Source organism: Actinocorallia populi (assembly GCF_002995495.1).
GTDB classification, from domain to species: domain Bacteria; phylum Actinomycetota; class Actinomycetes; order Streptosporangiales; family Streptosporangiaceae; genus Actinocorallia; species Actinocorallia populi.
This window is the reverse complement of sequence record NZ_PVZV01000007.1, coordinates 336627-392650: the sequence shown is the minus strand read 5'-3', so window position 1 is coordinate 392650 and position 56024 is coordinate 336627. Positions and strand designations below refer to the sequence as shown.

General features: G+C 71.3%; 54 protein-coding genes (1 of these 54 only partly in view). 27 read left to right on the top strand and 27 right to left on the bottom strand.

What is annotated here, in order from left to right; translation table 11 throughout:
• Positions 1–58: 58 nt before the first annotated feature.
• A complete protein-coding gene (locus C2865_RS28580; protein WP_106401689.1) occupies positions 59–403 on the bottom strand; it encodes an ArsR/SmtB family transcription factor in 345 nt (114 codons plus the stop codon).
• Between the two features lie 138 nt (positions 404–541).
• Here C2865_RS28580 and C2865_RS28575 point away from each other — a divergent pair, with 138 nt between their 5' ends.
• Complete coding sequence (locus C2865_RS28575; RefSeq protein ID WP_106401688.1) at positions 542–1540, top strand: zinc-dependent alcohol dehydrogenase family protein; 999 nt, start codon at positions 542–544, stop codon at positions 1538–1540.
• A 38-nt stretch (positions 1541–1578) separates the two neighbouring features.
• Complete coding sequence (locus C2865_RS39600; protein ID WP_157963937.1) at positions 1579–1731, top strand: hypothetical protein; 153 nt, start codon at positions 1579–1581, stop codon at positions 1729–1731.
• Between the two features lie 65 nt (positions 1732–1796).
• On the opposite strand, the gene C2865_RS28570 is transcribed toward C2865_RS39600, so the two are convergent.
• Together C2865_RS28570 and C2865_RS28565 are read right to left on the bottom strand one after the other, a co-directional pair.
• A complete protein-coding gene (locus C2865_RS28570) occupies positions 1797–2882 on the bottom strand; it encodes a hypothetical protein (protein WP_106401687.1) in 1086 nt (361 codons plus the stop codon).
• A gap of 51 nt (positions 2883–2933) precedes the next feature.
• Positions 2934–3293, bottom strand: coding sequence for a winged helix-turn-helix transcriptional regulator (locus C2865_RS28565; protein WP_198653671.1), 360 nt, complete (start codon positions 3291–3293; stop codon positions 2934–2936).
• Between the two features lie 63 nt (positions 3294–3356).
• Between C2865_RS28565 and C2865_RS28560 the strand changes: the two genes are divergently transcribed.
• Positions 3357–3986, top strand: coding sequence for an NADPH-dependent F420 reductase (locus C2865_RS28560; protein WP_106401685.1), 630 nt, complete (start codon positions 3357–3359; stop codon positions 3984–3986).
• A 36-nt stretch (positions 3987–4022) separates the two neighbouring features.
• On the opposite strand, the gene C2865_RS28555 is transcribed toward C2865_RS28560, so the two are convergent.
• The 3 genes from C2865_RS28555 to C2865_RS28545 are packed head-to-tail and all read right to left on the bottom strand — an operon-like array spanning position 4023 to position 7243.
• Positions 4023–4745: an enoyl-CoA hydratase-related protein gene (locus tag C2865_RS28555; protein WP_106401684.1), complete on the bottom strand. Its 723-nt coding sequence runs from the start codon at positions 4743–4745 to the stop codon at positions 4023–4025.
• Positions 4746–4749: 4 nt separating this feature from the next.
• Complete coding sequence (locus tag C2865_RS28550; RefSeq protein ID WP_106401683.1) at positions 4750–5880, bottom strand: acyl-CoA dehydrogenase family protein; 1131 nt, start codon at positions 5878–5880, stop codon at positions 4750–4752.
• 16 nt (positions 5881–5896) lie between these two features.
• The gene (locus tag C2865_RS28545) at positions 5897–7243 is read right to left on the bottom strand and encodes an ABC transporter substrate-binding protein (protein ID WP_106401682.1); all 1347 of its coding nucleotides are present in this window, start codon (positions 7241–7243) and stop codon (positions 5897–5899) included.
• A 125-nt stretch (positions 7244–7368) separates the two neighbouring features.
• Here C2865_RS28545 and C2865_RS28540 point away from each other — a divergent pair, with 125 nt between their 5' ends.
• Positions 7369–7788 (top strand): nuclear transport factor 2 family protein, encoded by a 420-nt coding sequence (locus tag C2865_RS28540; RefSeq protein ID WP_106401681.1) that lies wholly within the window; start codon positions 7369–7371, stop codon positions 7786–7788.
• 4 nt (positions 7789–7792) lie between these two features.
• Here C2865_RS28540 and fabG read toward each other — a convergent pair whose 3' ends face one another.
• The 3 genes from fabG to C2865_RS28525 are packed head-to-tail and all read right to left on the bottom strand — an operon-like array spanning position 7793 to position 10258.
• Positions 7793–8536 carry a 3-oxoacyl-ACP reductase FabG gene (gene fabG, locus C2865_RS28535; protein WP_106401680.1) on the bottom strand — a complete coding sequence of 248 codons (744 nt, stop codon included), beginning with the start codon at positions 8534–8536 and terminating at the stop codon, positions 7793–7795.
• A 37-nt stretch (positions 8537–8573) separates the two neighbouring features.
• Positions 8574–9788, bottom strand: a complete 1215-nt coding sequence (locus C2865_RS28530; protein WP_106401679.1) for an acetyl-CoA C-acetyltransferase — start codon at positions 9786–9788, stop codon at positions 8574–8576.
• A 17-nt stretch (positions 9789–9805) separates the two neighbouring features.
• Positions 9806–10258, bottom strand: coding sequence for a MaoC family dehydratase (locus C2865_RS28525; RefSeq protein WP_106401678.1), 453 nt, complete (start codon positions 10256–10258; stop codon positions 9806–9808).
• A gap of 68 nt (positions 10259–10326) precedes the next feature.
• Between C2865_RS28525 and C2865_RS28520 the strand changes: the two genes are divergently transcribed.
• The 4 genes from C2865_RS28520 to C2865_RS28505 all read left to right on the top strand — a co-directional run bounded on the left by C2865_RS28520 (position 10327) and on the right by C2865_RS28505 (position 14309).
• Positions 10327–11802 carry an AMP-binding protein gene (locus C2865_RS28520; protein WP_157963935.1) on the top strand — a complete coding sequence of 492 codons (1476 nt, stop codon included), beginning with the start codon at positions 10327–10329 and terminating at the stop codon, positions 11800–11802.
• An 84-nt stretch (positions 11803–11886) separates the two neighbouring features.
• Positions 11887–12648, top strand: a complete 762-nt coding sequence (locus C2865_RS28515) for an SDR family NAD(P)-dependent oxidoreductase (protein ID WP_106401676.1) — start codon at positions 11887–11889, stop codon at positions 12646–12648.
• Between the two features lie 21 nt (positions 12649–12669).
• Positions 12670–13833: a thiolase family protein gene (locus C2865_RS28510; protein WP_106401675.1), complete on the top strand. Its 1164-nt coding sequence runs from the start codon at positions 12670–12672 to the stop codon at positions 13831–13833.
• Between the two features lie 14 nt (positions 13834–13847).
• Complete coding sequence (locus C2865_RS28505; RefSeq protein WP_198653670.1) at positions 13848–14309, top strand: nuclear transport factor 2 family protein; 462 nt, start codon at positions 13848–13850, stop codon at positions 14307–14309.
• 21 nt (positions 14310–14330) lie between these two features.
• Here the strand turns inward: C2865_RS28505 and C2865_RS28500 are convergent, their stop codons facing one another.
• Positions 14331–15059: a GntR family transcriptional regulator gene (locus C2865_RS28500; protein ID WP_232835846.1), complete on the bottom strand. Its 729-nt coding sequence runs from the start codon at positions 15057–15059 to the stop codon at positions 14331–14333.
• 52 nt (positions 15060–15111) lie between these two features.
• On the bottom strand, positions 15112–15888 hold the full coding sequence (locus C2865_RS28495; protein ID WP_198653669.1) for an enoyl-CoA hydratase-related protein: 777 nt from the start codon (positions 15886–15888) through the stop codon (positions 15112–15114).
• A 71-nt stretch (positions 15889–15959) separates the two neighbouring features.
• On the opposite strand from C2865_RS28495, the gene C2865_RS28490 reads away from it, so the two are divergent.
• The 6 genes from C2865_RS28490 to C2865_RS28465 all read left to right on the top strand — a co-directional run bounded on the left by C2865_RS28490 (position 15960) and on the right by C2865_RS28465 (position 21673).
• Complete coding sequence (locus C2865_RS28490; protein ID WP_106401672.1) at positions 15960–17156, top strand: CaiB/BaiF CoA transferase family protein; 1197 nt, start codon at positions 15960–15962, stop codon at positions 17154–17156.
• 13 nt (positions 17157–17169) lie between these two features.
• A complete protein-coding gene (locus C2865_RS28485; RefSeq protein WP_106401671.1) occupies positions 17170–17691 on the top strand; it encodes a DoxX family protein in 522 nt (173 codons plus the stop codon).
• A gap of 96 nt (positions 17692–17787) precedes the next feature.
• A complete protein-coding gene (locus tag C2865_RS28480; protein WP_106401670.1) occupies positions 17788–18768 on the top strand; it encodes an aromatic ring-hydroxylating oxygenase subunit alpha in 981 nt (326 codons plus the stop codon).
• Positions 18761–19468: a TetR/AcrR family transcriptional regulator gene (locus C2865_RS28475; RefSeq protein WP_157963934.1), complete on the top strand. Its 708-nt coding sequence runs from the start codon at positions 18761–18763 to the stop codon at positions 19466–19468. The genes C2865_RS28480 and C2865_RS28475 overlap by 8 nt, the downstream gene beginning before the upstream one ends.
• Before the next feature lie 76 nt (positions 19469–19544).
• Entirely contained in the window at positions 19545–20786 is a 1242-nt protein-coding gene (locus tag C2865_RS28470; protein ID WP_198653668.1) for an amidohydrolase family protein, read from the top strand.
• Between the two features lie 134 nt (positions 20787–20920).
• On the top strand, positions 20921–21673 hold the full coding sequence (locus C2865_RS28465) for a GntR family transcriptional regulator (RefSeq protein ID WP_106401668.1): 753 nt from the start codon (positions 20921–20923) through the stop codon (positions 21671–21673).
• Positions 21674–21704: 31 nt separating this feature from the next.
• Here C2865_RS28465 and C2865_RS28460 read toward each other — a convergent pair whose 3' ends face one another.
• Positions 21705–22988 (bottom strand): amidohydrolase family protein, encoded by a 1284-nt coding sequence (locus tag C2865_RS28460; RefSeq protein WP_106401667.1) that lies wholly within the window; start codon positions 22986–22988, stop codon positions 21705–21707.
• Positions 22989–23157: 169 nt separating this feature from the next.
• On the opposite strand from C2865_RS28460, the gene C2865_RS28455 reads away from it, so the two are divergent.
• Positions 23158–24789, top strand: a complete 1632-nt coding sequence (locus C2865_RS28455; RefSeq protein ID WP_106401666.1) for an AMP-binding protein — start codon at positions 23158–23160, stop codon at positions 24787–24789.
• The gene (locus tag C2865_RS28450; protein WP_106401665.1) at positions 24789–25604 is read left to right on the top strand and encodes an enoyl-CoA hydratase/isomerase family protein; all 816 of its coding nucleotides are present in this window, start codon (positions 24789–24791) and stop codon (positions 25602–25604) included. Before C2865_RS28455 ends, C2865_RS28450 begins: the two co-directional genes overlap by 1 nt.
• Positions 25605–25620: 16 nt before the next feature.
• Here the strand turns inward: C2865_RS28450 and C2865_RS28445 are convergent, their stop codons facing one another.
• Positions 25621–26247, bottom strand: coding sequence for a TetR/AcrR family transcriptional regulator (locus C2865_RS28445; RefSeq protein WP_106401664.1), 627 nt, complete (start codon positions 26245–26247; stop codon positions 25621–25623).
• An 83-nt stretch (positions 26248–26330) separates the two neighbouring features.
• On the opposite strand from C2865_RS28445, the gene C2865_RS28440 reads away from it, so the two are divergent.
• Positions 26331–27008, top strand: a complete 678-nt coding sequence (locus C2865_RS28440; RefSeq protein WP_106401663.1) for a PaaI family thioesterase — start codon at positions 26331–26333, stop codon at positions 27006–27008.
• Here the strand turns inward: C2865_RS28440 and C2865_RS28435 are convergent.
• Positions 27003–28217 (bottom strand): CaiB/BaiF CoA transferase family protein, encoded by a 1215-nt coding sequence (locus C2865_RS28435; RefSeq protein ID WP_106401662.1) that lies wholly within the window; start codon positions 28215–28217, stop codon positions 27003–27005. The genes C2865_RS28440 and C2865_RS28435 overlap by 6 nt on opposite strands.
• 57 nt (positions 28218–28274) lie before the next feature.
• Here C2865_RS28435 and C2865_RS28430 point away from each other — a divergent pair, with 57 nt between their 5' ends.
• Together C2865_RS28430 and C2865_RS28425 are read left to right on the top strand one after the other, a co-directional pair.
• Positions 28275–29678: an OB-fold domain-containing protein gene (locus tag C2865_RS28430; protein ID WP_106401661.1), complete on the top strand. Its 1404-nt coding sequence runs from the start codon at positions 28275–28277 to the stop codon at positions 29676–29678.
• 1 nt (position 29679) lies between these two features.
• Entirely contained in the window at positions 29680–30870 is a 1191-nt protein-coding gene (locus C2865_RS28425; protein WP_106401660.1) for an acetyl-CoA acetyltransferase, read from the top strand.
• Positions 30871–30941: 71 nt separating this feature from the next.
• Here C2865_RS28425 and C2865_RS28420 read toward each other — a convergent pair whose 3' ends face one another.
• The gene (locus C2865_RS28420) at positions 30942–31685 is read right to left on the bottom strand and encodes an NIPSNAP family containing protein (protein ID WP_106401659.1); all 744 of its coding nucleotides are present in this window, start codon (positions 31683–31685) and stop codon (positions 30942–30944) included.
• An 81-nt stretch (positions 31686–31766) separates the two neighbouring features.
• Here C2865_RS28420 and C2865_RS28415 point away from each other — a divergent pair, with 81 nt between their 5' ends.
• The 4 genes from C2865_RS28415 to C2865_RS28400 are packed head-to-tail and all read left to right on the top strand — an operon-like array spanning position 31767 to position 36040.
• Entirely contained in the window at positions 31767–32618 is an 852-nt protein-coding gene (locus C2865_RS28415) for an enoyl-CoA hydratase/isomerase family protein (RefSeq protein ID WP_106401658.1), read from the top strand.
• Between the two features lie 58 nt (positions 32619–32676).
• Complete coding sequence (locus tag C2865_RS28410; RefSeq protein ID WP_106401657.1) at positions 32677–33867, top strand: acyl-CoA dehydrogenase family protein; 1191 nt, start codon at positions 32677–32679, stop codon at positions 33865–33867.
• A complete protein-coding gene (locus C2865_RS28405; protein WP_106401656.1) occupies positions 33858–34817 on the top strand; it encodes an acyl-CoA dehydrogenase family protein in 960 nt (319 codons plus the stop codon). Before C2865_RS28410 ends, C2865_RS28405 begins: the two co-directional genes overlap by 10 nt.
• A 32-nt stretch (positions 34818–34849) precedes the next feature.
• A complete protein-coding gene (locus C2865_RS28400; protein ID WP_106401655.1) occupies positions 34850–36040 on the top strand; it encodes an acyl-CoA dehydrogenase family protein in 1191 nt (396 codons plus the stop codon).
• Between the two features lie 73 nt (positions 36041–36113).
• Here the strand turns inward: C2865_RS28400 and C2865_RS28395 are convergent, their stop codons facing one another.
• Together C2865_RS28395 and C2865_RS28390 are read right to left on the bottom strand one after the other, a co-directional pair.
• Complete coding sequence (locus tag C2865_RS28395) at positions 36114–37571, bottom strand: MFS transporter (RefSeq protein WP_106401654.1); 1458 nt, start codon at positions 37569–37571, stop codon at positions 36114–36116.
• Between the two features lie 10 nt (positions 37572–37581).
• Complete coding sequence (locus C2865_RS28390) at positions 37582–38727, bottom strand: serine hydrolase domain-containing protein (protein ID WP_106401653.1); 1146 nt, start codon at positions 38725–38727, stop codon at positions 37582–37584.
• 133 nt (positions 38728–38860) lie between these two features.
• Here C2865_RS28390 and sigJ point away from each other — a divergent pair, with 133 nt between their 5' ends.
• Complete coding sequence (gene sigJ, locus C2865_RS28385; protein WP_106401652.1) at positions 38861–39748, top strand: RNA polymerase sigma factor SigJ; 888 nt, start codon at positions 38861–38863, stop codon at positions 39746–39748.
• A gap of 4 nt (positions 39749–39752) precedes the next feature.
• Here sigJ and C2865_RS28380 read toward each other — a convergent pair whose 3' ends face one another.
• The 9 genes from C2865_RS28380 to C2865_RS28340 form a co-directional block, all read right to left on the bottom strand.
• Complete coding sequence (locus C2865_RS28380; RefSeq protein ID WP_106401651.1) at positions 39753–41276, bottom strand: class I adenylate-forming enzyme family protein; 1524 nt, start codon at positions 41274–41276, stop codon at positions 39753–39755.
• A gap of 1 nt (position 41277) precedes the next feature.
• On the bottom strand, positions 41278–41991 hold the full coding sequence (locus C2865_RS28375) for a TetR/AcrR family transcriptional regulator (RefSeq protein WP_198653667.1): 714 nt from the start codon (positions 41989–41991) through the stop codon (positions 41278–41280).
• Between the two features lie 44 nt (positions 41992–42035).
• Positions 42036–42929, bottom strand: a complete 894-nt coding sequence (locus C2865_RS28370; RefSeq protein ID WP_106401649.1) for an SDR family NAD(P)-dependent oxidoreductase — start codon at positions 42927–42929, stop codon at positions 42036–42038.
• A complete protein-coding gene (locus tag C2865_RS28365) occupies positions 42926–44140 on the bottom strand; it encodes an amidohydrolase family protein (protein WP_106401648.1) in 1215 nt (404 codons plus the stop codon). Before C2865_RS28365 ends, C2865_RS28370 begins: the two co-directional genes overlap by 4 nt.
• Before the next feature lie 16 nt (positions 44141–44156).
• Positions 44157–44912 (bottom strand): acetoacetate decarboxylase family protein, encoded by a 756-nt coding sequence (locus C2865_RS28360; RefSeq protein WP_106401647.1) that lies wholly within the window; start codon positions 44910–44912, stop codon positions 44157–44159.
• The gene (locus tag C2865_RS28355; RefSeq protein WP_198653666.1) at positions 44909–45943 is read right to left on the bottom strand and encodes a Rieske 2Fe-2S domain-containing protein; all 1035 of its coding nucleotides are present in this window, start codon (positions 45941–45943) and stop codon (positions 44909–44911) included. The genes C2865_RS28360 and C2865_RS28355 overlap by 4 nt, the downstream gene beginning before the upstream one ends.
• Positions 45944–46048: 105 nt before the next feature.
• Positions 46049–47203: a thiolase domain-containing protein gene (locus tag C2865_RS28350; RefSeq protein WP_106401646.1), complete on the bottom strand. Its 1155-nt coding sequence runs from the start codon at positions 47201–47203 to the stop codon at positions 46049–46051.
• Complete coding sequence (locus C2865_RS28345; RefSeq protein WP_106401645.1) at positions 47203–48234, bottom strand: lipid-transfer protein; 1032 nt, start codon at positions 48232–48234, stop codon at positions 47203–47205. The genes C2865_RS28350 and C2865_RS28345 overlap by 1 nt, the downstream gene beginning before the upstream one ends.
• Positions 48231–49232 carry a Zn-ribbon domain-containing OB-fold protein gene (locus tag C2865_RS28340; RefSeq protein ID WP_198653665.1) on the bottom strand — a complete coding sequence of 334 codons (1002 nt, stop codon included), beginning with the start codon at positions 49230–49232 and terminating at the stop codon, positions 48231–48233. Before C2865_RS28340 ends, C2865_RS28345 begins: the two co-directional genes overlap by 4 nt.
• A gap of 113 nt (positions 49233–49345) precedes the next feature.
• Between C2865_RS28340 and C2865_RS28335 the strand changes: the two genes are divergently transcribed.
• Together C2865_RS28335 and C2865_RS28330 are read left to right on the top strand one after the other, a co-directional pair.
• Positions 49346–51088, top strand: a complete 1743-nt coding sequence (locus tag C2865_RS28335) for an N-acyl-D-amino-acid deacylase family protein (protein WP_106401643.1) — start codon at positions 49346–49348, stop codon at positions 51086–51088.
• Positions 51089–51250: 162 nt separating this feature from the next.
• A complete protein-coding gene (locus C2865_RS28330; protein WP_106401642.1) occupies positions 51251–52807 on the top strand; it encodes a hypothetical protein in 1557 nt (518 codons plus the stop codon).
• A 274-nt stretch (positions 52808–53081) separates the two neighbouring features.
• On the opposite strand, the gene C2865_RS28325 is transcribed toward C2865_RS28330, so the two are convergent.
• A complete protein-coding gene (locus C2865_RS28325) occupies positions 53082–53966 on the bottom strand; it encodes a hypothetical protein (protein ID WP_106401641.1) in 885 nt (294 codons plus the stop codon).
• Between the two features lie 211 nt (positions 53967–54177).
• Between C2865_RS28325 and C2865_RS28320 the strand changes: the two genes are divergently transcribed.
• Positions 54178–56024: the 5' portion of a type 1 periplasmic-binding domain-containing protein gene (locus C2865_RS28320; RefSeq protein WP_106401640.1), read on the top strand. The gene runs 694 nt beyond the window's last position; the window shows 1847 of its 2541 coding nt (coding positions 1–1847); it begins with the start codon at positions 54178–54180; its stop codon lies beyond the right edge, outside the window.

Below are 56024 nucleotides of genomic sequence, written 5' to 3'. Positions count from 1 at the left end.
CGCTCGGCGTCTGTCCGCATCCGGACGGGGATCCGGGAGGACGAGCGAGGGCCCGGGTTCACCGTTCCCGGTCGTGCCGGGTCACCAGCGCGTGGAGGAGCCCGGGGAAGGCCTCGTCGATCTCGTCGCGGCGCAGCTCGTTCATGCGGGAGGTGCCGGCGTAGTGCTGGCGGATGAGGCCCGCCTCGCGCAGCACGTGGAAGTGGTGGGTGGCGGTGGACTTGCTGACGGGCAGGTCGATCGTGCCGCAGGCGAGGGCCTGGTCGGCGGCGTACAGCGCGCTGACGATCTGCCTGCGCACGGGGTCGACCAGGGCTTCGAGCACCTGCTGGAGGCCGATCGTGTGGATGTCCGGGTGAGCCGGGACGCGCTCACTCCGGCTGCTCCGCCGCGCCGTTGCCATCGACCGCCGTCCTTCCGCTCCTCGTTCGACTCCTGTCAAAGTACCATGAGCATCGAAGTTTGACAGAGATCGAACTTTGCGTTTGGGTGGGACGCGGCGGTGCGGTCGTGTCGCCGTCATCGTTCGAAGGGATCCGTGATGGTCGCGACGGTGCGTTTCCATGAGTACGGCGGGCCGGAGGTGCTGCGGCTGGAGGACGTGGAGGTCGGCGGACCCGGACCCGGCGAACTGCTGATCCGGGTGGACGCGATCGGCCTCAACCGCGCCGAGGTGCTGTTCCGCGGCGGCCACTACATCGAGCCGGTCAAGGAGTTCCCCGCCGGGCTCGGAGCCGAGGCCGCGGGAGTGGTCGAGGCCGTCGGCGCGGGCGTGACGGGGTTCGAGCCCGGCCTGCCGGTCAGCGTGGTGCCCGCGTTCTCGATGAACGACTACACCGTCTACGCCGAGCGGGCGATCGTGCCCGCGGCCGCGGTCGTCCACCGCCCCGACGGGCTCGGCGCGGTCGAGGGCGCGGCGGTGTGGATGCCCTACGTGACGGCCTACGGGGCGCTGGTCGAGGTGGGCGGCATGAAGGCCGGGGACGCGGTCGTCATCACCGCGGCCTCCAGCAGCGTCGGACTGGCCGCGATCCAGCTGGCACGGCGCGTCGGCGCGGTGCCCGTCGCCACCACGCGCAGCCGCGCCAAGAGGGACGCGCTGCTCGGGGCGGGGGCGGCCGACGTGATCGTCACGGACGAGGAGAACGTGGCCGACCGCGTGCTCGCCCTGACCGCGGGCAGGGGCGCCGAGTTCGTCTTCGACGCCGTCGCCGGACCCGGCGTCGTGGAGCTGGCCAGGGCGGTGGCCCCCGGCGGCACGCTCTTCCTGTACGGGGCGGTGAGCGGCGAGGAGACTCCCTACCCCGGCTTCGCGCTCGGCATGCCCGCCCTGAACATGCGCACCTACACCATGCACGAGACGACCAGGGACCCCGAACGCCTCCGCCGTGCCGAGGCGTTCGTCTCCTCCGGCCTGCGCACCGGCGCCTTCCGGCCCGTCGTGGACCGCACCTTCGGCCTGGACGAGATCGTCGCGGCGCACCGCTACATGGAGGAGGGCGCCCAGGTGGGCAAGATCGTCATCACCGTCGACCACTGACGGCCGCCCCCGCCCGCAAGACCCACGCCGCCGTCGGGATGATGCCCGCCGATGAGGACGGCTGGGACCGGTACAAGGCGGCGCAGCGACTCGACGACTGCCGTCGGCTCGACGGCGATCTCGACGGCGAACCGGCCGCCAGGCCGCGCGGGAGTACCTCGACTGGGGTCTTCGCCCTGGTGCGCCGCTGAACCACCATGCGGCATGGCCGGGCGTCCGTCCTGCGGATGCCCGGCCGTGCCGCCGTGGGCGGTTCTCAGTCCGGTGATCGCAGGCGTGGGGCGACGGTCTCCAGGAACCAGGCGGTGAACTCGTCGGCGGGGTCGAGTTCCGTCCGGGCCATCGACGACCAGTCGTCGCGGTGGAGGACGGCGAGATAGCGGTTCAGGAGGGCGGACCGCTGGTCCGGGGGGAGGCTCGGGACGTCGGGATCCTCCTGGCGGAGGTGGTCGGCGATGAAGGCGGCGGTGAAGTAGCGGGCCGGTGTCGGTTCCTGGTGGGCCAGGTGGGTGACGTGGGCGTCGAGGACGTGGCGGACCGAGTGGTAGCCGCTCCAGGACATGCCCATGCCGTGGTTGCCGGCCATGACGCGCAGGAGGCGGCCGGTGTGGTCGACGAGCTCGTCGTCGGGGTCGGGGGCGGTGATCGCCTCGTGGACGTCGGCGGCACGGGCGACGGCGCCCGCGTAGTAGCCGTTGAGCGCGTCGCCGTCGATGGCTTCGCGCAGCAGCCAGGAGCGGGCCGAAGGGCCTCCGACGTGGCAGAGGGCTTCGACGATGTAGACGCGGCCCCAGCCGGCGGTCCGCCGGGCGAGCCACAGGAGCGCCGTGTTCCCGCCCCTGCGCCGTCTCAACGCCCGGGCGGCGAGCGGGCCGAAGGTCTCTGACAGCAGGCCGATGTACTTGATGAGGTCGGTGTCCTCCTCCGCCCAGTCGGAGGCGAGGAGGGCGAGTCCGATCAGGACCGAATCCTGGTCGGGGCTGTGGCGGACCAGCCATCGGCCGGTCTCCTGGACCCGCGCGAGGTCGGCACGCAGCGCGGCGGCGGCGATGTGTTCGTTGGAGTGGATGGGGACGTCGACGTCGCGGAAGGCTCCGACCAGTTCGTCCGGTGTCGCGTCGGGGCGGGCGAAGAACGCGTCCAGGACGGCGGCCGCACCCGCGCCCTGGCGACGACGGTCGTCCTGCGTTCCCGGACTCCGTCGGGGGCGGGAGCCGCTGTCCGGATAGGGCTGGCCGTCGTTCGGAAGCGCGGTGTCGGGGTGCAGGCGGTGGAGCCGCAGAGCGTGCTCGTACAGGCTCGTCTGGTTTCCGAGCGGTTGGGGCCCGGTCGTCTCGCTCACAGGCGGACGGGGGGCTCGATTCTCTCGATCATGCGCACAGCATAGGTCCGATCAGCCGGTCGAAGCACGCTCCTGGGCCTCGAACAGTTCGTCGCCGTGCTCGGCGACCCACCGGGCCAGTGCGGTCATGGGGCCGTCCACGAGACTCCGTCCGAGGTCGGTGAGCCGGTAGTCGACACGGGGCGGCGCCTGCGCGTACACGCGGCGCTCCACGAGCCCGTTCGCGGCCAGCCGCCGCAGCGCCTCGGTGAGCACCTTGTCGCTCATCCCCCCGATCGCCGCGCGCAGCTCGTGCCTGCGGCGCTGGCCCTGCTGGAGCGCGGCCAGCACGACCGGGTCCCATGTGTGCGCGAACAGCTCCACGGCCGCCCGCAACCGGCAGTCCGCCACCAGCTCATGACACTCGCTCACAGGCCCATGCTCGCATCCCGTCGCGCACCGATCGGTGCGTATCGTCCTACCTACCTTGCTCCCATGAACATCGGAATCCTGGGAACCGGAAATCTGGCCGAAGCCCTCGGCGCGGCCTGGACGCGCGCCGGACACGAGGTGACGATCGCGGGACGGTCGCCGGCCAAGGCGGAGGCGCTGGCGGACCGGCTGGGCGCGGGAGCCCGCGCCGCCGACGCCCGCGAAGCGGTCACCGGACGGGACGCGGTGCTGCTCGCCGTGACCTGGACGGGCGCCGCCGACATCCTGCACAGCGCCGGAGGCCACGAAGGCACGCTCGAAGGCACACCGCTCATCGACCCCACGAACGCGGTGGAGCACGGTGTGGGCGTCCTGCTGACGGGCGCCGAGTCGATGGCCGAACGCGTCGCCGCGCTCGCTCCGGGCGCGCACGTCGTCAAGGCCCTCCACCTGTTCGCCTCCACCCAATGGACGGCTCCCGACCCCGAGCGGCCCCCGGTGACCGTCGCGATGTGCGGCGACGACCAGGCGGCCCTGAAGACGGTCGGCGACCTCGTCCGGGACCTGGGCGGAGTCCCGGCGGTACTGGGCCCGCTGGCCCGGGCCCGCCAGCTGGAGGAGGTCGCGGGCTTCACCATCGGCCTGTTCTTCTCCGGCGTCGATCCGCGTTCCGCGCTCCCCGGCCTCGGATGAGGGGCATGCGGGGCGCATCCGCGCCCCGCATGCGGGTCAGCCTTTGAGGAGTTCGGAGAAGGCGGCGTCCTCGCGGGCGCGGGCGGCCAGGACGGCTTCCCGGTGGGCCTCGGCGATGACGCGCTTGGTGGCGAGGAGGGAGGGGAGGGGCTTGGCGGCGAGTTCGCGGGCGAGCTCCAGGGTCTCCTCCAGGACCTTCTCGCGGGGGCAGGCGCGCAGGGCCAGGCCCGCCTCCACCGCTTCCTCGGCGGTGAGGGGGTGGCCCCACAGGAGGACCAGGTTGGCCCTCTGGGGGCCGAGGTAGCGGGGGAGAAGGTAGCTGCTGGCGGCTTCGGGGGCCACGCCCATGGTGGTGAAGGGGGCGCTGAGCTTGGCGCCTTCGGCGATGAGGACGAGGTCGCAGTGGGGGAGGATCGTCAGGCCCAGCCCGATGCCGGGGCCGTTCACAGCCGCCAGCAGGGGCTTGGGGAAGTTCACCACGGCGTCCATGAGGATCTGGAAGCCCTTGCCGGTGTCGGGGGTGGCGTCCCCGGAGGCGACGGCCTGGGCGATCGCGGCCATCTCCTTGAGGTCGGTGCCGGCGGAGAAGACCTTGCCCTCGCCGGTGAGGACGACGACGGAGACGGCGTCGTCGGAGGCCGCCGCGTCGAGGGCTGCCGCGGTGGTGCGGTAGAGCTCTTCGCTGAAGGAGTTCGCGGCCTCCGGGCGGCGGAAGGTCAGGGTGCGGACCTTGTCCGCGTCGTGGATTCCTAGCACCATCTCGTCAGGCTCCTGTCAGCTGGGCGTCGAGGCGGCGGACCAGCGCGTCGCGGTGCTGGTCGGTGCCGCCGAAGATCAATTGTGAACTCTTCGCCCGGCGAAAGTACAGATGCGCGGGATGTTCCCAGGTGACGCCTATGCCGCCGAGCAGCTGGATGGCCTCGGCGGCCACCCGCATGGCGGAGTCGGTGCAGCAGGCCTTGGCCAGGGACGCGGCCAGGGGGAGGTCGGGAGAACCGGCGGCGGCCGACCACAACGCGTGGTGGGCGGCGGCGCGGGCCGACTCCACCTCCACGTACATGTGCGCGCAGGCGTGCTGGACGGCCTGGAAGGCGCCGATCGGCCGGCCGAACTGCACCCGGTCCTTCACATGGGCGACGACGACGTCCAGGAGGTGCTGGGCGACGCCGACGGCCTCGGCCGCCAAGACGGCGGAGGCGTGGTCGAGGACCCGGGAGAGGATGCGGCCGGCCGCGTCCTCGGGGCCTACGGGATGGGCGGGGACACCGGCGAACTCCAGGCGGGCCAGCTTGCGGGTGGGGTCGAGGGTGCGCGACGGGGTGCGGGTGAGGCCCGCCGCGTCAGCGCTGACGGCGTACAGGCCGACGCCTTGCTCTCCGCGTGCGGTGACGAGGACGAGGTCGGCGTGGGCGCCGTCGAGGACGAGTTCCTTCGCCCCGTCGAGCAGCCACCGGCCGCCGGAGCGGCGCACCGTGGTGCGCTCGGCGGGCGCGTCCCAGGGGCGGCCCGGCTCGGTGAACGCGAGCGTCGCGACGGTGACGCCGCAGGCGATGCCCGGCAGGAGCTCGCGGGAGCAGCCGGGGTCGTCGGCGGCGAGGATCGCCTGGGTGGCCAGCACGCACGTCGACAGGAAGGGCGCGCCGAACAGCGCCCTGCCCATCTCCTCGGCCACGATCCCGACCTCCAGCGCCCCCGCGCCCGCCCCGCCGAGGTCCTCGGGGACGGCGAGCCCCTGCAGGCCGAGCTGGTCGCTCATCTTCGTCCACACCTCGGCGTCGTATCCGCTCGGCGTCTGCATGAGCCGGCGGACCTCCTCCTCCGGCGAGACGTCGTGCAGGAACGCCCGGACGACGCTCTGCAGATCCTTCTGCTCGTCGCTGAAGGTCAAGTCCATGTGCGTCTTCCTCGGGTCAGTCCTGCTTGAGCAGCGGGGAGAGGGTGTTGGACGGCCACTGCGGGCGGTGGTAGCCGCGGAAGTGCAGGTCCCCGCCGCGCAGTTCGCGGATCGTCAGGAAGTCGCCCTTGTAGCCGCGGTGGTCGTACTCGGCGAAGGTGATGTAGCAGCCGGGCCCGCCGTTGGTGCACGGCATCCACTTGATCTTCTCGAGGCCCAGCTTCACCTCCTTGGGGGTGGCGATGCGGGCGTTGGCGATGCCGTGGATCGCCGAGCGGGCGCTGTCGTAGGACAGGGCGACGACGACGTTGCGGCTGGTGCGCCCGAAGCGGGCCTGGAACCGCTCCATCATCGCCTCGTAGTTGGGGTTGGCGCCGTCCTCGCCGAGCTGGTCGACACCGTGCCACCCTTCGAGACCTTCGGCCCACGCGTTGGAGTTGGAGTAGAACATGAACGCCGTGCCCATGAAGCGGGGCGGGTCCCAGTCGAGCGCCTTGAAGGCCTTGGCGAAGTGGAAGGTGGAGTAGCCGTAGCCCATGTAGACGATGCTCTGGGCGCCCTGGTCGCGCATGGTCTCCAGGTGCCGCTGGAAGTCGCGCGGGTTGGGGCCGAGCTGGACCTCCTTGATGATCTCCAGGTCGTACTGCCGCGCGTAGTCGCGGAAGAAGTCGGAGTACAGGTCGCCCGAGGAGCCCTGCTCCCAGAAGAAGCCGACCTTCTGGTAGCCGTTGCGGAAGCACCAGTCGGCGGCCATCGCACCCTCGGTGGGGATGTCGCCGTTGGCGACGGTGAAGCAGTACTCGCCGGCGAAGCGGGTGGTGCCGGTCCAGCCGATGCAGGCCACACCGGTCTCGTTGACCTTGTCGCAGAGGTTGACGGAGTTGTCGGAGATGAACGGCCCGATCACCACGACGCAGCCCGCGTCGACGAGCTTCTGGTACCCGTGGTGGACCTTGAGGTAGTTCTCGCGCGGCAGGCCGCGGGCGTCCACGGTGAGGATCTCCACGGGCCGGTCGTAGACGCCCTCGTTCAGCGCGTCCTCGACCGCCAGGATGATCGGGTCGATGGTGTCGGCGAGCAGCTGGCCGAGGTCCATGTCGATGAGCAGGCCGATCCTGACGGGCTCGAACGGGTCGCCCTGGCCGACCACGCCGCGCGTCGGCGGGTAGACGACGACCGACTCGACGGCCTTCTCGCCGATGCGGCCGCTGCCCTGGTACCACAGCTCGTTCTCGTGCGCGCCGGCCTCGGTGTCCGTGCCCGACCGCACCGTGGCCACGGCCCGGTCCTCCCGGGCGATTCCGTGGTCCACCGGGGCGGGGAACAGGCGCTCGGCGTAACGCTGGGAGTCCTGGTCGGACATCGGGACCTCCTTAGGGCCGCCCGGAGGAGCGGCGGATCACTGGGCACGCGATCCCAAGTTATATATAAAATCTATTTTGCGACAAGCAGGAGCGGACGACGATCCGCGGAAAGGCGGGACGACCCATGGACGCAGACAGGCAGGGAGGCGCCGTGGCCGACGAACTGGAGATCCGCAACGTCCTCGCCCGCATCGCGCAGGGCTCCGACGCCGGCGGGCTCGCCGACTACGGCGAGCTCTTCACCGAGGACGCGCGCTGGGAGATGCCCGGCGTGCCGGTGAAGAACGGCCGCGCGGAGATCGTGGCCGCCGGAGCCGCCCGCCGGGCCGAGGGAGTCACCGGCCCCGGTTCCCGCAGCCGCCACCTCATCAGCACCGTCGCGGTCTCCGTGGCGGGGGACAGGGCGGTCGCGGAGTCCTACTGGCAGTTCTTCACCGATACCACGACCACCCCGACCCTGCGTTCGATGGGCGCCTACCGCGACACCTTCCGCCGCACCGAACACGGCTGGAGGCTCGCCGAACGCCTCATCACGCCGGGCTGATCCCTCACATGTGGCGGCCGCCGGTGACCTCCATGACCGTCCCGGTCATGTAGCTGGAGAGGTCACTGGCGAGGAACAGGGCGACCCTGCCCACCTCCTCGGGTTCGGCCGCGCGTCCCATCGGGACGCCGGCCAGCTTCTCGGCCCAGATGTCGGGGCGCAGCGCCTCGGTCATCGCGGTGCGCACCAGGCCGGGCTGGATGGCGTTGACGCGCACGCCCAGGTGCGCGAGCTCCTTGGCTCCGGCCTTGGTCATGCCGACGATCCCGGCCTTGGCGGCGCTGTAGTTGGTCTGGCCGACCAGGCCGACCTTGCCGGAGATCGAGGAGATGTTGACGATCGATCCGGTGCCCTGCTCGCGCATTCTCAGCGAGGCGTACTTCATGCCGAGCCAGGTGCCGAACAGGTGCACGTCCATGACCTGGCGGAACTGCTCGGCCGTCATCTTGCGCAGGGTCGCGTCGCGGGTGATCCCGGCGTTGTTGACCAGGACGTCCACCGAGCCGAACTCCGCGGCGCACGCGGCCACCATCGCCTCGACCTCGTCCTCGTCCGTGACGTCGCAGCGGACGGCCAGCGCCGTCGCGCCCGAGGCGGACAGCTCCCCGGCGGCCTCCTCCGCCGCTCCGCCGTTGACGTCGGCGATGACCAGGCGGGCTCCCGCCCCGGCGAAGACCTTGGCGATGGCCAGGCCGATGCCCTGGCCCGCGCCGGTGATGATGGCGGAACGTCCTTCCAGCAGGTCCATCGGACCTTCCTTCCCTTGAGATCCTGTGGGGCGCGGGTCAGTCAGCGAGGCGTTCGAAGACGGCGGTCAGGCCCTGGCCGCCGCCGATGCACATGGTCTCCAGGCCGTAGCGGCCCTGGCGGCGCTCCAGTTCGCGCAGCAGGGTGGCCAGGATGCGGCCGCCGGTCGCGCCGACGGGGTGGCCCAGGGAGATGCCGGAGCCGTGCACGTTGGTGCGCTCCCAGTCGGCGTCGCCGAACTCCCACGCGCGGGCGCAGGCCAGGACCTGGGCGGCGAACGCCTCGTTGAGCTCGATCAGGTCGATGTCGCTCAGCTTCAGCCCGGCTCGTTCCAGGGCGAGGGCGGTGGAGGGCACGGGTCCGATGCCCATGGTCCTGGGCGGTACTCCGGCGACCGCCCAGGAGGCCAGACGGGCCAGCGGGCGCAGCCCGAGCCGTTCGGCGTTCTGGCGGGTGGTGACGACGCACGCCGACGCGCCGTCGTTCTGGCCGCTGGCGTTGCCCGCCGTCACCGTGGCCTGCGGGTCCTGCCGCCCGAGGACGGGCTTGAGCTTCGTGAGGGCCTCCATGGACAGGCCCGGACGGGGGTGCTCGTCGGCGTCGACCGTCACCTCGCCTTCGCGGGTCCGCACCGTGACGGGGACGATCTCCTCGGCGAAGACGCCCGCCTGCTGTGCGGCCACCGCCCGCTGGTGGGAGCGCAGTGCCAGTTCGTCCTGCTCTTGGCGGGAGATGTCGTATTCGGCGCGCAGGTTCTCGGCGGTCTCCAGCATGCCGCCGGGCACCGGGTGGAACCTGCCGCCCGCCGTCACCCGGCCCCGGGCGAGTCCGTCGTGCAGCTCCAGTGACGGGCCGCGCACGCCCCAGCGCATGTCGGTGGTGTAGAACGCGGCCGAGCTCATGCTCTCCGCGCCGCCCGCCACGATCAGCTCGCTCACACCGGTCTGGATCTGCATGGCGGCGTTCAGGACGGCCTGCAGGCCCGAGCCGCAGCGCCGGTCGATCTGCAGGCCGGTGACCGACACGTCCAGACCGGCGTCCAGCGCGGCGACCCGTCCGATGGCGGGGGCGTCGGAGTTGGGGTAGCACTGGCCGAGGAACACCTCGTCGATGTCGCCGGAGGCCAGCCCGGTGCGTTCCACCAGGCCGCGCAGCACCGCGGCGGCGAGGTCGACGGCGGGGACGTCCTTGAACGACCCGCCGTAGCGGCCCACGGGCGTGCGGACGGGTTCGCAGATGACGGCTTCACGCATGTCGGCTCCTTCAGGACTCACAGGACGTAACGCAACAGCATGGAGGCGACACATGCGGGCTTGGAAGCCCCCTCGACCTCCCAGGTGAAGCGGAGCCGCACCAGCAGCCCGCCGTTCGCGTCCTGCACGTCCTCGAGTTCCGCGCCCACCCTGATCTTGGAGTCGACGGGCACCGGGGCGGGGAAGCGGATCTTGTCGTAGCCGTAGTTGACGCCCATCCGCATGCCCTCGATCTTGTAGATCTCCCGGACCAGGCGGGGGCCGAGGGACAGGGTGAGCAGCCCGTGGGCGATGGTGCCGCCGAAGGGGCCCTGCGCGGCCCGCCCGGGGTCCACGTGGATCCACTGGTCGTCGCCGGTCAGCTCGGCGAAGGCGTCGATGTCCCGCTGCGTGACCGTGCGGTACGCGCTGTGGCCGAGGTGCTGCCCGACGGCCGCCCGGATCTCGTCGACACCGTTGAGTACCCGCATGGACTCTCCCCTCATCAAATATTTTAGAGAATGTATCAAAAGTAGTTCCCCCGACCTAAGGTGAGGCCGTGACGACCCGCCCCCTCGCCCCTCCCGGGACCCTGCCCGGAGTCCTGGAACGCGCGCCGCGCGCCGCACCCGCCCTGATCGAAGGGGAGGTGCGCCTCACCTACGGGGAGCTGCTCGACGCCGCGCGGTCCGTCGCGGCGGCACTGGCCGCCTCGGGCGTCGGAGAGGACGAGGCGGTGGGCGTCCGGCTGCCCAACGGGTGCGACTGGGCGATCGCCTCCTACGGGATTTCGTGCGCGGGGGCACGGGTCGTGCCGATCAACATCCGGTACACCGACGCCGAGGCCGCCGACATCATCGCCCGCTCCGGGTGCCGTGCCGTCATCGCGGAAGGAGGCGGTCCGCCGGAAGAGGCCGTGGTGCCGGTGCACCGGGTACGGGAGCTGCTGGCATCGGCACCGGACGCGACCGAGGCCGACCGCCGGATGGCGGCCCTCCACCCCGGCCGGATCAGCCACGTGCAGTACACCTCGGGCACGACCGGCCGGCCCAAGGGCGTGCTCCTGCGGCACGGCGGAATGGTGGAGACCACCCGGAGCTGGGTGGAGAACACCGGCCTGCGCGGCGGTGACAGGTACCCGGTCGTGGCGCCCTTCGCGCACATCGGCGGACACAAGACGGGTCTGCTGGCCTGCGCGGTGGCGGGCGCGACGGCGCTGCCGCAACCCGTCCTGGACCCGAAAGCCCTGGTGAAAGCCGTCGCCGAGCAGGGCGTGACGGTGCTGCAGGGACCGCCCGCCCTCTTTCAGGCCCTGCTGGCCGAGCCGGACATGCCTGCGGGCCGGGTGAGGATCGCGGTCACCGGAGCAGCCGTCGTGCCACCCGAACTGGTTCGCGGCCTGAAGGAGCGCCTCGTCATCCCGTACGTCTTCACGGCCTACGGGCTGACCGAGGCCTGCGGGGTGTGCACGATGACGCGCCCGGACGATCCGCTGGAAGCCGTCGCGGGAAGCGCGGGAGTCCCCATCCCCGGCGTCGAGGTGCGGATCGGCGAGACCGACGGGGAGATCCTCGTGCGGAGCCCCGGCCTGATGGCCGGTTACCTCGACGACCCCGAAGCGACCGCGGAGGCGTTCTCGGACGGCTGGCTGCGCACCGGCGACGTGGGGGAGCGGGACGGAGAGGGCCGCCTTCGGGTGCTCGACCGGATCAAGGACCTGCTGATCGTCGGCGGCCTCAACGTCTCCCCGGCGGAGGTGGAGGAGGTCCTCACCGGACACCCGGGGGTGCGGGCCGCCGCCGTCGTGGGCGTCCCGCACGAGCGGCTGGGTGAGGTGCCCGCCGCGTTCGTCGTCGGAGACGCGGAGTTCGGGGAGCTGGTGGCGTACTGCGGGGAGAGGCTGGCGGGCTTCAAGGTCCCGCGCACGCTCTGGCGGCGGGACGCGCTGCCGCTCAACGGCGCGGGCAAAGTGGACAAGTCCCTGCTGAGACGGGAGGCGGGCCTGCGGTCGGCAGGCCCGGGGCCCCGCTCTTGAACCCGGCGCCCCCAGCCTGTCTATTATATCAATGATTATTTTTAAGGCTCTTTTCCGAACATCGAGGCAGACGGAGGTCCGAAGGTGGACGCGGCGAAGAAAGTGGCAGTGATCGTCGGCGGCGGTTCCGGCATGGGCCGGGCCACCGCGGAGCAGCTCGCGGCGCAGGGGAGCACCATCGCGATCGTTGACCTCCCGGACGGCCGCGGCCCCGAGGCCGCCGAGGCGCTGGGCGCGACCTTCCACCCCTGCGACGTCACCGACGAGCAGGGCGTGGAGGCCGCGCTCGAGGCGGTCCTGGCGGCGCACGGCGCGGTGCACATCGCGGTCAACACCGCGGGCGGCGGCGTCAGCAAGCGCACCATCAGCAAGAACGGCCCGCTCCCGCTGGCGGAGTTCCGCAAGCTCATCGAGCTCAACCTCATCGCCACGTTCAACCTCAACCGCCTGCAGGCCTGGCACATGAGCAAGAACGAGCCCGACGGCAACGGCGAGCGCGGCGTCATCGTCAACACCTCCTCCATCGCCGCGTTCGAGGGCCAGATCGGCCAGGTCGCCTACACCGCCGCCAAGGCGGGCATCGCCGGGATGAGCCTGACCATGGCCCGCGACCTGGGCAGCCTGGGCATCCGGGTGATGGCCATCGCGCCCAGCCTGTTCGCCACCGGCCTCCTGGAGGGCGCGCCCGAGGAGATCGTCAAGGAGCTGACCAAGGACGCCGCCTTCCCCCGCCGCCCCGGGCAGCCGGTCGAGTTCGCCTGGCTGGTGGAGTCCATCGTCAAGAACCCCATGCTCAACGGCCAGACCATCCGCCTCGACGGCGGCCAGCGCTTCGCCCCCAAATAGGGCCACCGGGTAGGAGAGAAGATGAACGAAGCGGTGATCGTCGCCGTCGCCAGGACCCCGATCGGACGGTCGCACAAGGGTTCCCTGGTGGACGTCGACGCGTTCGCGCTGGCCCGGACCGCGGTGACCGCCGCCGTCGAGAGGGCCGGAGTCCCGGTGGCGGACCTCGACGACCTGGTGCTCGCCGAGTCCCTGCAGGGCGGCGGCGTCATCGGCCGGTACGTGGCGGTGGAAGCCGGTCTGGAGCACATCCCGGGCCTGGCCGACAACCGGCACTGCGCGGCGGGACTGAGCGCGGTGCAGATCGCGGCCGGCTCCATCCTGGCGGGCATGGATAAAGCGGTCATCGCGGGCGGCACCGAGAGCCTGAGCTCGATGCCGCGGACGCTCAAGTCCATTCCCGCCTCGGCCCGCGACTACGAGCAGTGGATGTCGCCGAGCCACCCGGCGACCCCGCAGGCCCCGCCGTGGGACATGCCGCTGACCGTGGGGGAGAACACCGCACGGCTGGCCGGGGTGACCCGCGAGCAGGCCGACGAGTGGGCGATGCACTCCCACCTGCGCGCCGCCGCGTCCGTCGCGGAGGGGAGATTCGCCGAGGAGACCGTGCCCGTCGTGCTGCCGGACGGCTCGCTGTTCACCACCGACGAGCACCCGCGCGCCGACACCACCATGGAACGGCTGGCAGGCCTGCCCGTGCTGCATCCCGAGCTGGAGGGGGCCGTCGTCACGGCGGGCAACTCCGCCGGCCTCAACGACGCGGCCGCCGCGCTCGTCGTCGTCTCCGGCGACTACGCCCGCGCACACGGGCTGAACCCGCTCGCGCGGATCGTCTCCTGGGCGTCGGTGGGCGTCGCCCCCGAGCGCACCGGGCTCGCCCCGGCGCTGGCGGTGCCCAAGGCCGTGGAACGCGGCGGGCTGAAGGTCGCCGACATCGACCTGTTCGAGATCAACGAGGCGTTCGCGACCGTGGCCGTGGCGTGCGGCCGCGAACTCGGCCTGGACCACGAGCGCGTCAACGTCAACGGCAGCGGCTGCGGCCTGGGCCACCCGATCGCCGCGACCGGAGCCCGCATGGTGGTCACGATGATCGGGGAGCTGCGCCGCCGCGGCGCGTCCCTGGGCTGCGTGTCGATGTGCGCGGGCGGCGGCATGGGCTCCGCCCTGGTCCTGGAAGCCCTCTGAAAGGGGATGAGGCAGTGAACGACGACGGAACGGCCGAGGCCAGGGCGCTCGTGGAGCGCTTCTGGGCCGCGCTCTACGCCCGCGACTGGACGTTGCTGCGCACCTTCTTCGACGAGAGCTCGATCTACTACGACGTGCCCACCGGAACCGGAGCGGCGGCTCGCGGCCCGGCGGGCATCGAGGCGCGGCTGCGGCTGGGCCTCGACCGGCTGGCCGGATACGACCACGGCCGCTCCGCGGTCATCGCCTCCGGCGGCGTCGTCGTCACCGAGCACGAGGAGCACTGGCGCTGGCCCACGGGGGAGGAGGTCACGCTGCCCTTCGTCTCGGTCCAGCACATCGAGAACGGCGTGATCAAGCTGTGGCGCGACTACTGGGACCTGGGCACCCTCATGGCGGGGGCGCCGCCGAACTGGCAGGACACGCTGTCCTCGGGTGACCTGTCGTGGATCGTCGACGTGACGGGCGAGGTCTGAGAACCCCGGCCCGGCCTCCGCTCACCGCGGGGCCGGGCCCTCGGCGTCACGGGAGCGGCCGTTGAACAGGCCGCGGTTGGTGAACAGCTCGGCGACGAGGTCGCCCTGGTGCTGGAGCATCATCGCGTAGGCGTCGGCGGCGGCTCTGCCGTCACCGGAGGCGATCGCGTCCAGGACCGTCCTGATACCGGTCCGCTCGACCTCGATGGCGCCGGGCACCAGTGCGAAGAAGTTGCCCGGCACGATGCCGACCATGGCGCGCAGCACGGCCCGCAGCCGGGGCGAGCTGGCCGTCTTCATGATGAGCCCGTCGAATTCGCGGTTCAGCCGCGCCACCGCGGCCGGGTCGTCCTCGCCGTCGAGCCGTTCGCACACCGCGCCGAGCCGCTCGAGCATCTCGGGGGTGCGCCGCTCGGTGGCGCGCTGCGCGGCGAACCCGTAGACGAGCCCGTAGAGCGCGTAGTGGTCGCGCACCGCGGCCTCGTCCAGGGAGCCGATGAACGCCCCGCGGTGGGGGCGGATCGTCACCCAGCCCTCCCGCTCCAAAGAGAGCAGCGCCTCGCGCACCGGGATGCGGCTGACCCCGAGCGTGCGGGCGATCTCGTCCTGGGGGACGCGGTCGCCCTGGCGCAGCCGCCCGTCGAAGATGAGCCTGCGGATGTAGAGCGCGGCCTGCTCGCCGCTGCTGCGGCGGACCATCGCCTCCCCCGGGGGAGGCAGTGCCGCGCCGGCGGCTGTGTCTGAGGACACCGGAACCCCTCAATCGTCTACGGTCTGAAATATCGGTCACGCTGGGCGGAGGTCATTTCCGGCTCCGCCGTGCAGCCAGCCCGCGCTGGACGGCGCGGACCGTCTCGGCGAACTCGGGCCGCTCCACCGACCACTGCTGCGCCGCCAGTTCCAGCTTCGCCGCCTCCGCCCCGTCGGCCAGCGCGAGGCTTTCGGCCAGGGTCCGCTTCGCCCGTCGCACCAGCGGCGCGGACCGGCCGGCGGCACGTGAGGCCAGGCGGAGCGCGGTGGGCTCCAGCTCGTCCTGCGGCACGCACCGCCAGGCCAGTCCCTTGGCCTCGGCCTCCTCGCCGGTGAGCAGGTCGCCGCACAGGACGAGCGCGGCGGCCCCCTGCGCGCCCACGCGTCCGGCCAGCCGCCACAGGTGGCCGCCGCCGGGATGGATGCCGACGTCGAGGAAGCGCGGGTCGAAGCGCGCGGCGGGGGAGGCGAGGACGACGTCGCAGGCCAGGGGGAGGTTGACCCCCGCCCCGATGGCGGGTCCGCCGACCGCGGCGATGGTGGGCACCGGGGCCGCGGCGAGGCGCTCCATGCCCGCGTACGCCGCCGCGAGCGGTGCCGTCCGGTCCAGCAGCCCGTCGAGGGATCCCCCGGCGCAGAAGACCGGGGGCTCGGCGGTGAGCACCAGGGCGCGGGCGCCGCCGGCCAGCGCGTCGTCCACCGCGGCGGCCAGGTCGTCGCTCATCCGCCTGGACAGCGTGTTGCGGTGCTCCGGGTCGGCCAGGACCAGCACGCCCACCCCGTCGTCGACCGTGACGCGCACCAGCCGGCGCTCCGGAGATCCGCTCATGTCCCATCTCTCCTTGCTCGACATCAAGATGCTATTTTATACATAATCAAATCCTTTTACCGAGGTGATCGATGCAGCCGTTGGCCGGAGTCCTCGTCGTCGCGGTGGAGCAGGCCGTGGCGGCCCCCGTGTGCACCCGCCATCTGGGCGACCTCGGCGCCAGGGTGATCAAGGTGGAGAACCGGCGGGGCGGCGACTTCGCCCGCGACTACGACGACGTGGTCAACGGCATGGCCGCCCACTTCGTCTGGGCCAACCGCAACAAGGAGTCCCTCGCCCTGGACCTCAAGCACCCCGAGGGCCGGGAGGTCCTGGCCCGGCTGCTCGCGGAGGCGGACGTCCTGGTGCAGAACCTCGCGCCCGGCGCCGCCGCCCGCCTGGGCCTGGGCGCGGCGGAGCTGCGGGAGCGGCACCCCCGGCTGATCACCGTGGACATCTCCGGCTACGGGCGCGGCGGGCCGTACGCGCTCGCCCGCGCCTACGACCTGCTGGTGCAGTCCGAGGCGGGCTCCTGCGCCATCACCGGCACCCCGCAGGACCCCGCGAAGCCGGGCATCCCGATCGCCGACATCGGGGCGGGCATGTACGCGCTGACCAGCGTGCTCACCGCCCTGTACGCCCGGGAGCGCACCGGCCGGGGGGCCTCGGTGTCGGTCGGCCTGTTCGACGCGGTCGCCGAGTGGATGGGCTTCGCGCTCAACCAGGCCCGCTACGGCGGCTTCGACGTGCGCCCCAACGGGCTGAGCTCCCCGATGGTCGCCCCGTACGGCGCCTACGCGACCGCGGACGGGCAGACCCTCGTCCTGGGCACCACCAACGACCGCGAGTGGCGGCGCCTGGCCGCCCGCGTCCTGGACCGTCCCGACCTGGCCGAAGACCCGCGCTACGCCACCAACGGCGACCGGGTGGAGCGTCGTGCCGAGCTCGACGAGATCATCGCCTCCTGGGCCTCGGGCGTCCCCCTGGCCGAGGCCCGCGAGCTCGCCGAGGAGGCCGGGCTCGGGCACGCCAGGCTCAACACCCCCACCGAGGTCGTAGCCCACCCGCAGCTGGCCGAACGGAACCGCTGGCGCGAGGTCGGCAGCCCCGCGGGCCCGGTCGCCGTGCTGCTGCCGCCACCGGAGTGCGACGACTGGGACTGGCGGCTGGACGCCGTTCCCGCCCTGGGCGAGCACACCGAGCCGATCCTGCGCGAACTGGGCTACGGCCCGGACGAGCTGGAGCGGCTGCGCGCGGACGGCGTCATCGGCGCCCCGGACACCCCCTGAGAGGAAGAACACCGTGCTCGAAGTGGATCTGGCCGCGCTGCTCCTGCGGCTCGCGGTCGGCGGAACGATGGTCGCGCACGGCTGGAACCACGCGTTCGGCGGCGGGAGACTGCCCGGCACCGCGCGCTGGTTCGAGTCGATCGGCATCCGGCCCGGCCGGGTGCACGCGCTCCTGGCCACCCTCACCGAACTGGGCGCGGGCCTGATGCTCGTGCTCGGCGCCCTCAACGCGCTGGCGGCGGCCGGGGTCGTGGGCGTCATGCTGGTGGCGCTGGTCTCCAACCACCTGAAGAACGGCTTCTTCATCTTCCGGCCGGGCGAGGGCTATGAGTACGTGCTGATGATCACGGTCGTGGCCGCCGCGCTCGGCGCGCTGGGCCCCGGCCGGTACTCCCTCGACCACGTCCTCGGCCTGGAGCTGGACGGTGCCGCGGGCCTGGCGGTCGCGGCCGGGGCCGGCGCGCTGGGGGCGGCGCTGCTGCTCGCCCTGTGTTGGCGGCCGAACCGCGCGGGGGAGGGCGGCGAGAAGGCCTGATCCGGGCCCTGGCGATACGGGGCACCCGCTGCTATCTTCCGATTCAAGAGAACTTTTAAAGAGATCTCTCAAACTCTTGCGACGGGAGAAGACGACATGTCCCGGTTCCCCTTCCCGATCCCCAACGGCTGGTTCGCCGTGGCCCGGTCCGACGAGGTCGCGACCGGCCAGGTCGTCCCCGCCCACTACTTCGGCCGCGACCTCGCCGTTTTCCGCACCGTCGACGGCGAGGCGCGGGTGGTCGACGCCCACTGCCCGCACCTGGGCGCCAACCTCGCCAAGGGCGGCCGTGTCGCCGGGCAGCTGCTGGAGTGCCCCTTCCACGCCTGGCGTTACGACGGCGTCTCCGGCCGCTGCGTGGAGGTGCCCTACACCGATGCCGAGCCCTCGCCCAAGGCGGTCGTGCGCGCCTACCCGGTCGTCGAGCGCTTCGGCCTGATCTTCGCCTGGCACCACCTCGGCGCCGCCGCCCCCTACATCCCGATGCCGGAGATGGCGGAGTTCGAGGACGAGGAGTGGTCGACGCCGGTGCTCTATGAGTTCCGCTTCGCCACCTGCGTCCAGGAGATGGCCGAGAACAACGCCGACTACGTGCACTTCAAGTACGTGCACGGCATGGAGACGGTGCCCGGCGGCGAGGTCGAGTACGACGGGTTCGTCAAGACCGTCACCGAGCGCCAGGAGTTCAAGAACAAGGAGGGCAAGGTCTACGCGCTGGACTTCGTCCGCAAGTCCTACGGCCTGGGCTTGGGCGCGCTGCGGCTGAAGGGTGTCATGTCCTTCGTCTCCTCGGTGACCCCCGTGGACGAGGAGAACGTGCACATCCGCTGGATGTTCACCTTCCCGAAGTCCATGGAGAAGTTCTCCCCGAGGCTGATCAACGAGTTCGTGAAGCAGATCGGCGAGGACGTGCCGATCTGGGAGAACAAGATCTACATCGAGAAGCCGCTGCTGATCAAGGGCGACGGACCGATCATGGAGTTCCGCCACTGGGCGAAGCAGTTCTATGGTGAGGAGGTCCCGGAGGGCCCGTGGATCCCCAACCGGGTGCGCCGACTGGAAGAAAGCGGTGTCTGAACGAGCAGGAGAGGGCCGCGGCGGACGCGGCGCCGGAACCCGGCAGCGGATCCTGGACGCCGCGGAGCGGCTCATGGCCGAGCGGGGCATCGAGGGCGTGTCCCTCAACGAGATCAACGGTGCCGCCGGCCAGCGCAGCACCGCCTCGCTGCACTACCACTTCGGCGGCCGGGAGGGCCTGCTCAAGGCGGTCATGCAGCGGCACGGCCCCTGGCTGCGCGCCCGGCACGAGGAGCTGTACGCCGCCCTGGTGAGCGAGGGCGGGGAGGACGACGTGCGGGCGCTGGCCGAGGTCATCGTCCTGCCGCTCGCCGAGTACCTGGCGCTCGGGCCCAGCCCCCGCGCCGCGATCCGGATCTGGGCGTCGGCGCTGAACCGGCCGCGGCTGACCGTCGAGGAGGTGCAGTACCTGGTCGACCCCGCGCTGACCGAGGCGTCCCGGCGGCTCATCGTGCTGATGAGCCGCTCGATGCCCCGTGAGCTGGCGGTCGAGCGGCTCTTCCTGGCCTCCCAGTCCGCCCTGCACGTGCTGGCCGACCGGGCGGCGCTGGAGGACGCGCCCGACAACCGGCGCCGGCTGCTGCCGCTGCCGCTGATGACGGCCAACCTGGTGGACATGACCGTGGCCGCGCTGACCGCCCCGGTCGGCGCGCAGACCGCCCGGATCGCGGCCTCCGTGTTCGACCCGGCGTCCGCCTGACGGCACGCTCCCCGGGCTCGCCCGGGGAGCTTTTGTCCCGTACTCTGTATATAGAATCCAATATTAGGAGGAGCTCGTGACGGAGCAGGTCGTCCGTCCGGACGTGCTCGACGCCCGGCTGGCCAAGATCCCGAAGCTCATCGACGTGGACGCCCATGTCGTCGAACCCCCGGACGTGTGGACCTCCCGCCTGCCCGCCCGGTTGCGCGAGCGCGGGCCGCGGATCGTTCACGCGCCCGCCGGTGAGGTGCGGCTCGTCGACGGCCGGTACGAGGAGTCGCCCGGCACCGAGGGCCGCGACGTGGCCTGGTGGAACTACGACGGTGTCATGACGCAGATCAAGAAGTACATCGCCGCCGCCGGGGTGCCCGCCGACGAGGTCACCAACGAGGGGATCACCTACGACGACATGCGCCCGGGCTGCTGGATCCCCTCCGAGCGCCTGAAGGACATGGACATCAACGGCGTCGAGGCCCAGATGTGCTTCCCCAACTACCCGCGTTTTTGCGGTCAGATCTTCCTGTGGGGCAAGGACCGCGAGCTGGCCGAGCTGTCGGTGCGCGCCTACAACGACTGGATGGTCGAGGAGTGGTGCGGCTCCAGCGGGGGCCGGCTCATCCCGCTGTGCATCATCCCGCTGTGGGACGTGGAGCTGGCCGTGGCCGAGGTGCGCCGCAACGCCGCGCGCGGCGTGCGGGCGGTGGCCTTCAGCGAACTGCCCGCCTACCTGGGGCTGCCCAGCATCCACTCGGGGTACTGGGATCCGTTCTTCGCCGCGTGCGCCGAGACGGGCACCGTTCTTTCGATGCACATCGGCTCGGGTACCAAGACCCCGCAGACCTCCGCCGACGCCCCGCCCGCGGTGGGCTCGACCATCATCTTCGGCAACAGCGTCGCCAGCATGACCGACTTCATGTTCTCCGGCGTGCTGCACCGCTTCCCCGAGCTGAAGCTGCTGTACGCAGAGGCGCAGATCGGGTGGGTGCCCTACCTCCTCGAGCGCATCGACGACGTCTGGGAGACCCACCGCGGCTGGGCCCGCACCCAGGACAACTGCCCCGAGCCGCCCTCGGCGTACTACTACCGGCAGATCACCAGCTGCTTCTTCAAGGACTCCGTCGGCGTCGAACTCCTGGACAAGGTCGGCATCGACAACGTCACCTTCGAGACCGACTACCCCCACCAGGACGGCACCTGGCCGCGCTCGCGCGAGGAGGCCGCCCTGCAGTACGGGCACCTGGACCAGGCGTCCATCGACAAGATCGCACGCGGTAACGCCATCCGCCTCCTCGGCCTCGACCTCCCTGCGGCGGGGTGAGCGGCGGCCGCGAGGAGGGGCAGGTCACAGCCCTGTACGGCGCCGATCGATCAACCGGCGCGGTACAGGGCTGATATCTTATTCTTAAGACGGGTGACGGAGGGTCACCCCGCGAGTCGAGGACGTGAAACGAGATGGCACGCCGCCAGGGGGCCGCAGCGGCCGACATCCTGTCCGCGCCCCAGGAGGGCACCGCGCTGCCGGACGGCAGCCTGGCCCGGATGAGCAGTGGCGAGCAGGTGCGCCTGTACGTCCGCAGGCTGATCTTCGAAGGGGTGCTCAAGCAGGGCCAGCGGGTGCCGCAGGACGCCATCGCCCAGGCCCTGGGCGTCTCGCGCATCCCGGTCCGCGAGGCGCTGATCGCGCTGGAGCGCGAGGGCTGGACGACGATCATCCCGCACCGCGGCGCGTTCGTGAACGCGCTGGACGAGCCGTCGGTCCGCGACCACTACGAGCTGTACGGCCTGTTCTACGGGTTCGGCGTGCGCCGCGCGGTCGAGCGCAAGGGCACCGCCCTGGCCGAGCCGCTGCGGGTGCTGCAGGAGCAGATCGCCGCGGCCACCGACCCCGAGACCCTGCACCGGCTCACCCTGGACTTCCACCGCACGGTGATCGAGGCGGCCCAGTCGCCGCGGCTGCGCACCATGCTGCGCCAGATGACCGACATCGTGCCGGGCAACTTCTTCGCGCTGGTCCCCGGCGCGGACGCGGTCGAGCGCGAGGGCGTGGCCGCCATCGTCACCGCGATCGAGCGCGGCTACCCCGAGCTGGCCGAACGCGAGTACGCCACCATGCTGCGCCGGCAGGGCGACCTGGTGGTCGAGCTGTTCCACGCCCGCGGCATGTTCGACGCCGAGGACTCCGAGGGCGAGGCCGCCTCCGGGTGACCCGGAGGCGGCGCCGTCGGGGCGACGCTGCTCAGGCGGTGGCGTTCTTGGCGAGTTCGCCCAGTTCGATGCCGATGGACTTGGTGAAGCGGCCCTTGTCGCGGGAGCGGATGCTCACGTCGTGGTCGCCCGCTTCGGCGCGCAGCGCGCCGACGGTGGCGGTCTCCTTCGTGCGCCCGTTCACGAAGGGGTCGAAGGAGTACCAGCGCATGGCGTTCTGGTAGGTGATCTTGTTGAGTTCGTCGGCGGGCACGTCGGCGGCGACCGCGATGAGCTCCTCGGGGGCGTTGGGCCAGGAGGAGTCCGAGTGCGGGTAGTCGCATTCCCAGGCGATGTTGTCGATGCCGATGAGGTTGCGCAGCTGCACGCCGACGGGGTCGGAGATGAAGCAGGTCAGGAAGTGCTCGCGGAAGACCTCTGAGGGGAGTTTGTCGCCGAAGTCCTGGCCGGTCCACAGGTGGTGCATGTCGTAGGTGCGGTCGATGCGGTCCAGGAAGTAGGGGATCCAGCCGGTGCCGCCCTCGGACAGGGCGAACCTGATGTCGGGGAACTTCTTGATCACCCGGGACCACAGCAGGTCGGCGGCGGCCTGGCAGATGTTCATGGGCTGCAGGGTGATCATGACGTCGATGGGCGCGTCGGGCGCGGTGACCGACAGTTGGCCGGAGGAGCCGAGGTGGATGGACACCACGACGTTCTCGTCCGAGACGGCCTGCCACAGCGGGTCCCAGTACTCGTTGTGGAAGCTGGGGTAGCCCAGGGTGGCGGGGTTCTCGGTGAAGGTCAGTGAGCGGCAGCCCTTCTTGGCCACCCGGCGGACCTCGCGGGCGCATTCCTCGGCGTCCCACAGGACGGGCAGGGCCATGGGGATGATGCGGCCCGGGTAGGTGCCGGCCCAGTCGTCGATGTGCCAGTCGTTGTAGGCGCGCAGGACCGCGAGGGCGAGGTCCTTGTCCTCGGCCGCGGCGAAGAGCCGTCCGCTGAAGCCGGGGAAGGACGGGAAGTTCATCGAGGCCAGGATGCCGCCGGCGTTCATGTCCTTGATGCGCTCGTGGATGTCGTAGGTGCCGGGGCGGATCTCGTCGAAGGCGGTCGGCTCGATGCCGTACTCCTCCTTCGGGCGGCCGGCGACGGCGTTGAGGCCGATGTTGGGGATGGTCGAGCCGTTGAACGTCCACACGTCCGAGCCGTCCCGCTTGGTGATGACCTTGGGAGCGGCGTCCTTGTACTTGGCGGGGATGTGGCCGTCGAACAGGTTCGGCGGCTCCACCACGTGGTCGTCCACGCTGATCATGATCAGGTCTTCGGCGTTCACGTTGCTCCTCGGGTGGCCGGAGTCGGGGGCGGAGGGGCGGCCGGGGGTTGAACCCTTGTCTCAGAAAAGTGAACCGTAGTTCACTCGAGGGGGCAATAGCCTCCGGGCCCTTGTCGAAAAAAGTAGATTGGATAATATATCCATGCAACCTCACCCTGAAGGAGAACGGATGTCCGACTGGGCGAACGCCGAGCAGAGCACCCTGCTCGAGCTGCTGGACCGTCGCCTCGGCCGTGATCCGGACGGACCGTTCCTGGACTGCTGCGGCACCCCCTACACCGCCGCGGAGATGGACCGCGAGGCCAACCGGGTCGCCAACGCGCTGGCCGAACTGGGCGTCGGGCACGGCTCGACCGTCGCCACCATGCTGGAGAACGGCCCGGCCGCGGTGGTGTCCTGGTTCGCCGTCCACAAGCTCGGCGCGATCTGCGTCCCGGTGAACACCGCGCTCAAGGGTCCGATGCTGCGCCACCAGCTGTCCGACGCGACGGCCTCGGTCGTCATCGTCCAGGACGATCTGGCCGAACGCCCGCTGGAACTGCTCGACTCCCTGGAGACGGTGGACCACGTGGTCGTGGTGGGGAAACGGGACGCGGCGGCCCGGACCGGCCGCTGGTCCCTGCACGCGTGGGACGACCTGCTGGGCGCCGCCGACGACAGGCCCGGCGTCCTGGTCCGCCCCTCCGACCTCGGCACGATCGTCTACACCGGCGGCACCACCGGCCCGTCCAAGGGCTGTGCGCTCAGCCACAACTACCACCTGTCGATCGCCCGGCAGATCATCTCCTCCTGGGGCCGCACCCCCGAGGACGTCGTGTGGTCGCCGCTGCCGCTGTTCCACTTCAACGCCATCTCGTGCATGCTCACCGGCACGCTGCTGACCGGCGGGCGGGCCGCGCTGTCCCGGCGGTTCTCGGTCTCGGGCTTCTGGCCGGAGGTCAACCGGACCGGGGCCACCATCGCCTCGCTGCTCGGTTCGCTGGCCGTCCTGGTCGCCAAGGCCGACGACCACCCGCAGGCGAAGAACTCCGGCGCCCCGGAGGCCAACACCGGCCTGCGGCTGCTGACCGGCGCGCCGATCCCGCCGGAGATCGACCAGATCTACCGCGAACGTTTCGGCGTCGCCACCTTCAGCAACGCCTACGGCACCACCGAGGCCTCCCTGGTCTCCTGGCTGCCTCCGGGCATGCCGGGCAGGCCGGGTTCGGCGGGCATCGTCAACTCCGAGGGCTTCGACGTCAAGATCTTCGACGACGACGACCACGAGGTGCCCGCGGGCGAGGCGGGCGAGATCGTGTGCCGTCCCCGCATGCCGCACGTGATGTTCGAGGGCTACTGGAAGCGCCCGGAGGCCACCGTCAAGGCCTGGCGCAACCTGTGGTTCCACACCGGCGACATCGGCAGGATCGACCAGGACGGCTACCTCTTCTTCGTCGACCGCAAGGCCGACTACATGCGCCGCCGGGGCGAGAACATCTCCAGCTGGGAACTGGAGAAGGTCTTCCACGAACACCCCGGCGTCAAGGACGTGTGCGTGCACGCCGTGCCGAGCGAGGTCAGCGAGGACGACGTCAAGGTGACCGCCGTCCTCAGGGAGGGGGTCTCCCTCACCGAGGAGGCGCTGTGCCGCTGGTCGATCGACCAGCTCCCGTACTACGCGGTGCCCCGCTACTTCGAGTTCAGGAGAGAACTGCCGATGAGCCAGACCGGCCGGACCACCAAGAACCTGCTCAGGGACGAGGGCGTCACGCCCGCGACCTGGGACCGCGAGGCCGCCGGCGTGAAGTTCGAGCGCCGCTGATGAGCGCCGGACCGACGGGCCTGAAGGGCGACGACCTCGGCACCCCGTACCTGCGCTTCGAACGCAAGAGCCCGCTGGCCTGGTGCGTCGTCGACCGGCCCGAGGCGCGCAACGCGCTGACCAGCGCCATGTACTTCGGCGTCCGCCGGGCGGTCGACCTGCTCAACCGCGACCCGGAGCTCGCCGCGCTCATCATCACCGGCACCGGCGACATGTTCATGCCCGGCGGCGAGCTGCGCGGCCGCGAGCCCGACCGCTGGCTGGACTTCCCCGACCTGCTGGGCCTGGATTCCACCCCGTTCGAGGCGATCCGCCGCTCGCCGAAGCCGGTCGTCTCGGCGGTCAACGGCATCGCCCAGGGCGGCGGCCTGCTCATCGCGATGCTCTCGGACGTCGCGGTGGTGGGGGAGAGCGTCACCGTGCGGGCGCCGGAGCTGCTCCGCGGCATCGCCGACACCGGTTACGCGGCCTACCTGCCCGCCCAGATCGGCATAGCGCGAGCCCGGGACATGCTGCTCACCGGCCGCACGGTCACCGCGCGCGAGGCCGAGAGCTGGGGCATGTTCTCCCGCGTCGTGCCCGACGACCAGGTGCGCGCCGTGGCCGAGGAGGTGGCGGTCCAGATCACCCGCACCGCGCCGCAGGCCCGGCTGCAGGTCAAGCGGATCGTCAACGACGGCTACGGCGCCGTCGACCGCATGACGTTCGACGCGCTTCTCTACAACGAGGAGATGAGGGAGGGCGGCAGGGCCTTCGCCGAGCGGCGCGACCCGTCCTGGGTGCCGCCGGAGTTCCGCACCGGGGGCAGGCTCTGACGTGCAGCCGCCGGTCTTACGACTCCGCGATCACGAAGGCGGCCTCGACCGTCTCCAGCAGTGTGGTCAGGGGGAGGGGCACCGGCCCCTCCTCCGCCAGCTCGCTGGCCTGGAAGGCGCTCACCAGCCCGGAGAACATGCGGGCCAGCAGGTGCGGGTCGCCTCCCTTGAGGACGCCTGTCCGCTGCCCGCGCCGGAACAGCTCGGCCTGCATCTCCTGGGCCTGCCGGAAGTTGGCGAGGATCTCGCCGTCGGAAGGCGCCCCGGTCAGCGCCGAGGCGATCGAGCCGCTGCGCAGCACGAGCCTGCCGTACTCGGGGTGGGCGCGGAAGAACCCCACCTGCCACTCGGCGAGGTCCAGCAGCTGCCGCTGCGGCGGATGAGGGGAGGAGAACACCTCCTTCATGCCGCCCAGGAACACGGTGGCTCGGCGCAGGAAGATCTCCCGGTACAGCTCGTCCTTGCCGGTGAAGAAGCCGTAGACGGCGCCGACGGAGTACTCGGCGAGCTCGGCGATCTCCCGCAGGGAGGCGTCGTGGAAGCCCTTGCGCGCGAAGACCTCCTCGGCGACGTCCAGGATCTGGTCCCGGCCGAGCTCACGGCGGCGCTCCCTGCGCTGTTCCCGCAGACTTCGCTCGCTCATCAGAGTACGGTCCCCCTATTCACGACAGGAAACATCGTATAGGTCCGGCACCGCCCGGCCGCCGACACACGAAGGAGTTCCCCATGGACCCCGTCGCCTCCACGGATCCCGTCCATCCCGTGCTGGAGGGCAGGCTGGACGCCTCGGCGGAGCTCGCGGGCGCCGTCCGCAGGCTGATCGAGCTCACCACCGCCACCACCGCCCCGGAGGAGGCCACCCTGGCCGCCGTACGGGAGCTGAACGCGATCGCGGACACCCTGGAACGCCATGTGCCCGACCCCCTGCCGCCCAACACGGTGGTGCACTCCCCGGCCGAGGGCCTGCCCGACCTGGCCGGGCGGATGCCGTTCGACGTGGTGATCGGCCGGCACAATCCGCTGGCGCTCCCGCTGGAGGTGTCCCTCGAGCCGCCGAAGGCACTGATGAGGGGGACGTTCACCCGCGCCTACGAGGGGCCTCCCGGCTGCGTTCACGGCGCGATGCTCGCCTCGGCGTTCGACGTCCTTCTGGCCGCGGCCAACGTCGTCGCGGGAGTGGCGGGTCCCACGGCCCGGCTGGAGATCAAGTACCGGCGGCCGACGCTGCTGAACGTGCCCTGCTTCCTGGAGGGCGAGGTGGAGCGGCACGACGGGCGCTCGGTGCACACGGTCGGGCGCCTGGTCCAGAACGGGCGCGTCACCGTGGAGGCCGTCGGCGACTTCGTGAAGCTCGACCGGGAGCAGATCGAGAGGATGGCAGGCCGCGCCCGGGACATGTCATGAGATGACCTTCTCCGCCCGTAGTGCGGCCAGTTCCGCCTCGGTCAGGCCCAGCTCGGCCCGCAGGACCCGGTCGGTGTGCTCGCCGAGCCAGGGCGGGCGGGTCTCGGCGGCAGGGGGGACGTCGCTGAGGCGGACGGGGTTGCCGGGAACGAGGACGGGCTGCTCCACGCCGTCGGTGCGGGGCAGCTCCACCAGCATGTCCCGGGCCCGGACGTGCGGGTCGGCGACGACCTCGGCGTCGGACAGGCACGGGCCGGCGGCGATGCCCGCGCGGCCCAGCAGGTCGCAGGCCTCCAGCTTGGTCAGATCCGCGGCCCAGCCCTCGACGGCGGGGCGCAGGAGCGTCTCGAGGTGGTCGACCCAGCCCTGGCGGGTGGCCAGGCGGGGGTCGTCCTTCCACTCGGGGCGGCCGATGAGGTCGGCGAGCCTGGTGAAGTGCTGCTCCCGGGCGACCTGGAGGACGAACCAGCCGTCCGCGGCGCGGAAGCCGTGCATGATGAGCGGACCGGTGTCGCCGTCGCGCAGGCCCATGGACCAGAAGTTGGTGACGATGTCGGTCATCGCGATCATGGTGTCGAACATGGCGATGTCGACGTACTGGCCGCGGCCGGTGGCCTCGCGGTGGCGCAGGGCGGCGAGGACGCCGATGGTGGCGAAGAGGGCGGCGCCGATGTCGCCGAGCGCGCCGACGGGCGCGGGGCGGGGCGGCTCGTCGCCGGTGCGCTTCATCTCGTAGATGCCGGACATGGCCTCGACGATGGGGGCGAAGGCGGGCCAGGTCCCGTAGGGGGTGGGGACGGTGTTGCCGAAGCCGGAGACCGAGACGTAGACGCCCGCCGGGTGGACGGCGGCGATGTCGGAGTAGGCCAGGCCGAGGCGTGCCATCGCGCCCGCCTTGGAGTTCTCGGCGATGACGTCGAACCTCGGGGCCATCTCCAGGACGAGCTCCCTGCCGCGCGGGTTCTTCAGGTCGACGCAGACGCTGCTCTTGCCGAGGTTGTTGCGCAGGAAGGTGGCGCCGACCCGCCGTCCTTCGGGGTCGGTCACGGCGGGCAGCGAACCGCGCCCGGAGTCCCCGGCCGGCGGCTCGATCTTGACGACCTCGGCGCCGAGGCGGGCCAGCAGCTGGGTCGCGTAGGGGAGCGCCTGCATCTGTTCCAGCGCCAGGACGCGGATGCCGTCGAGGGGCCGGGTTCCACCTTGAGTCATGGGGGGAGTCTAATTGCAGATTAGATCTTTTATCCAATCTACGAGTAGGATGCCGGTATGCGCGGAATCTTGTCCTGGGGCGGCTACCTGCCCTACCGGAGGCTCGACCGCCGCTCCATCAGGGCGGTGGCCGGCGCGGGCGGCGGCCGGGGTGTCCGGGCCGTCGCCTCTTACGACGAGGACGCGGTCACCATGGGCGTCGCGGCGGGGCGGCTCGCCCTGAACGGGACGCCAGCCGAGCCCCGCGCCCTGTGGTTCGCCACCACCGAACCCCCCTACCTCGACCGTACGAACGCCACGACCGTCCACGCCGCCCTGCGCCTGGGCAGGGACGTGCCCGCCTACGACGCGGTCGGCTCGGTCCGCTCGGCCGCGGGCGCGCTGGGCGCGGCCCTCGACGCCGCCGTCCCGGTGCTGGTGGTCGCCGGGGACCTGCGCGGCGGGCTGCCCGGCGGGCCCGACGAGGCCGCGGGCGGCGACGGCGCGGCGGCCCTGCTCGTCGGCTCTGACGCTGACGGGCCGCTCCTGGCCGAGCTACTCGGCCGTTCCTCGGTGACGGAGGAGTTCGTCGACCGCTGGCGGGTGCCCGGCGAGGCGGCCTCCAGGCTGTGGGAGGAGCGCTTCGGCGAGACCCGCTACACCGCTCTCGGCACGGAGGCGTTGAAGCTCGCCCTCGGCGAGGCCGGGCTCGAGGTCTCCGACGTGGACACTCTCATCGTGGCGGGCCTGCACGGTCGAGCCGCCAAGGCCGTCGCGGCACGCTCCGGCGTCCCCGCAGAACGTGTCGCAGACCGGCTCGACGACACCGTCGGCAACGTCGGCGCGGCCCAGCCCGCGCTGCTGCTGGCCGCGGCACTGGAATCCGACCCCGCCGAAGGGCGCGTCATCGTCCTGCTGTCCCTGGCCGACGGCGCGGACGTGCTGGTCCTGCGCACCACGACCGCGCTGGCCGCGCACAAGGTGGAGCGTTCAGTGCAGGCGCAGATCGCCTCCGGCGCCCCCGTCTCCTACGGCACCTACCTGGCCTGGCGCGGGCTGCTGCCGGTCGAACCCCCGCGCAGGCCCGAGCCCGCCCGCCCCTCTTCCTCGGCGGCCAGCCGCAACCGCGACTGGAAGTTCGGTTTCGTAGGCTCCCGCGGGGAGGACGGCATGGTGCGCATGCCGCCGTCACCGCTGGACGGTGCGGCCGTGCCGATGGCCGCGACGGCGGGCACGATCGTCACCTTCACCGTCGACCGGCTGGCCTACTCGCCGAGCCCGCCGGTGGTGTTCGCGGTCGTCGACTTCGACGGCGGCGGACGCCTGCCCATCGAGCTCACCGACGTGAACGAGGCCGATGAGGACGCCTTCGAGATCGGTGCCCGGGTCGAGCCGACCTTCCGGAGGCTGTTCACCTCCGACGGGATCCACAACTACTTCTGGAAGGCCCGGCCGCTGCCGAAGCCGGAGAGAGAGGGCTGAGATGGGCTCGCACGGCATCAAGGACCGGGTCGCCATCGTCGGCATGGGCTGCACCCGCTTCACCGAACACTGGGACAAGGGCGTCGACGAGCTGCTGCTCGCGTCCACGGGTGAGGCGTTCGCCTCTGCCGGGGTCGACAAGGAGCAGGTGGACGCCTACTGGCTCGGCACCGCCCAGTCGGGCATGAGCGGCCTGACCCTCTCCAAGCCGCTGCGGTTGCGGGACAAGCCCGTCACCCGGGTGGAGAACTACTGCGCGACCGGTTCGGAGGCGCTGCGCCAGGCCGCCTACGCGGTGGCCAGCGGGGCTTACGACGTGGCGATGGCCGTCGGCGTGGAGAAGGTCAAGGACTCGGGCTACCAGGGCCTCAACGCCTTCCCCATCCCGAACGACGGCACCCAGCGCACGCTGACGGCCGCGGCGATGTTCTCGATGGTCGCTCCCGCCTACGCCCGCCGCTACGGCGTCGACTCCGGTGAGATGCGGACGGTGCTGGCACGTATCGCCTCCAAGAACCACGCCAACGGGGCTCGCAATCCCCGGGCGCAGTTCCGCAAGGAGATGTCGGTCGAGAAGTTGTGCTCGATGCCCGCCGTGGCCGGAGGGCTGTCGGTCTTCGACTGCGCCGGAGTGGCCGACGGCTCGGCGGCGGCGATCGTCGTGCGGGCCGAGGACGCCCACAGGTACACCGACAAACCGCTGTTCATCAAGGCGTTGTCGTTCGTCGCCGGTGACGGCTCGGGCCTGATGGACCCCGCCTACGACTACACGACCTTCCCCGAGGTGGCGACCTCCGCGCGGGACGCCTACGCCCAGGCGGGTATCTCCTCGCCGGCGGAGGAACTGGCGATGGCCGAGGTGCACGACTGCTTCACTCCGACGGAGCTGGTGCTGGTGGAGGACCTGGGCCTGGCCGAGCGCGGTACGGCCTGGAAGCGCATCCTGGACGGAGCGTTCGACCTGGACGGGGAGCTTCCGGTCAACCCCGACGGCGGGCTCAAGTCGTTCGGGCACCCGGTGGGGGCGTCCGGGCTGCGCATGATGTTCGAGGCATGGCTCCAGCTGCGCGGCGAGGCTCCCGAGGAGCGGCGCATCTCCACCTACGGTTCCCGCTCCCTGGCGTTGACCCACAACCTGGGCGGCTATCCGGGGGAGATGGTGAGTTTCGTGTCGATCCTCGGCACGGAGTGAGACGGGTGCGGGTGGCGGCGGAGGTGAGGGATCGCCGCCGCCCGTACCTTCGGGCCGTCCGGGAGGGGGGCTCAGTCCTCCCAGTCCGTGCGGTCCTCGCGGGACGGCTGGCGGCCGGTGCGGAACGGGGACAGCGGGGCGTCGACCAGCAGGACGCGCTCCCGGTCCCGGACGAGGTCCGCGGCCTTGGCGGGCAGGACGTCCTCGCCGCGGATCTGCGCGCGCTCCACCGCGCCCCATTGCTCCCAGGTGGGGATGCTCCACAGCAGCAGGCACTCGTCGAGGTTGCGCATCGCGGTCGCCCAGGCGCCGACGAGGTTCCATCCGGTGCGGGAGCTCGCGGTCTCGGCGCCCGCCATGGCGGCGTCCAGGAAGTGCCACGCCGTACCGGGTTCCACCTTGATCAGCTCGTGGGCGTAGACCTCGCCGCCCGCCCCGGCCGCGCACAGCTGCTCGATGGTGCGGGTCTGCGGGTGGGGGACCACGATCCGGTCGTAGCCGCCGGAGCGCAGGTCGGCCGCGGCCGCCCACCACTTCTCCAGCGCCGGGTCCTGCAGGAGTCTGTTGCCGAACTCGAGCCGGAAGGACGAGGCGAGCCCGTCGAAGCCGTCCTCCTCCCACATGTTCACCGTCTGCGGCCAAGGGCCGGTGCTGCCGACCACGCCCCACACGCCGTAGCAGAGCTGATTGCGCTGCTCCTGGGCGATCGGGCTCCAGTTGGCCGTCATGTGGTGCATGTAGCGGGCGCGGTTCTGCTTGGTGATGTGGATGAACTCATGAATGTAGACCTTGTCGTTCGTGTCGCTGTCGTTCATGTCGCTCACGCTTCCCCGGTCTTCCCTGATTGATGATGTTTTATATAATTTACACTCAGTCTTCGAGAAAGGCGGCGACCCATGCCCGCACAGGCAGCACCCCCCGAAGGGCCACCGGAACCCGAGCTCCTGTGGGAGACGGGGGAGGACGGCGTCGCGAAGCTGACGCTCAACCGGCCGCATGCGGGCAACGCCATCACCGGGCCGCAGCGCGAGGAGCTCATCGCACGGCTGGCCGGGGCGAGCGCCGACCCCGGGGTGCGGGCGATCGTGCTCACCGGCGCGGGAGACCGCCACTTCTGCACCGGCGCGGACCTGGCCGCCTCGGCCGCGCCCGCCGGGCCCCCGCCGCCGGACATGCCCGAGCGCCCGGCCGGAACGGTGGCGCGGGCCATCGCGGGCGGCGCGCAGCGGTTGGTCTCGGCGGTGCTCGACTGCGAGAAGCCGGTCATCGCCGCGGTCAACGGCACGGCCGCCGGCATCGGCTGCCACCTCGCCTACGCCTGCGACCTGGTGCTGGCGGCCGACAACGCCAGGTTCATCGAGGTGTTCGTGCGGCGCGGCCTGGTCGTCGACGGCGGCGGCGCCTACCTGCTCGCCCGCCTCGTCGGGCCGCAGAAGGCCAAGGAGCTGATCTTCTTCGGCGACGACCTGCCCGCCGCCGACGCCGAGCGCATCGGCCTGGTCAACCGGGTCGTCCCCGCCGGGAAGCTCGCCGACACCGCTGCGCAATGGGCGGCGCGCCTGGCGGCGGGACCCACGGTCGCGCTGGGCCTGGGCAAGCGCCTGGTCAACCGGGCCCTGGACGGCGACCGCGCGTCGAGTCTCGCCGAGGAGGCCATGGCCGCGGAGATCAACATGACCAGCGAGGACGGGCAGGAGGGCCTGCGCGCCTTCCTGGAGCGCCGCCCGCCCCGGTTCCGCGGCTGGTGACGCAAATGTCCATCAGTAGATTGTCGGCATCGCGCATGCCCCTGCACAGGAGCTCCTCGTGGATCTGCGTCTGACCCCCTCGGAGACCGGCTTCCGGGACCGGTTGCGGTCCTGGCTGGCCGACGTCCTGCCCGCCCTGCCGGACAAGCCCGACCGAGATGACTGGCCCGCCCGCCGGGTGTACGACACCGCCTGGCAGCGCATGCTCTTCGACGCCGGATACGCGGGCGTGGACTGGCCCGCCGACCACGGCGGGCTCGGCGCGTCCCCGACCGAACAGCTGATCTTCCTGGAGGAGACGGCCCGATCCCGGGCCCCCTACGTCGGCGCGAACTTCGTCGGCCTCCTGCATGCGGGCCCCACCCTGATCGTCGAGGGCACCGAGGAGCAGCGGGCCGCCCACCTGCCGCGCATCCTGCGCGGCGAGGAGGTGTGGTGCCAGGGCTTCTCCGAGCCCGACGCGGGCTCCGACCTGGCCGCCCTGCGCACGACGGCCGTCCGCGACGGCGACCACTACGTCGTCAACGGCCGCAAGGTATGGACCTCGCACGCCGAGGTCGCCGATTACTGCGAGCTCCTGGTGCGCACCGATCCGGCCGCGCCCAAGCACAAGGGCATCACCTGGCTGATCCTGCCGATGGACACCCCCGGCGTGCAGGTCCGCCCGCTGCGCACCGTGGTGGGCAGCAGCGAATTCAGCGAACTGATCCTGGACGACGTGCGCGTGCCCGTCGCCAACCGCGTCGGCGCGGAGAACGACGGCTGGCGGGTCGCCATGGTCACGTTCTCCTTCGAGCGCGGCACCGCGTTCATCTCGGATGTCATCGAGTCCCGCAACCTGCTGGAGGAGACCGTCGCGATCGCGAAGAAGACGCCCGCGCCCGGCGGCGGCACCCTGTGGGACGACGCCGCGCTGCGCCGCGACGTCGGCAGGCTCGCCGCCGAGGTGAGCGGGCTGTGGTCGCTGATCCGCAAGAACGTCTCCGAGGCCCAGGCGGGCATGATCCCCGTGCAGGGCGCGTCGGTGTTCAAGCTGAAGTTCACCGAGAGCCGCCAGCGCATCGGCGACCTCGCCTCGCACGTCCTGGGCCGGGCCGCCCTGGCGATGAGCGGCCTGCCGGGCGCCCACATCGTGGAGGACCGCGTCAACACCCTGTCCTTCACCATCGCGGCGGGCACCTCCCAGATCCAGAAGAACATCCTCGCCGAGCGGGTGCTCGGCCTGCCCAAGGAGCCCCGGTGGACCTGACGCTCAACGCCGACCAGAAGGACCTGCGGGCGGCACTGCGGGACCGGCTGGCCGACCTGTGGACCCCCGACCGGCTCCGCGCCGCCTCCGAGACGTCCTCCTTCGACCGCGACGCCTGGAAGGCCCTCGCCGAGACGGGCGTCTTCGCCATCACGCTGCCGGAGGCCGACGGCGGCATGGGCCTGGGCACGGCCGACGCCGTCATCCTCTTCGAGGAGCTCGGCCGCGCCCAGGTGCCGGGCCCGGTGACGGGCACCTTCCTCGCCGCGGGGCTGGTGCCGGGTGCCGCCGAGGGCGACGCGGTCGTCACGCTGCTCGACACCCGTGATGCGATGTCCGTCATCGAACACCCCGGAGCCGCCACCCACCTGGTCGTGATCGACGATGACGGCCTGTTCCTGCTGCCCGTCCCGCGGGCCGAGCCTGCCGCGCTGCCGCTGGACCCGCTGACGCCCGTCGCCCGGGTGTCGGTGAGGGCGGAGGACGGCGAGCGGATCGGGTCCGCCGAGGACGCCGCCCGCTGGCGGTTGCTGGGCGCGGTGCTCACCGCCTCCCTCCAGGTCGGCGCCGCCCAGGGCGCACTCGACCTCGCCGTCCGCTACGCCAAGGAGCGTATGCAGTTCGACCGCGTCATCGGCTCCTTCCAGGCCGTGAAGCACCTGCTCGCCGAATCCCTCGTCAGGACGGACCTGGCCCGCGCCGCCGTGCTCGTGGCCGCGCTGGTGGCCGACGACCCCGCCTCCGGCGACCTCCGCGAGGCGGCCTCGACCGCCAAACTCCTCGCCGACGAGGCGGCGGCGCACGGCGGCCGCACCGGCATCCAGGTGCACGGCGGCATGGGCTTCACCTGGGAGGTCCTGGCCCACCTCTACCTCAAGCGCGCCTGGGTCCAGGAGACCGTCTTCGGCACAGCGGGGGACCACGCCGAACACCTCGCCGCGGCCTTCTGAGAACCTGGCCCCAGCCCCCCTAGGAGGAATACATGAAGCGTCTGGCGCGCACCGAGGGACTCACCGAGGTCCAGCAGGAGATCCTCGCCGCGGTGGCGGAGTTCGCCGAGAAGGAGATCCTGCCCGTCGCCACCGAGCTCGAGCACGGCGACACCTACCCGGCGGAGATCGTCGAGGGTCTCAAGAACCTCGGTGTGTTCGGCCTGATGATCCCCGAGGAGTACGGCGGGCTGGGCGAGACCCTGCTGACTTACGCCCTGGCGGTCGAAGAGCTGTCCCGCGGCTGGATGAGCGTGTCAGGCGTCATCAACACCCACTTCATCGTCGCCTACATGGTGATGAGGCACGGCACGGAGGAGCAGAAGGCGAACCTGCTGCCCCGCATGGCCACCGGTGAGCTGCGTGGCGCGTTCTCGATGTCGGAGCCCGACTGCGGCTCGGACGTGTCGGCGATCAAGACCAAGGCCGTCCGCGAGGGCGACGACTACGTGATCACCGGCCAGAAGTACTGGCTGACCAACGGCGGCTCCTCCAGCCTGGTGGCGGTGCTGTGCGTCACCGACGAGGGCGCCGGCTCCGTCTACAAGAACATGAGCACGTTCCTCATCGAGAAGACCCCCGGCTTCGGGGAGGTCGCCCCCGGCCTCACCATCCCCGGCAAGATCGAGAAGATGGGTTACAAGGGCGTCGACACCACCGAGATGCTCTTCGACGGCTTCCGCATCGGCGCCGAGCACGTGCTGGGCGGCGTCCCCGGCAAGGGCTTCGCCCAGATGATGGACGGCGTCGAGGTCGGCCGCGTCAACGTCGCCGCCCGTTCCTGCGGCATGGCGCGCCGCGCGTTCGAGCTGGGCATCGCCTACGCCCAGCAGCGCGAGACGTTCGGCAAGCCCATCGCCCAGCACCAGGCGATCCAGTTCCGGCTGGCGGAGATGGCCACCAAGGTCGAGGCGGCCCACCAGATGATGGTGATGGCCGCCCGGCGCAAGGACTCCGGCGAGCGCAACGACCTGGAAGCAGGGATGGCCAAGTACCTGGCGGGCGAGTACTGCAAGGAGGTCGTCGAGGACTCCTTCCGCATCCACGGCGGCTACGGCTACTCCAAGGAGACCGAGATCGAACGCCTCTACCGCGAGGCCCCCATGCTGCTGATCGGCGAGGGCACCGCCGACATCCAGAAGATGATCATCGGCCGCCGCCTCCTCGAGGACTACCGGATCTGACGGGAGACGGGGCGACCCCCGGCCTGCGGAAGGCCGGGGGTTGTGCGGAAGCGGCGGGCGGGGCCGAGTCCCGTCACCGCCGTGACGGATCCCGTGGAACAGATGTGACCGCTTCCCGCGATCGGTTCCCGGACGCCCGACCGGCGTCCGTGAGGAGGAACGCGGTAAGGAGGGCGGCCAGGTAGAACGCGGCGGCGCCGAGCAGGCCGGTGGTGTAGCCGCTGGTGAGGGCGTCCCGCAGTGCCGTGCCCGCGGGCTGCCCGGCGGTGGTGGTGGCGGCGACGGTGGCCAGGGCGGCCAGGCCCAGGGCGCCGCCGATCTGCTGGCTGGTGTTGATGAGCCCGGAGGCGACGCCCGAGTCCTCGGCGGCGACCCCCTGCACGCCGCCGATCGTCGCCGCGACGAAGCCGATGCCGAGGCCGACGCCCGCGACCAGCTGGGCCGGGAGCAGGACGAGCAGGGCGTTCTGGTCGGGGGCGAGCAGGCTGAACCAGACCATCGCCGCCGCGGCCACCGCCATGCCGGCCGCCAGGACGTTCCGGGGGGAGGTGCGGGCCTGCAGGGCGGGCCCGGCCAGGCCGGAGCCGAGGCCGATGCCGATCGCGAACGGCAGGTACGCCAGACCCGTGATCATGGGCGAGTAGTGCTCGACCGACTGCATGTAGAGGGTGAGGAAGTAGAAGGTGGCCAGCTGGCCCGCGCCCATGAGCAGCATGACCAGGTTGGCGCCGAGCCTGCCGCGGTCGGCCAGGACGCCGGCCGGCAGCATCGGGTCGCGGGTGCCGCGCTGGACGGCGGCGAAGGCGGCGGCCAGCACGAGGGCGGCCGCGCCGAAGGCGAGGGTGAGGCCGTCGCCGAGCCCGTCGGACCCGGCCCGGTTGATCGCGTAGACCAGGGAGCCGAGGGCGAGGGTGGCGGTGACCGCGCCGGGTAGGTCCACGCCGCCGCGCCTGCGGGTGCCGGGGACGAGGACGAGCGTGCCCGCGAGCGCCAGGAGGACGAAGGGCACGTTGATGAACATGATCCACCGCCAGCCCAGGTACTCGGTGAGCGCGCCGCCCAGGAGCAGGCCCACGACCGAGCCGAGTCCGCCCATCGCGCCGTACACGCCGAGCGCCTTGTTGCGGGCGGGCCCGGCGGGGAAGGTGTCGGCGAGCAGGGACAGCGCGGCCGGGGCGACGATCGCGCCGCCCACGCCCTGGAGCACGCGCGCGGCGATCAGCGTGCCGCCGTTCTGCGCGACGCCGCCCAGCAGGGAGGCGAACAGGAACACCGCCAGCCCGATCCGGAACAGCCTGCGACGGCCGAACACGTCGCCGATGCGGCCCCCGGCGAGCAGCATCCCGCCGAACGCCAGCGCGTAGGAGGTGAGCACCCAGTCGAGGTCGGCTTCGGCGATGCCCAGACTGGAGCCGATGACGGGAAGCCCGACGGTCACGATGGTGCCGTCCATGACGAGCAGCAGTTGCGCGGCGGCGATGACCAGGAGGGCCAGGCCGCTCTTGTCGCCGCTTCGGGTGTGCGAGGTCATCAGGGCCTCCTCAGGCGTCCGTGGCGGCGCGGTGGACGGCCGCGGCCAGCCGGTCGTGTTCGGGATAGGACCAGTTGAAGGAGAAGCGGCGGCGGGTGTAGCCGAACGCGACGCCGCTGACGGGGTCGGCGAAGGACTCCGACCCGGCCGAGCCGTTGTGGCCGAAGGCGTTCGCGCCCAGGAACGGGTAGCGCAGGCCCTTGGCCTGGAAGCCGAGGGCGTACTGGCCCTGGGGTCCGGTGACGAGGTCGGCGCCGGTCGAGTGGAGCATCGCGAACTCGCCGAGGGTGTCGGGCTCGAGCAGCGGGGCCCTGCCGTCCAGGCCGAAGGCCGCGGCCGCGTACAGGGCGGCCAGGCCCCGGGCGTTGCCCACGCCTCCGGCGGAGGCCTGGCCGAGCGCGCGCACCCGGCGGGTGTTGAGGAAGGCGACCTGGTCCAGAGGGAGGGCGGAGTTGAGGCCGTAGCCGATGCCGGTGATGCTGTGCGGGCCGGGGACGGTCGCCCAGAACGCGGCGAGTTCCTCGGGCGTTGCCAGGCCGGGCAGGATCTCCCGGTAGCGGTCCTCCAACGCCTCCGGCAGGCCGAGGTACAGGTCCAGGTCGTAGGGGGCGCGGATCCGCTCTTCGAAGATCTCCTGCAGGGCGGTGCCGGTGACGCGGCGGATCACCTCGTTCACGATCGCGAACACCACGAAACCGCCGTAGCCGTAGGCCGAGCCCGGCCTCCAGTACGGCCGCTGCCCCGCCAGGCGCCCGGCGACCGTCCGGTCGTCGGCGAGCTCGTTCGCGGTGAACCCGCCGTCGACGCCGATCACGCCGGAACGGTGGGTGAGGACGTCCCGCAGGGTGATCCCGGACTTGCCCGCGGCGGCGAACTCCGGCCAGTGCCGGGCGACGGGCTCGTCCAGCGCGAGCGCCCCGTCCTGGACCAGCAGTGCCGCCACCAGGGTGGCGGCGCCCTTGGTCGAGGAGTAGACGCCGGTCAGGGCGTCGCCGGCTGCCTCGTCCCCGGTCCACAGGTCGACCACCCGCCTGCCGTGCACGTAGGCCGCCAGCTGCGCGCCGGTGCCGCCCTCCTCGGCCACCACGGCGGCGAACTCCTCGCGCACCGCCTCGAAACCGTCGGCCACTGTCCCGCGGACGTCGTTCTCGTTCATCGTCTGCTGCTCCGTTCACTCGATGTGTTCGGAGGCATGACGCATGGACTTCAACGAGTGTGACCGGACTCTGCCGGTCACATCCCAGGAGTTTCATTCGTCATGAGTGCAGAGACCTGACGAAGGATTGAGCATGAACGAACGTGATTTCCTGGCCCGGCGGTTCGAGGACCACCGCACGCACCTGAAGGCGGTGGCCTACCGGATGCTCGGCTCCCTGGCCGAGGCCGACGACGCGGTCCAGGAGGCGTGGCTGAGGCTGGCGCGCTCGGAGGCCGACGAGATCGACAACCTCGGCGGCTGGCTGACCACGGTCGTCGGGCGGGTCTGCCTGGACATGCTGCGCTCCCGGCAGTCGCGGCGCGAGGACCCGCTGGAGGCACGGCTGCCGGATCCGATCATCAGCCAGGAGAGCGCCGATCCCGAGCGGCAGGCGCTGATGGCCGACTCGGTGGGCCTCGCGCTGCTGGTGGTGCTGGAGGCGTTGAACCCGGCGGAGCGGCTCGCCTTCGTCCTGCACGACATGTTCGGCATGTCGTTCGAGGAGATCGCGCCGATCGTCGACCGCACCCCGGCCGCCGCGCGCAAGCTCGCCAGCCGGGCCCGGCAGCGGGTGCGGGGCGAGGCGCCCGAGCCGGAGCCGGACCCGGTCGCGCAGCGGCGCGTCGTCGACGCCTTCCTCGCCGCGGCGCGCGGCGGCGACTTCACCGCGCTGGTGGCCGTCCTCGATCCCGACGTCGTGCTGCGCGCCGACGGCGGGAAGGCGCTGCCCGGCGGCATGAAGGTCCTGCGCGGTCTGGAGGCGGTGGCCGGGCAGGCCGCCACCTTCCAGCGCATGGCGACGCTCTCGACCGTCCGGCCCGCGCTGGTCAACGGGATGGCCGGGCTGGTCAACACCGTCGACGGCGAACTCTTCTCGATCATGAGCTTCACCGTCGCCGGCGAGCGGATCGCCGCGATCGACATCCTGTCCGACCCCGAGCGGCTGGCCCGCCTCGACCTCGCGGACCTGCCGTCCTGACCGCTCACGCCCGCGGGGGAGCGCCGCCCGCGATCCGGGCGGCCTCCTCGCGCAGGCGGGCGACGTCCACCTTGAAGGTGGCGTTCACCGGCAGGTCGGCGACGAAGACCACCTCGTCGGGGACCTTGTAGTCGGCGATGCGGCCGCGGCACCAGGACTTCAGGTCCTCGGCCGTGGCCGCTTCCGGCTTCCGCAGGACGGCGAACGCGACGCCGATCTCGCCGATGACGGGAACGGGGGTGCCGACGACGGCCACCCGGGCGACCTCCGGATGGGCGGCCAGCGCCGCCTCGACCTCGGACGGGTAGACGTTGTAGCCGCCGCGCAGATAGGCGTCGTCGGCGCGGCCCACGATCGTCAGGTTGCCGTCGGCGTCCAGGGAGCCGAGGTCGCTGGACGCCAGCCAGCCGTCCGGGCCGATCGTCTCGGCGGTGCGCTCGGGATCCTTCCAGTAGCCGCGCATCATCGCCCGTGAACGCAGGTGGACGCGGCCGACGGACCCCGCGGGCAGCGACTCGCCGAGCGGGGAGCGGATCTGGACCTCGGCGCCGCCCAGCGGGCGGCCCACGGTGCTCGCGACGACGTCGGCGGGGTCGTCCAGGCGGGTGCCGAACGCCAAGGGCACCTCGGTACTGGCGTACCTGACCACCACCTGGCAGCCGATCCGCTCGCGCAGCCGGGAGACCAGAGCGGCCGGTACGCGGCTCGCCCCGGTCGCTATCAGCCGCAGCGACGACAGGTCCGCCTCGTCGAGCTCGTCCAGCATGACGAGTTTCTCCCACTGGGTCGGCACGCCCTGGCCGAGCGTCACCCGTTCCCGCTCGAGCACATCCAGCATGCTCCGCGCGCTCCAGACGGGCGGGGTGAGGACCAGCGCGGAGCGGTGGGCGACCTGCTCGTAGACGCGGGTGACGTAACCGGAGTGCGCGAACGGCACCGGCATGAGCTTGCGGTCGTAGGGCGCGCTGAGCGGGCCGAGGTTGCCGCCGATGAACCGCAGGGCGCCGTGGTCGAACCAGGCGCCCTTGGGCAGCCCGGTGGTCCCGGTCGTCCAGACGATCACGGCGGGGTGCCCGCCGTCCGCCTCGAACGCGCCCTCGACGGAGGGGGTGCCCCCGGGGGAGGGGCCGCGGGAATCGAGGACGGAGCCGCAAGGGACCCGGTCGGGGGCGTCGGTGACGGTGAGGACGGGCCGGGACCGGGCGAGGACGTGGTCGATCTCGGTCGGCCCCAGCCGCGGGTTGACGGCCGAGACGACCGCGCCCAGCCGCAGCACCGCCAGGTACCAGACGGCGAACGCCCGGCCCGAGGGAAGCAGCAGCGCCACGATGTCCTTCGGCCGCACGCCCCGTTCGGCCAGGGCGCTCGCGGCGAGCGCGGACTCCCGCCACCAGCCGCCGTAGGTGAGCACGTCGCCGTCCTGGACGAGCGAGGGGAGGTCGGGTTCGGTGGCGAGCAGGGCGTCGAAGAGCGTGCCGAGGGGCGCCCCGGCGGCGTGCGGGCCGGGGCGCGCGGGCCGTGCGTTCAAGTCAGTCTCCCGGGACCGCCTCCAGCAGCGCGGAGAGCTCGGTCCAGTCCTCGCCCCGGCGCACGGCGATGCCGGCCAGGACGGTGTGGATCTGTTCGGTGAAGGGGGCGGGCTCCAGCAGGGACGGGCCGGCCGCGAGCCGCTCCAGGTGGGGGAGGTCCCGGTCGCCGCGCGCCAGGACCCTGCGCAGCTCCGGCTCGAACGGCCGGTTGCGGTCGCGCAGGCGGGTGACCGCCGCGCCCAGCGCGCACTCGGAGACCAGGTCGTAGGCCCGCCGCGCCTCCTCGGGCGAGAAGCCCTGGCGCAGGCACAGTCCGAGCGCGGTGTTCACCGGCTCGGCCATCACCTCGAGGCTGATCGCCCCTTTGACGTACTGGGCGAACAGTCCCGGGTCGCGGACGAAGGCCTCCCTGATGTAGTACGCCCACTCGCAGAACCAGACGGCCCAGTGCTGGCCGCGGTCGACGGGCAGGCTCAGCCGGGTCACCGACTGCTCGGCCGCCAGCTTCAGCAGGTCGTCCCGCCCCCGCACGTAGTGGTAGAGGCTGGGCACGCTGACGCCGAGCCGCTCGGCGACCAGCCGCAGGGTCAGGTCGCTCAGCGGGATCTCGCTCGCCACCCGGGCGATGGCCGCACGGTCGATCTTGGGCGGGCGGCCGGGGCCGCGGCCGCCCGTGCGGCCCGGACCCGCCGGGGAGTGCTCGATGTCGTTCACGATGCTCCTGACCGGTGCGCGGCGGCCCGTGCCGCCGCGCCTTCTCAGGACAGGATTCCATGCTCGTCCACAACGGTCGGGCAGAGTCCGGCCGACCACCGGTCGGCCCGGTCGCGCAGGGTGGCGGCGGTCGCGGCGAGGTCGCCGGTGATGCAGTAGGCGCCGTTCCTGATGCCCTCGACGACCTGCTCGGCCAGTTCGTCGAGCGGCTGGACGGGCAGCCGGCCGCCCTTGGCCGCGGTCATCTCGACCAGCTGGGCCACGGTGAGGGCGGGGGTGGTGCGCGGCCGCTCCCTGGCCAGCTCGTCCGGCCGGTTGCGGTCGGCGGTCCACAGGCCGGTGTCGAGCAGCCCGCCGCCCGGCAGGAACAGGGAGACCCCGATGGGAGCCGCCTCCTCCCGGAGCTGGACGGCCAGGCACTCGGTCAGCGTGGACACCGCGGCCTTGCTCGCCGCGTAGACCGACGCGGCGGGCAGCGGGTTGACGGCGCCGTCGCCGGAGGAGGTGTTGACGATGTGGCCGGGTTCGCCGCCGGCCAGCATCCTGGGGACGAACGCCTGGACGCCGTGGGCGACGCCGAAGACGTTCACCGCGTGCACCCACCGCCAGTCGTTCGGGGTGGTCTCCCACACCTTGGCCGACGGTGCCCCGACCCCGGCGTTGTTGACCAGCACGTGCACGGCCCCGTACCGCTCGTACACCTCGGCGGCGAGCGCCTCCACCGAGGCCGGGTCGGTGACGTCCGTCCGGACGCCCGCGACCTCGCCGACGAAGGACAGCTCCTTGACGGTACGGTCCAGGGCCTCGGCCTCCACGTCGGCGAGCACGACCCTGGCCCCGGCGGCGGCGAAGCGCTCCCCGAGGGCGCGTCCGATGCCGGACGCGCCTCCGGTGACGACCACGACCCGCCCGCGGAAGTCCTGCAGAAATCCGCTCACGGCGCCTCCGTTCCGTGGATCTCCTCGACGGTGGGGCCGACGCGGGCCACGTGCGGGGCGAGCGCGTCGAGGTCGAAGCCGTAGACCCCGGCGGCGGTCAGGCCGAGGATGCGCCGCACCTCGTCCCGCGGGACCCCGCCGAAGCGTTCGGCCAGCCAGGGGCGGGTGTGCGGCCAGGTGCCCTCCGGGTGGGGGTAGTCGCTGCCCCACATGAGGTTGCCGACGCCGATCAGGTGGCGGCGTTCGACCTCGATGTCGCCCATGACGGAGGCGGCCATCCAGCAGTTGCGGTCGAAGTACTCGCTGGGCTTCATGGTGAGCCCGGACCGGAAGGCGGACGGGCCGAACTTGCGGGTGGCGTGGTCGCCCTCCCACTTGCTGTCCATCCGGCTGATGATGTCGGGCGTCCACCAGGCGCCGTTCTCGGCGATGACGTACTTGAGCCGCGGGTGCCGCTCGAACACGCCGCCCAGGATGAGCGCCCACAGCGGGCGGGCGGCCCACCAGTAGGCCTCGACGGTGTAGATGGCGATGAGGCCGGGCGTGATGCCGTAGTCGTCCTCGTCGGGCCCGACGCCGGAGTGGGTGTGGACGGGCAGCCCCGTCTCGGCGGCGGCCGCCCACACGGGGTCGTAGACGGGGTCGTTGTAGGAGGGCAGGGCGCCCCACTTGGTGGGGATCATGATGCCGCCGCGCAGGCCGTTGCCGGCGGACCATTCGATCATCCGCACGGCGGCGTCGATGTCGTGCAGCGGGACGATGGCCACCCCCGCCCGGCGCTCGGGGCTGTTCTTGCAGAAGTCGGCGATCCAGCGGTTGTGCGCCCACGCCCCGGCCAGGGTCATCTCGGCGTCGTCGCTGCCGGTGGAGCCGAGCCCGGCGGTGAAGGGGGTCTTGGCGACGCCGCCGACGCCCGCGGAGTCGGCGTCGGGGAAGACGACCTCGGCGGCGACGCCGTCGTGGTCCATCTCCTTGTTGCGCACGGCCGGGTCCCAGGCGCCCTTCATGCCGCCGTGGTGGCCGATCTCGGAGTCCCACTCGTTGAGGAACCTGCGGTGCTCGTCGGTCTCGGCGAGCCGCCGCATGGCCTCGGCCTCGGCCTGCGCGGCGTCGAACGCCTCGTGGTAGCGGGAGTCGATGTACTCGCGGTATCCCTCCGCGGGCAGGCCCGCGTGGCTGTCGGTCGAGATGAGGACGTAGCGCTCGCTCATCTGTGCCTCCTGGGGCTCACTGGTACCGGATCGGGGCGTACGGGGCGAAGGCAGCGGGATCGACGGGGCCGACGACCTTCGGGACGTTCTGGCTGGAGCGGCGCGTCCACCGGAGGACGGGCGCCGACAGGACCGGCAGGTCGACGACGGGGCAGCCCGGCAGCTCCCGCAGGACGAGCTCGCCCTCGACCGCCTCGACCCGTTCGGGTCTGCGGACCTGTTCCATGCGGACCAGCAGCGGGTCGCCGTCGAAGCCGGTGCCGTCGACGGCGGGCTGGAACTTGTACCAGAACTGCCGCGCCGGGTACGGGTCCGGAACGGGCAGGTCGCCGGTGATCCGCCCGGTCATCTCGATGAAGGTGACGCCCTGGCGGGTGATGGCGGCGTGGACCGCGCCGTCGTCGGCGCGGGTGAGCTCGATGTCGGCGAGCTTCTTGGGCTCGCCGAACCGCTCCCGGCTGATGGCGATGGCCGGTTCCATGTCGATGGGGATGAGCAGCGGGTACTCGCCGGGCTCGCCGTCCAGTTCGGCCTCGACGGCGAAGTAGCCGACGAGCTCCTTGTGCCGGTACTCGCCGAATTGCAGGTCGATGTCGGTGACGCGGACGTGGACGCGCGGCTGCTTCGGAGGGGTCAGCGGCGGGGGCAGCACCTCGGCGAGCGCCTCGGGGTCGGTGAGGTAGACGGCCTCCAGCGAGGGCAGGGGCGGCACGGAGTTGGTCAGCCCGGAGGCCGGGGCGGGTTCGGAGACCCAGCGGGTGCGGCGGCTCACGCGTCCTCCCGGGGAAGCGAGTAGAACTGGCGGCACCAGCGGCGGTGCTCGCTGACGTCCTTCTCCGAGGGCCGCAGGACGGGCGGCTCCCGGTAGATCTTGTTCTCCCAGATCGGGATGTCCTGGCTGAGCCCCTCGCAGAACAGCAGGGACGCCTCCTCGGCGGCGTTCGGGCCGAGGGAGCGCGGCGAGGTGAAGATCCAGCGGACGTGGACGTTGTCCTCGTCCAGCGGGGTGGTGCTGGAGACGAACGTCGTCCAGCCCTTCAGTCGCAGCACACCCAGGCCGAGGCCGAAGCCCTCGCGGACGAAGTCGCCGCCGCTGCCGACCGCCTTCTTGTAGGCGCCGTCGACGTGGAACTCCTCCTCGGGGACGGAGTCGGTGCCGTGGACGAACTTGAAGTGGGCGCGGTCGACGTTGTTCTCGGCCATCTCCTGGCAGCAGGTGGCTATCTGGAAGTCCCGGACGACGATCGGCGACCAGTCGGGGTCGTCGAACTCCGGCACGATGGGCACGTCGTAGAACGGCTCACCGCCTTCGAGGTGGTGCCAGGCCCAGATCATGTGGTTGCGCTCGATGGTGGGGTAGGTGCGCATCGACGCGCGCTGGGGGATGTGGTCGACGTCGTCGTAGGGGACGTCGACGCACTCGCCGCTGGCGCCGTCGAACTTCCAGCCGTGGAACGGGCAGCGGATGCAGGAGTCCTCGACCCTCCCGCCGACGGCGAGGTGCGCGCCGAGGTGGCTGCAGTGGGCGTCGAGGACGTGCGGGACGCCGTCGGTTCCGCGGAACAGGACGAGGTCTCTGCCGAAGGCGTAGAGGGGCCGGATGTCGCCGGGGGCCAGGTCGGCCGAGGCGGCGACGATGAACCAGCCGTTGGGGACGGGGAAGGGGAACCGGCCTCGGGGCTCGCGGATGACGCGCGGGCGCAGTTCCGGACGGAAGAGGAGGTCGGCGTCGCGGGGCATGGGCAGCCCCGGGAGGTTGCGCGGGACGGACCGGGCAGGCAGATCGAGTTCGGGGGTGGACAACACGATCTCCTTTTTCCAAGGAGTTTTGGAAGGTGCTTCAAAAATGGCACCCGCGGGCCGCCCGGTCAAGGGCCCCGGGGCCGGGACGTCCCGGCCCCGGACGCCTCAGGCGAACGCCGGCCGGAGCTCGGAGCCCACCAGCCACATGGCGAAGTACTGCGCCGCGCCCCCGTAGGCGTGGCCCAGCGCCACCCTCGCCCCCTCCACCTGGTGCTCGCCCGCCGTGCCGCGCACCTGGCGGGCCGCCTCCAGGCAGCGGACCAGTCCCGAGGCGCCGATCGGGTTGGACGACAGCACCCCGCCGGACGGGTTGACCGGGAACGAGCCGCCCAGTTCCGTGGCCCCGCTGTCGGTGAGCTTCCAGCCCTCGCCCGGGGCGGTCAGCAGATGCCCTTCCAGCCACATCGGCTCGTACCAGGAGAAGGGCACATAGAGCTCGGCGCAGTCGATCTGCCGCAGCGGGTCGGTGATCCCGGCCTTGCGGTAGAGCGCCTCGGCGCAGTCCACCCCGGCCCGCGGGCGCACCGGGTCGCGGCCGGGGAAGGAGGCGTACTCGCTGCGCTTGGCGTGCGCGATCACCCAGGCGGGCTTCGCGGGCCCCCTGCGCGCCAGGTCCTCCGAGGCCAGGACGACGGCCGCGGCCCCGTCGGAGGACGGGCAGGACTCCAGGAAGTGCAGCGGCTCCCAGAGCATCGGCGATTCCTTGACCTTCTCCACCGAGATGTCGGGGATGCGCAGGTGCGCGTGCGGGTTGCGCAGCGCGTTCCTCCGGTCCTTGACCGCCACCTGCCAGCCGATGTGCTCGGGAGCCCCCGAACGCTTGATGTAGCTGCGGATCCACGGCGCGAAGGTGCCGCCCGCGCCCTGCCCGCCGGACTTGCCGCCCGACAGCGCCCAGGTGGCGTTGCCCTCGGACTGCTTCTCGTAGCAGACGACCAGCACCCGGTCGTACCGCCCGGACTCGACCATCGTCACACCGCTGATCGCGGTGGCCGCGCCGACCGAACCGGCGGTGTGCACCCGGTGGATCGGCTTGCCGACCGCGCCCAGGGCGTCGGCCAGCGACAGCTCCGGCATCATGACGCCCTCGAGCAGGTCGGGCGCCTTGCCGATGACGACGGCGTCGATGTCGGCGAACGTCAGCCCGGCGTCTTCCAGGGCCTCCAGGGCGGCCCAGCGCACCAGGCCCTCCAGGCTCACCTCCAGGCGCCGCCGGTAGTCGGTCTGGCCGATGCCGACCACGGCACAGGGACGGGCCATCAGTGCTCTCCTTCCAGGACGGCGACGAGGTTCTGCTGCAGGCACGGGCCGCTGGAGGCGTGCGCCAGCCCCCGGCGGGCGTCCCCGGCGGCGATGCGCCGCGCGACCTCCACGACCCGGGCCAGGCCGGTGGCCATGACCGGGTTGCCGGCGAGGGGGCCGCCGGAGGGGTTGACCGGCACCGCCTCGTCCAGGCCGAGCGCGGCGCGCAGGACCACCTCCTCCGGGCTGTGCACGACCATCAGCTCGGCCACGTCGACCGGCCCCTCGTGCACGCCCGCGCCGCGCGCCGCCCGCGCGGCGGACGGCGAGGAGGTCAGGTCCCGCAGGCCCAGATGGTGGGACTCGATCCGGTGGTCCATGCCGGTGATCCAGACCGGCGTGCCGGGCAGCTCCCGCACCCTGTCCCCGGCCGCCAGGATCAGCGCGGCCGCGCCGTCCGCCGGAGCGGCGACGTCGTGGGCGCGCAGCGGATCGCACCAGTAGTCGGCCTTCAGCAGCTCCTCGACGGAGGCTCCGGGCAGCGCGCGGGCGGCGGCGGCGGCGAAGTCGGCCTCGGTGGCCCTGCCGGAGTCCAGCAGCGCCCGCGCCTGGATCCCGGCCAGGGAAACGGGGTCGGTGCCGAGCGGGGTCATCGTGTACGGGTCGGTCTGCAGTGCGAACACCTCGCGCTGGCGGCCCGCCGAGGCCCGGCCCGAGCCGACGACCAGCGCGGTGTCGACGTCCCCGCACTGCAGGCGCAGCCACGCCTCGAACAGCGCCCAGGCGCCGTCCATCTCCACGTGGCTCTCGTAGACCGGCGGCCAGGCGCCGACGCCCTCGAGGTTCATGACGAACGAGAAGGGCGTGCCGCCCAGGTAGTCGCAGCTCCCGGCGATGGTGAACTCCACCTCCTCCCGCCGCAGGCCGGTGGTCTCCAGGAGCTCGTTGACGCAGGTCATCACCAGGGCGGCCTCGGGCCCGGCGAAGGACGCGTAGGCCGGGGTCAGCGCGGTCGCGACGACGGCGACCGGTCGGAAGTCGTGGCTCAAAACGCGTGCTCCTCGAGTGCGCGGGTGTCCGCATCGGGTTCGCCGGTGGGCTCCCACCGGTCGATAACGCCCTCCCAGCCGCCGGTCGAGCGGTTGTCGAAGGCGCTGATGTCGCGTTCTCCCTCGGGCTTCCAGACGGCCCGCAACCGCAGCCCGACCCGGAACTCCGCGAGGGGGATGGTGCGGATGTCCACGCCGGTGATGGGGGAGTCGCTGCCGTCCAGCAGGATCGACGCCCTGATGTAGGGCTCGGTCTCCTTCTGCCCGTGGTACCGCACCGGGGTGATCTCGGTGAACGAGCTGACGGTGCCGCGGTCGGCGACCACGACGTCGTGCTCTTCGGTCATGAGGGTGCGTTCGAGGTGGTCGTAGCCGCGGCCCGGCACGTAGACCTTGCCGGTGACGGGAGAGCGCTGCCCGGTGACGACGCCTTCGAGCAGGCCGGTCAGGAAACGCACCCGGTGCGGGTGGTAGGGCTCGGTGTAGGTGAGGGAGAGCGGCTGCTCGGTCAGGGTGACGGGCTCGCCGCCCTCGACGGGCGGGGCGGGTTCGGCGCCGTCCTCCTCCGGCACGAACCAGAAGTCGGTGACGGCGCCGGCGCGCTGCTCCTTGAAGCGGATCGTCACCCGCATGCCGGTGGACATGCGCTCGGGGCCTCCGGCGTCCACGGCGTGCAGGAAGCCGGTCGACGCGCCGTCGGGGACGATCAGCGCGAAGGCGAAGGGGTGCCGGAAGGGGTGCGACGCGGTCGGCTCCCGCACCCACGTCCAGGACGAGACGGTGCCGCAGGGGCCGACCTCCACGGGGTCGAGGTCGGCCGGCGCTCCGGTCCCGGGGTCGTACTCCAGGGGAGGGCAGCGGACCTGGGCGCCGATCCGGCCGCCGAGCAGCCGCCCGTCCCTGATCCCGGTGAGGAAGGCGCCGATGACGGGGCCGGTCGTGCGGGTGTAGGGGTACTCGAGCACGGTGCGCATCGGCGGAAGGCCGGGTTGTGGCATGGACCTGCTCCTCGGAGAGGCTGGTTCAGGGAAAGAATATCTTATACATTATTGCTAACGCCCGCTAAAGGCCCCGCGAAGGAGTATTTGTGGATCTTCCGGAAGGGGATGAGATGTACGATCTGGCCATCGTCGGAGGCATGCTGATCGACGGCACCGGCGCCCCGGCCCGCCGCGCCGACATCGGGATCAGGGACGGCGTCATCGTCGCCGTGGGCGAGGGCCTCGCCGGGGACGCCGCCGAGACCGTCGACGCCGCGGGAATGATCGTCACCCCCGGGTTCGTCGACATCCACTCCCACTACGACGGCCAGGTCACCTGGGACACCGCGCTCGACCCGTCCGCCTCGCACGGGGTGACCACGCTCGTCTCCGGCAACTGCGGCGTCGGCTTCGCGCCCGTGCGGCCCGGCAGCGAGAAATGGCTCATCGAGCTGATGGAGGGCGTGGAGGACATCCCCGGCGCCGCTCTCTCCGAGGGCATCGAGTGGAAGTGGGAGAGCTTCCCCGAGTACCTCGACACCGTCGACGGGCGGGAACTGGCGGTCGACTTCGGCGTCCAGATCGCGCACGGGCCGCTGCGCGCCTACGTCATGGGCGAGCGCGGCGCGCGCAACGAGGAGGCCTCTCCCGAGGACGTCGCGAGGATGGCCGAACTGGTGGAGGAGGCGGTCCGGGCCGGGGCGCTCGGGTTCTCCACCTCCCGCACGGTCACCCACCGCGCCATGGACGGCACGCCCGTGCCCGGCACGTTCGCCACCGAGGACGAGCTGTTCGCGCTCGGCCGCGCCGCGGCGGCCGGGGGCCGCGCCGTCTTCGAGCTGGCCCCGATGGGCACCGCCGGCGAGGACATCGTCGCCCCGCACCGCGAGATGGAGTGGATGAGGCGGCTGGCCGCCGAGACCGGCCTGCCGGTGACCTTCGCCCTCCTGCAGGTCGACGCCGCGCCGGAGCTGTGGAAGGAGATGCTGGCGGAGTCCAGGGCCGCCCACGAGGCCGGCGCCCCCGTCTACCCGCAGGTCGCGGCCCGCCCCTTCGGCATGGTCGTCGGCTTCACCGGCCGCCACGCCTTCACGATGCGGCCCACCTTCGAGGAGCTCGCCGCCCGCCACGACGGCGAGGAGCTGCTGGCGCAGCTGGCCCGCCCCGAGATCCGCGAGCGCATCCTGTCCGAGCCCGACCGCGAACCGCGTCCGGGCAGCATGGACGACATGATCGCCCTCGGCCAGGCGTTCCTCACCGACCGCATCTTCCCGCTGGGCACGTCCCCCGACTACGAGCCCGCCCCCGAGCGCTCGGTCGCCGCCCTGGCGCGGGCCGAGGGCGTCGACCCCATGGCCAAGCTCTACGACCTCATGCTCGAAGAGGGCGGCCACGCCATGCTCATGGTCCCCATCTTCGGCTTCAGCGACCACGACCACGAGGCGCTCCGCGAGATGCTCCTCCACCCCGCCGCGGTGATCGGCCTCGCCGACGGCGGCGCCCACGTGGCCATGGTCTGCGACGCCTCCATGCCCACCTACCTCCTCACCCACTGGGCCCGCGACCGCACCCGCGGCGAACGCCTCCCCCTGGAGTACGTCGTCCGCAAGCAGACCCGCGACACCGCCCACCTGTACGGCCTCACCGACCGGGGCGAGGTCGCCGTGGGCAAGAAAGCCGACCTGAACGTCATCGACTTCGACAACCTGTTCCTGGACGCCCCCCGCGTGGCCCGCGACCTCCCCGCCGGAGGAGCCCGCCTCCTCCAGGACGCCCGAGGCTACGCCGCCACCGTCCTCAACGGCGTCATCACCCGCAGGAACGACAAGGACACCGGCGCCCGCCCAGGCCGCCTGGTGCGGGGAGCCCGCTGACCCGTCCGCGCCGGGACGGGCCGGCGGCCCCCGAGAACAAGGCGCCGCACCCCCACCCAAGGCCCTGGAGCAAGAGCGGTCCAGGCCCGCCGCTTCCGTTCCACCCGGCTCGACCGCCGCACACCCCTGAAATGTCCGCCCTGTCTGTCACGATCCGTCCTTATGATGATCAAAGACATTGCGGACGACCTCGCGGAGGCCCGTGCGGCGCTCGGCGAGGACACCTGGGAGTGGTTCCACACCCTGGCGCTGGAAGGCGAATCCGACTGCTCCTCCTGCTTCGACGGGGGCGCTTACAACCTGTGGGACAACGGCCGACTGTCGAGGTCGACGGCACCCGCGATCCCGTTCCTGGTCCGCTTCGCGGTCGCAGGAGTGCACTCCTCCGAGTTCTTCAGGTTGGTCTCCGAGATCGGCCACGGCACCCGCGACCGCCGGAGCGCGAAGGCCGTGGCGGCGCACCGGGCCGTCCTCGATCAGGTTCCCCTCCTGCTGGAGCTCGCCCGGACATCACAGGACAGGTACGTGCGCTGCCACGCGGTTCGCGCCGCCTCCTGCGGGCCCGCGTCGGACGTTCTTCCGGTGGTGCGCTCTTTGTGGGACGACCAGGGACTCGACGACGGGACCCGGGCCGAAGCGCTGCGCGTCCGGTTGTTCCTGGAGCCGAAGAAGGCCCGGCCTGTCGCGGCCGAGGTCGTGAAGACGGGTTCCGATCCCCTGAAGGTCCTCACCATCGCGGCGCTGGCGGCCTCCGGGGCGAAATGGCGGCCGAGCCACGGCCGTATCTTCGCCGCCGCCCACGACGGCTACCGCAGGAGCAAGGTCACCGCTCTGGACGACCCGCTCTGGAAAACGGTGACGGCCCTCGCCTCCCAGGACCGTGCGCAGGACGCGGCGCGCCTGCTCGTTCCCTTCTTGAGTCCGAAACGAGACCGCTGGACCAGGCATGGCGCACTGTGCCTCGCCGAGAATCTCGTCAAGCACCGCAAGGCGCGGGCGATTCTGCTCCCGGCGGTGCTTCCCCTGCTCACGAAAAGACGTTCGGCCGAGAACGCTGTGCGCTTCCTCGAACGATTCGGCCGCGGCGACACCGGAGTCATCGACGCCATCGCCGCTCTCGCGGCCGCTCCGGCCGCACCGGGATCCCCGCAGGCCCTGGCCTTCCTGATCGAGAGAGCCGATGCCCGCTCCACCGCCCTGCTGACGCTCCATGTCGCCGAACTCGCCACGCCACGACTCCGGAACGACTTCGAGTGGAACTACCAGGCCGTCTTCTGGGCGCTCAGGGAGCAGCGACCCGCGTTCGACGCCCCCCTGCTGAACGCGATCCGGACCTGGATGCGCACATGGCCCCGTGAACCGGACTGGAGGGACGAACCCGGCGGCCCGCGAAACACCGTCCTGGACCTGCTCGCCCGCTGGGGCCCCGCCGCCCACGAGGCCGTCCCCGAACTGATCGACGTCCTCCCGAACCACTATCTGGCCGTGCTCCCCACCCTGAGAGCCGTCGCCCGCACCGCTGACGACCACGTCCGGATCGACCGCCACCAGGCGCAGGCCGAAGAGGCCGCGGCCGCCCGCAAAGCCACCGCCAAGGCGGAACGGAAGCGACGCCGAACCGCACGCCCCAAGTCCTTCCCGAACGCCTTCGACCCGGACGGCCCCTGGTTCCAGGACGAGCCGAACGACGCGGGATGCACGACGGAACCGCCTTTCTGAGCGGGCGCGCCAGGGCCGGTGCCGCTGGATCAATCGCCTCGCTTGAAGCGGACCGTCGGTGGAAGTTCTTCGAGAGTTCGGCGGTCGCACTGCTCGGCGCGCACGCAGGCGGCGAAGCGGGCCAAGCCATGGGGGACGTCGGGCATGGCACGTGACCGTCTCGTGGACATGGCCTTGTACGTTTGCCACGGACATCCTTCGCAAGGCGGTCCCAGCATGCCAAGGTCCTGTCCTGCCGCGTGTTGAAGGCCATTCAAAACCGACAGGGGCCTGACTACATCCTGCAAGTGCATGGATTCGACGGATCCCCGCCTTCCGCAGGGGGCTCATCTCCAAGGACCACGGCTGCCGCTTGGTGCAGGGTGCGTCCGTCACCGGGATCGATGAAACCTATGAGAAGGGCCAAGGCGAACTTGCTGAGGAACGTGGTTCCTGTTGCAGGGTCGATCGCCTTCGCATACTTTTCCAAGCCCTCCTCTTCGCCTAGGAGGGCGCGGAAGGCGACGGATTTCCCAGCCAGATGCAGGGCGAGGGTGAGATCCTCGACCGTAATGCCTGGGCGTAGACGAAGATCCTGAGCCTTGAGGATCTCGGAATACAGGTCGCACCAGCCGTCGAGCTGGCGCCGATGGACCCGTCGCAGCGCGCGCACCAGGACTTCGTCGTGGGAAAAGAGGGCCTGGAACGCCGTCTGCAGGCGGAACGCCCGGTTTTGGTGGGTGGTGGTCGCCTCTTGATAAGCGACCTGTTCGATCATCTGCACGAGCGGTGTCTCGCTCGACGAGGTCTGCAGATCATGCATCTGCTTTGGGTACCGCACCACCGACAGTAGCGATCGTAGGGCGAAGTGGACGAGGTCTGACAGGTACTCCGGCATCCGTCCCCATCGATGCCGGAAGGACGATTCGGTGAGGGCACCGCCGTTCTCGCCTTTCCGGGCCTCGGCGACGACCCCGCGCCGGGAGACGCCGGCCAGTACCTCCTTGAACGGTGCCCGGGCCGCCGGGGCATCGTCAAGCCCCATCTGCCGAAGGAGTAGCCGCTCTCCCGCGAGCAGCAGGTCCTTCGTCTGTTCGTCGACCAGTTCCTCTGGAATCTCCGACAGCAGGTCTGCGAGGTCCGCAAGTTCATTCGGAAGAGAGTTGGACGTTTCGTCCATTTTGTACACCTTTGTCGTCTGTCTTGACTGGGCCACCCAACTGGGGCGTGACAAAAGTAGCTCGAAAAACGGCTATGTGCGAGCATGTTGAAGAAATTACGAAAGATGCCCTTTGCCGCCGTTGCTCACTGAGTATGTGTTTCTGGCGAAAAGTCATGATTGGATGAGCATGAAGCTCTTTCGAGGTCGATGGTCCCCGCCCCATGAGGAAGTGAAGGACCTGCTCTTTTCGGGTGCGCCGCAGTTGCTGCGCCTTTTCGATCGGCTGACCCAGCGCAAATGGCGTGATACGGACCTCCCTTTCGTGCACCTCATACGAGAGGATCCTCAGCAGGAGCCGTTCCGCGGTCTGCTCGACCGCCTGCGTCACGCTGGAAGGAGTAAGTCTCCGTACGCAGAGGTGATCCTTGGGCCTGGCGACGTCCAGCCGACGCCGGGGATCCCGGTCGTCAAAAATGTCTTCGACCGGGCGGTGACCGACCTTGGCACTCATGGCAGGCAGAGCTACCGGTTGCGCTTTCCGCGCTATATCCTCAGCTCCTGGATCTGTGATCTCAAGCCGGCCCCTGAGGTCACTGACTGCGACCAGCTCGTCGACGAGATCGGCAGGCGGCTGCGGGATCGCCTGTTCGGCCGCAGGGCTTCCTCCGCGCAGGCCGGCCCCGGCAATACCATCCAGGACGTTGCGGCAGGACTCCCGTGGTTTCTCCTGATCATTCCTGTGGCTTGGACCTGGTGGCGGAACCTCGCAATTCGCTATTTCCTGAGTGCGCCGCGCTTCATCGCTCGGCAGCGCCCGTCGGAAATTCACGCTGGCAGTTTCGTGCAACTGGCCTTCGCGCTGTCACAAATGCCTGACGGTCCTCGCAAAGAACAGATCCTCAACGATCTGCTCGTCAGTTCGTTCCTGGAGGACCTGCGGCAGGGCTATCGCGGCTTGGCCGGTCGGTTGCGCATGGGACGTCGCCACCCCACGCTCTTCCTCGCAGGCGAAGGGGCCGGAGCCGAGGCCGCGTACAAGGCACTCGATGCGATCACGCAGATCCGGAACGGGTTTCGCTCCAGACGGCCCCATCTCCCCGTGTGGGATCCGTTGCTCATCATCACCACCCTTCCGCCCGCTGTGCAGGCGATACGAGCGCACCCGCCGACCGATGCGGGGATAGTCCATGAAGAGTGGCTGCACCGGCTGCGCAGGGACGGCAGCCGACGTACCTGGTCGCTGCCCTTCCGGCTCCCGTCCAGTGTGGAGACAGGGGTCTACCGTACCGATCTCCATCGTGTGGGTCTGCCCCCCTGCCGGCTGCCGTTGGTGATGATCACCTTCTTCGCCGTTCTCGTCTTCGGCCTGGGCGGTGTATCGACGTTCAACATCCGGCACTGCCAGGCGTTCATGTCCATGCCGCGTGCTGACGTCCACCGCGAGGCGCTCCGCGGAGACAGATACCAGTGCATCGGTTTCATCACCGATCCAGCGGACATAGACACCCGGCTCGTAGGCCCCGACGAGGGTTTTGCCAGGATCACCGAGATGAACAGGAAGGTAAAAAATGAGCCAGAATGGTATGAGGTGGTCTATTTTAGTATGCTTGAATCGGGCGATCATGACGGATATCTTTTTGCCCGTGAAGAATTGCGCGGGATTGCGATAGCGCAGCAAAAGTTGTTCCGTGAGGGTACGCCGGTCTACATCCATCTCGTGAACTCCGGTGATCTCATGGAGCATTCGGCACGCGCGGCCCAGGAGATCGTCGAGATGGCGGAGAAGAACCGGCGACTGATTGCCGCTCTCGGTTTCGGCTTGAGCAAGAGGCAAACGGCGCACGCGGTGGTCCGGCTCGGGCGGATCGGGCTGTCCACGCTCGGGACCTCCACTTCTGCCGATGCCATGTCCGACCTCCCGGGATACCGGCAGGTCGGGCCCAACAACCTCCGGATCGCACGTGCCGCCGTCGAGTATGCGGTCGGTGAGCTTGAATCCCGGTTCGTGCGTATCTACTACTCGGGCAACACGGAGGACATCTACAGCGAGAACCTCGCCATGGATGCCAGAGTGGA

Excerpts from the sequence above, each read along its gene's own strand:
- C2865_RS28580 (WP_106401689.1), bottom strand. The coding sequence starts at position 403 with ATGGCAACGGCGCGGCGGAGCAGCCGGAGTGAGCGCGTCCCGGCTCAC.
- C2865_RS28575 (WP_106401688.1), top strand. The coding sequence starts at position 542 with ATGGTCGCGACGGTGCGTTTCCATGAGTACGGCGGGCCGGAGGTGCTG.
- C2865_RS39600 (WP_157963937.1), top strand. The coding sequence starts at position 1,579 with ATGATGCCCGCCGATGAGGACGGCTGGGACCGGTACAAGGCGGCGCAG.
- C2865_RS28560 (WP_106401685.1), top strand. The coding sequence starts at position 3,357 with ATGAACATCGGAATCCTGGGAACCGGAAATCTGGCCGAAGCCCTCGGC.
- C2865_RS28555 (WP_106401684.1), bottom strand. The coding sequence starts at position 4,745 with ATGGTGCTAGGAATCCACGACGCGGACAAGGTCCGCACCCTGACCTTC.
- C2865_RS28550 (WP_106401683.1), bottom strand. The coding sequence starts at position 5,880 with ATGGACTTGACCTTCAGCGACGAGCAGAAGGATCTGCAGAGCGTCGTC.
- C2865_RS28545 (WP_106401682.1), bottom strand. The coding sequence starts at position 7,243 with ATGTCCGACCAGGACTCCCAGCGTTACGCCGAGCGCCTGTTCCCCGCC.
- C2865_RS28540 (WP_106401681.1), top strand. The coding sequence starts at position 7,369 with ATGGACGCAGACAGGCAGGGAGGCGCCGTGGCCGACGAACTGGAGATC.
- fabG (WP_106401680.1), bottom strand. The coding sequence starts at position 8,536 with ATGGACCTGCTGGAAGGACGTTCCGCCATCATCACCGGCGCGGGCCAG.
- C2865_RS28530 (WP_106401679.1), bottom strand. The coding sequence starts at position 9,788 with ATGCGTGAAGCCGTCATCTGCGAACCCGTCCGCACGCCCGTGGGCCGC.
- C2865_RS28525 (WP_106401678.1), bottom strand. The coding sequence starts at position 10,258 with ATGCGGGTACTCAACGGTGTCGACGAGATCCGGGCGGCCGTCGGGCAG.
- C2865_RS28510 (WP_106401675.1), top strand. The coding sequence starts at position 12,670 with ATGAACGAAGCGGTGATCGTCGCCGTCGCCAGGACCCCGATCGGACGG.
- C2865_RS28495 (WP_198653669.1), bottom strand. The coding sequence starts at position 15,888 with ATGAGCGGATCTCCGGAGCGCCGGCTGGTGCGCGTCACGGTCGACGAC.
- C2865_RS28490 (WP_106401672.1), top strand. The coding sequence starts at position 15,960 with ATGCAGCCGTTGGCCGGAGTCCTCGTCGTCGCGGTGGAGCAGGCCGTG.
- C2865_RS28480 (WP_106401670.1), top strand. The coding sequence starts at position 17,788 with ATGTCCCGGTTCCCCTTCCCGATCCCCAACGGCTGGTTCGCCGTGGCC.
- C2865_RS28465 (WP_106401668.1), top strand. The coding sequence starts at position 20,921 with ATGGCACGCCGCCAGGGGGCCGCAGCGGCCGACATCCTGTCCGCGCCC.
- C2865_RS28455 (WP_106401666.1), top strand. The coding sequence starts at position 23,158 with ATGTCCGACTGGGCGAACGCCGAGCAGAGCACCCTGCTCGAGCTGCTG.
- C2865_RS28450 (WP_106401665.1), top strand. The coding sequence starts at position 24,789 with ATGAGCGCCGGACCGACGGGCCTGAAGGGCGACGACCTCGGCACCCCG.
- C2865_RS28445 (WP_106401664.1), bottom strand. The coding sequence starts at position 26,247 with ATGAGCGAGCGAAGTCTGCGGGAACAGCGCAGGGAGCGCCGCCGTGAG.
- C2865_RS28440 (WP_106401663.1), top strand. The coding sequence starts at position 26,331 with ATGGACCCCGTCGCCTCCACGGATCCCGTCCATCCCGTGCTGGAGGGC.
- C2865_RS28435 (WP_106401662.1), bottom strand. The coding sequence starts at position 28,217 with ATGACTCAAGGTGGAACCCGGCCCCTCGACGGCATCCGCGTCCTGGCG.
- C2865_RS28430 (WP_106401661.1), top strand. The coding sequence starts at position 28,275 with ATGCGCGGAATCTTGTCCTGGGGCGGCTACCTGCCCTACCGGAGGCTC.
- C2865_RS28425 (WP_106401660.1), top strand. The coding sequence starts at position 29,680 with ATGGGCTCGCACGGCATCAAGGACCGGGTCGCCATCGTCGGCATGGGC.
- C2865_RS28420 (WP_106401659.1), bottom strand. The coding sequence starts at position 31,685 with ATGAACGACAGCGACACGAACGACAAGGTCTACATTCATGAGTTCATC.
- C2865_RS28415 (WP_106401658.1), top strand. The coding sequence starts at position 31,767 with ATGCCCGCACAGGCAGCACCCCCCGAAGGGCCACCGGAACCCGAGCTC.
- C2865_RS28400 (WP_106401655.1), top strand. The coding sequence starts at position 34,850 with ATGAAGCGTCTGGCGCGCACCGAGGGACTCACCGAGGTCCAGCAGGAG.
- C2865_RS28395 (WP_106401654.1), bottom strand. The coding sequence starts at position 37,571 with ATGACCTCGCACACCCGAAGCGGCGACAAGAGCGGCCTGGCCCTCCTG.
- C2865_RS28390 (WP_106401653.1), bottom strand. The coding sequence starts at position 38,727 with ATGAACGAGAACGACGTCCGCGGGACAGTGGCCGACGGTTTCGAGGCG.
- sigJ (WP_106401652.1), top strand. The coding sequence starts at position 38,861 with ATGAACGAACGTGATTTCCTGGCCCGGCGGTTCGAGGACCACCGCACG.
- C2865_RS28365 (WP_106401648.1), bottom strand. The coding sequence starts at position 44,140 with ATGAGCGAGCGCTACGTCCTCATCTCGACCGACAGCCACGCGGGCCTG.
- C2865_RS28350 (WP_106401646.1), bottom strand. The coding sequence starts at position 47,203 with ATGGCCCGTCCCTGTGCCGTGGTCGGCATCGGCCAGACCGACTACCGG.
- C2865_RS28340 (WP_198653665.1), bottom strand. The coding sequence starts at position 49,232 with ATGCCACAACCCGGCCTTCCGCCGATGCGCACCGTGCTCGAGTACCCC.
- C2865_RS28335 (WP_106401643.1), top strand. The coding sequence starts at position 49,346 with ATGTACGATCTGGCCATCGTCGGAGGCATGCTGATCGACGGCACCGGC.
- C2865_RS28330 (WP_106401642.1), top strand. The coding sequence starts at position 51,251 with ATGATGATCAAAGACATTGCGGACGACCTCGCGGAGGCCCGTGCGGCG.
- C2865_RS28325 (WP_106401641.1), bottom strand. The coding sequence starts at position 53,966 with ATGGACGAAACGTCCAACTCTCTTCCGAATGAACTTGCGGACCTCGCA.